Origin of the sequence: Actinomadura sp. NPDC049382, assembly GCF_040677125.1 — a bacterium.
Lineage (GTDB): Bacteria > Actinomycetota > Actinomycetes > Streptosporangiales > Streptosporangiaceae > Spirillospora > Spirillospora geliboluensis.
Window position 1 is genome coordinate 223,886 of the sequence record NZ_JBFARO010000001.1, and the last position, 43,005, is coordinate 266,890.

At 72.1% G+C, this 43,005-nt stretch carries 43 protein-coding genes and 1 pseudogene (1 of these 44 running past the window's edge); 24 read left to right on the forward strand and 20 right to left on the reverse strand.

Annotated elements, in window-relative coordinates; translation table 11 throughout:
* From AB0K34_RS01100 to AB0K34_RS01135, 8 genes are all read left to right on the forward strand, one after another.
* Positions 1-358, forward strand: partial view of a substrate-binding domain-containing protein gene (locus tag AB0K34_RS01100; protein ID WP_138637328.1) — the final stretch only. 689 nt of this gene lie to the left of the window's left edge; 358 of the gene's 1,047 nt are visible here — the last part of the coding sequence; its start codon lies beyond the left edge, outside the window; its stop codon occupies positions 356-358.
* Positions 359-406: 48 nt separating this feature from the next.
* Positions 407-1,414, forward strand: a complete 1,008-nt coding sequence (locus tag AB0K34_RS01105; RefSeq protein WP_138637327.1) for an alpha/beta fold hydrolase — start codon at positions 407-409, stop codon at positions 1,412-1,414.
* A gap of 152 nt (positions 1,415-1,566) precedes the next feature.
* Positions 1,567-1,848: a zinc ribbon domain-containing protein gene (locus tag AB0K34_RS01110; RefSeq protein ID WP_301173762.1), complete on the forward strand. Its 282-nt coding sequence runs from the start codon at positions 1,567-1,569 to the stop codon at positions 1,846-1,848.
* A gap of 2 nt (positions 1,849-1,850) precedes the next feature.
* A complete protein-coding gene (locus tag AB0K34_RS01115) occupies positions 1,851-2,480 on the forward strand; it encodes an AmiS/UreI family transporter (protein ID WP_301173761.1) in 630 nt (209 codons plus the stop codon).
* A gap of 44 nt (positions 2,481-2,524) precedes the next feature.
* Positions 2,525-3,772: a formamidase gene (fmdA, locus tag AB0K34_RS01120; protein WP_138641896.1), complete on the forward strand. Its 1,248-nt coding sequence runs from the start codon at positions 2,525-2,527 to the stop codon at positions 3,770-3,772.
* A 164-nt stretch (positions 3,773-3,936) separates the two neighbouring features.
* Positions 3,937-5,523: an alkaline phosphatase D family protein gene (locus AB0K34_RS01125; protein WP_301173760.1), complete on the forward strand. Its 1,587-nt coding sequence runs from the start codon at positions 3,937-3,939 to the stop codon at positions 5,521-5,523.
* A 381-nt stretch (positions 5,524-5,904) separates the two neighbouring features.
* Positions 5,905-7,266 (forward strand): NYN domain-containing protein, encoded by a 1,362-nt coding sequence (locus AB0K34_RS01130; RefSeq protein WP_301173759.1) that lies wholly within the window; start codon positions 5,905-5,907, stop codon positions 7,264-7,266.
* An 80-nt stretch (positions 7,267-7,346) separates the two neighbouring features.
* Positions 7,347-7,994, forward strand: coding sequence for a tetratricopeptide repeat protein (locus tag AB0K34_RS01135; protein WP_301173758.1), 648 nt, complete (start codon positions 7,347-7,349; stop codon positions 7,992-7,994).
* A gap of 47 nt (positions 7,995-8,041) precedes the next feature.
* On the opposite strand, the gene AB0K34_RS01140 is transcribed toward AB0K34_RS01135, so the two are convergent.
* Entirely contained in the window at positions 8,042-8,566 is a 525-nt protein-coding gene (locus AB0K34_RS01140; RefSeq protein WP_171069490.1) for a hypothetical protein, read from the reverse strand.
* 72 nt (positions 8,567-8,638) lie between these two features.
* Between AB0K34_RS01140 and pyrE the strand changes: the two genes are divergently transcribed.
* Positions 8,639-9,175, forward strand: a complete 537-nt coding sequence (pyrE, locus tag AB0K34_RS01145) for an orotate phosphoribosyltransferase (RefSeq protein ID WP_301173756.1) — start codon at positions 8,639-8,641, stop codon at positions 9,173-9,175.
* A gap of 7 nt (positions 9,176-9,182) precedes the next feature.
* On the opposite strand, the gene AB0K34_RS01150 is transcribed toward pyrE, so the two are convergent.
* Both AB0K34_RS01150 and AB0K34_RS01155 read right to left on the reverse strand, forming a co-directional pair.
* Positions 9,183-9,581, reverse strand: a complete 399-nt coding sequence (locus AB0K34_RS01150) for a RodZ domain-containing protein (protein WP_240808591.1) — start codon at positions 9,579-9,581, stop codon at positions 9,183-9,185.
* Positions 9,582-9,653: 72 nt separating this feature from the next.
* Complete coding sequence (locus tag AB0K34_RS01155; RefSeq protein ID WP_138641901.1) at positions 9,654-10,379, reverse strand: DedA family protein; 726 nt, start codon at positions 10,377-10,379, stop codon at positions 9,654-9,656.
* Positions 10,380-10,550: 171 nt separating this feature from the next.
* Between AB0K34_RS01155 and fbaA the strand changes: the two genes are divergently transcribed.
* The 5 genes from fbaA to AB0K34_RS01180 all read left to right on the forward strand — a co-directional run bounded on the left by fbaA (position 10,551) and on the right by AB0K34_RS01180 (position 14,225).
* Positions 10,551-11,573, forward strand: coding sequence for a class II fructose-bisphosphate aldolase (gene fbaA, locus AB0K34_RS01160; RefSeq protein WP_138641902.1), 1,023 nt, complete (start codon positions 10,551-10,553; stop codon positions 11,571-11,573).
* Positions 11,574-11,651: 78 nt separating this feature from the next.
* A complete protein-coding gene (locus AB0K34_RS01165; RefSeq protein WP_138641903.1) occupies positions 11,652-12,101 on the forward strand; it encodes a helix-turn-helix domain-containing protein in 450 nt (149 codons plus the stop codon).
* Between the two features lie 48 nt (positions 12,102-12,149).
* Positions 12,150-12,665 carry a GNAT family N-acetyltransferase gene (locus tag AB0K34_RS01170; protein ID WP_138641904.1) on the forward strand — a complete coding sequence of 172 codons (516 nt, stop codon included), beginning with the start codon at positions 12,150-12,152 and terminating at the stop codon, positions 12,663-12,665.
* A gap of 152 nt (positions 12,666-12,817) precedes the next feature.
* The gene (locus AB0K34_RS01175; protein WP_364544418.1) at positions 12,818-13,678 is read left to right on the forward strand and encodes a hypothetical protein; all 861 of its coding nucleotides are present in this window, start codon (positions 12,818-12,820) and stop codon (positions 13,676-13,678) included.
* A 124-nt stretch (positions 13,679-13,802) separates the two neighbouring features.
* Positions 13,803-14,225, forward strand: coding sequence for a DUF3151 domain-containing protein (locus AB0K34_RS01180; RefSeq protein WP_138636151.1), 423 nt, complete (start codon positions 13,803-13,805; stop codon positions 14,223-14,225).
* On the opposite strand, the gene AB0K34_RS01185 is transcribed toward AB0K34_RS01180, so the two are convergent.
* Positions 14,212-15,633, reverse strand: coding sequence for an FAD/NAD(P)-binding protein (locus AB0K34_RS01185; protein ID WP_364544421.1), 1,422 nt, complete (start codon positions 15,631-15,633; stop codon positions 14,212-14,214). The two genes, AB0K34_RS01180 and AB0K34_RS01185, sit on opposite strands and share 14 nt — an antisense overlap.
* Before the next feature lie 121 nt (positions 15,634-15,754).
* On the opposite strand from AB0K34_RS01185, the gene AB0K34_RS01190 reads away from it, so the two are divergent.
* From AB0K34_RS01190 to AB0K34_RS01200, 3 genes are all read left to right on the forward strand, one after another.
* Complete coding sequence (locus tag AB0K34_RS01190) at positions 15,755-16,876, forward strand: helix-turn-helix transcriptional regulator (RefSeq protein ID WP_364544424.1); 1,122 nt, start codon at positions 15,755-15,757, stop codon at positions 16,874-16,876.
* A 119-nt stretch (positions 16,877-16,995) separates the two neighbouring features.
* Positions 16,996-18,279 (forward strand): adenylosuccinate synthase, encoded by a 1,284-nt coding sequence (locus AB0K34_RS01195; protein WP_138636154.1) that lies wholly within the window; start codon positions 16,996-16,998, stop codon positions 18,277-18,279.
* A gap of 44 nt (positions 18,280-18,323) precedes the next feature.
* On the forward strand, positions 18,324-19,151 hold the full coding sequence (locus tag AB0K34_RS01200) for a glycerophosphodiester phosphodiesterase family protein (RefSeq protein WP_138636155.1): 828 nt from the start codon (positions 18,324-18,326) through the stop codon (positions 19,149-19,151).
* A 26-nt stretch (positions 19,152-19,177) separates the two neighbouring features.
* Here AB0K34_RS01200 and AB0K34_RS01205 read toward each other — a convergent pair whose 3' ends face one another.
* Complete coding sequence (locus tag AB0K34_RS01205) at positions 19,178-20,263, reverse strand: magnesium and cobalt transport protein CorA (protein ID WP_138636156.1); 1,086 nt, start codon at positions 20,261-20,263, stop codon at positions 19,178-19,180.
* A 374-nt stretch (positions 20,264-20,637) separates the two neighbouring features.
* On the opposite strand from AB0K34_RS01205, the gene purD reads away from it, so the two are divergent.
* Genes purD through AB0K34_RS01220 form a run of 3 tightly spaced genes read left to right on the forward strand, consistent with a single transcriptional unit; the run spans position 20,638 to position 24,023 of the window.
* A complete protein-coding gene (gene purD, locus AB0K34_RS01210; protein WP_364544429.1) occupies positions 20,638-21,897 on the forward strand; it encodes a phosphoribosylamine--glycine ligase in 1,260 nt (419 codons plus the stop codon).
* A gap of 15 nt (positions 21,898-21,912) precedes the next feature.
* On the forward strand, positions 21,913-23,223 hold the full coding sequence (gene purB, locus AB0K34_RS01215; RefSeq protein ID WP_364544431.1) for an adenylosuccinate lyase: 1,311 nt from the start codon (positions 21,913-21,915) through the stop codon (positions 23,221-23,223).
* 17 nt (positions 23,224-23,240) lie between these two features.
* Entirely contained in the window at positions 23,241-24,023 is a 783-nt protein-coding gene (locus AB0K34_RS01220) for an MOSC N-terminal beta barrel domain-containing protein (protein ID WP_301173748.1), read from the forward strand.
* A 36-nt stretch (positions 24,024-24,059) separates the two neighbouring features.
* Here AB0K34_RS01220 and AB0K34_RS01225 read toward each other — a convergent pair whose 3' ends face one another.
* Positions 24,060-25,103: a suppressor of fused domain protein gene (locus AB0K34_RS01225; protein WP_364544434.1), complete on the reverse strand. Its 1,044-nt coding sequence runs from the start codon at positions 25,101-25,103 to the stop codon at positions 24,060-24,062.
* 276 nt (positions 25,104-25,379) lie between these two features.
* Here AB0K34_RS01225 and murA point away from each other — a divergent pair, with 276 nt between their 5' ends.
* Both murA and AB0K34_RS01235 read left to right on the forward strand, forming a co-directional pair.
* Entirely contained in the window at positions 25,380-26,666 is a 1,287-nt protein-coding gene (gene murA / locus AB0K34_RS01230) for a UDP-N-acetylglucosamine 1-carboxyvinyltransferase (RefSeq protein ID WP_138636172.1), read from the forward strand.
* Between the two features lie 775 nt (positions 26,667-27,441).
* A complete protein-coding gene (locus tag AB0K34_RS01235; protein WP_138636161.1) occupies positions 27,442-28,770 on the forward strand; it encodes a transcriptional regulator in 1,329 nt (442 codons plus the stop codon).
* A gap of 61 nt (positions 28,771-28,831) precedes the next feature.
* On the opposite strand, the gene AB0K34_RS01240 is transcribed toward AB0K34_RS01235, so the two are convergent.
* From AB0K34_RS01240 to AB0K34_RS01250, 3 genes are all read right to left on the reverse strand, one after another.
* Positions 28,832-29,746, reverse strand: a complete 915-nt coding sequence (locus tag AB0K34_RS01240; protein WP_364544437.1) for an LLM class flavin-dependent oxidoreductase — start codon at positions 29,744-29,746, stop codon at positions 28,832-28,834.
* A 249-nt stretch (positions 29,747-29,995) separates the two neighbouring features.
* Positions 29,996-30,469 carry a MarR family transcriptional regulator gene (locus tag AB0K34_RS01245; RefSeq protein ID WP_205719207.1) on the reverse strand — a complete coding sequence of 158 codons (474 nt, stop codon included), beginning with the start codon at positions 30,467-30,469 and terminating at the stop codon, positions 29,996-29,998.
* A gap of 126 nt (positions 30,470-30,595) precedes the next feature.
* Entirely contained in the window at positions 30,596-31,543 is a 948-nt protein-coding gene (locus AB0K34_RS01250; RefSeq protein WP_364544440.1) for a sigma-70 family RNA polymerase sigma factor, read from the reverse strand.
* Positions 31,544-31,639: 96 nt separating this feature from the next.
* Between AB0K34_RS01250 and AB0K34_RS01255 the strand changes: the two genes are divergently transcribed.
* A complete protein-coding gene (locus tag AB0K34_RS01255; protein ID WP_364544442.1) occupies positions 31,640-33,043 on the forward strand; it encodes an MFS transporter in 1,404 nt (467 codons plus the stop codon).
* On the opposite strand, the gene hisC is transcribed toward AB0K34_RS01255, so the two are convergent.
* The 7 genes from hisC to AB0K34_RS01290 all read right to left on the reverse strand — a co-directional run bounded on the left by hisC (position 33,040) and on the right by AB0K34_RS01290 (position 38,445).
* Positions 33,040-34,119 carry a histidinol-phosphate transaminase gene (gene hisC / locus AB0K34_RS01260; protein WP_138636165.1) on the reverse strand — a complete coding sequence of 360 codons (1,080 nt, stop codon included), beginning with the start codon at positions 34,117-34,119 and terminating at the stop codon, positions 33,040-33,042. The two genes, AB0K34_RS01255 and hisC, sit on opposite strands and share 4 nt — an antisense overlap.
* A gap of 39 nt (positions 34,120-34,158) precedes the next feature.
* Complete coding sequence (locus AB0K34_RS01265; RefSeq protein ID WP_089328706.1) at positions 34,159-34,434, reverse strand: DUF6401 family natural product biosynthesis protein; 276 nt, start codon at positions 34,432-34,434, stop codon at positions 34,159-34,161.
* Positions 34,435-34,484: 50 nt separating this feature from the next.
* Entirely contained in the window at positions 34,485-35,159 is a 675-nt protein-coding gene (locus AB0K34_RS01270; protein ID WP_301173742.1) for an NUDIX domain-containing protein, read from the reverse strand.
* Positions 35,160-35,244: 85 nt separating this feature from the next.
* Positions 35,245-36,582: a flotillin family protein gene (locus tag AB0K34_RS01275; protein WP_301173741.1), complete on the reverse strand. Its 1,338-nt coding sequence runs from the start codon at positions 36,580-36,582 to the stop codon at positions 35,245-35,247.
* Between the two features lie 148 nt (positions 36,583-36,730).
* Positions 36,731-36,934 (reverse strand): hypothetical protein, encoded by a 204-nt coding sequence (locus AB0K34_RS01280; RefSeq protein ID WP_138636168.1) that lies wholly within the window; start codon positions 36,932-36,934, stop codon positions 36,731-36,733.
* Positions 36,935-37,024: 90 nt separating this feature from the next.
* Positions 37,025-37,720, reverse strand: a complete 696-nt coding sequence (locus AB0K34_RS01285) for a hypothetical protein (protein WP_364544446.1) — start codon at positions 37,718-37,720, stop codon at positions 37,025-37,027.
* A 53-nt stretch (positions 37,721-37,773) separates the two neighbouring features.
* Complete coding sequence (locus AB0K34_RS01290; protein ID WP_171068965.1) at positions 37,774-38,445, reverse strand: lysophospholipid acyltransferase family protein; 672 nt, start codon at positions 38,443-38,445, stop codon at positions 37,774-37,776.
* A 428-nt stretch (positions 38,446-38,873) separates the two neighbouring features.
* On the opposite strand from AB0K34_RS01290, the gene AB0K34_RS01295 reads away from it, so the two are divergent.
* On the forward strand, positions 38,874-39,227 hold the full coding sequence (locus tag AB0K34_RS01295) for an STAS domain-containing protein (RefSeq protein ID WP_138636170.1): 354 nt from the start codon (positions 38,874-38,876) through the stop codon (positions 39,225-39,227).
* A 21-nt stretch (positions 39,228-39,248) separates the two neighbouring features.
* Here AB0K34_RS01295 and AB0K34_RS01300 read toward each other — a convergent pair whose 3' ends face one another.
* From AB0K34_RS01300 to AB0K34_RS01315, 4 genes and pseudogenes are all read right to left on the reverse strand, one after another.
* Positions 39,249-40,079 carry a glutamate ABC transporter substrate-binding protein gene (locus AB0K34_RS01300; protein ID WP_301173738.1) on the reverse strand — a complete coding sequence of 277 codons (831 nt, stop codon included), beginning with the start codon at positions 40,077-40,079 and terminating at the stop codon, positions 39,249-39,251.
* 20 nt (positions 40,080-40,099) lie between these two features.
* Complete coding sequence (locus AB0K34_RS01305) at positions 40,100-41,629, reverse strand: hypothetical protein (RefSeq protein ID WP_364544450.1); 1,530 nt, start codon at positions 41,627-41,629, stop codon at positions 40,100-40,102.
* Positions 41,626-42,312 (reverse strand): FHA domain-containing protein, encoded by a 687-nt coding sequence (locus AB0K34_RS01310; protein WP_301173736.1) that lies wholly within the window; start codon positions 42,310-42,312, stop codon positions 41,626-41,628. The genes AB0K34_RS01305 and AB0K34_RS01310 overlap by 4 nt, the downstream gene beginning before the upstream one ends.
* Positions 42,313-42,317: 5 nt before the next feature.
* A pseudogene (locus AB0K34_RS01315) lies at positions 42,318-43,005 on the reverse strand (hypothetical protein); the annotation flags it as partial.

The following is a 43,005-nucleotide window of genomic DNA, read 5'->3' on the forward strand; positions in this document are numbered from 1 at the left end:
GCTCGCGTCGGGCGTGGAGGGCACCCGCGGGCTGTACGCGGCGGCGGGGTTCTTCGAGACGCTCCCGACCGGGGACGGCCTGGACTTCGGCGGCCGCTACCACCGCCGGTTCGGCGCGCAGGCGCCGCCGCTCAACAGCATGGGGGAGTCCTGCTACGAGGGGGTGCGGCTGCTCGGCGAGCTGTTCCGGCGCAGCGGCGAGCCGGACGTGCGCCGCATGAGCGCGGTCGCCGAGGGCATCGGCTACGACGGGCCGCGCGGGCCCGTCGAGGTGCGGGACCGGCACCTGCGGCAGCGGGTGTTCCTCGCCGCCGCCGACGGGCTGGAGTTCGACGTGCTGTGCCAGCTCACCCCTTGACCATTAGTTCATGGCAAAATAGTTTCTACAGAAAATAAGGGGGTTTTCATGGCGGCGACCTACGACCTCGGCGACTTCACCCTGCAGGGCGGCGCGACCCTGCGCGGAGCACAGCTCACCTACGAGACCTACGGCGACCTGGCGGCCGACAAGGGCAACGCCATCGTCTACCCCACCTGGTACTCCGGCCGGCACCAGGACAACGAGTGGCTCATCGGCGAGGGCATGGCGCTGGACCCGGCCCGCTACTTCATCATCGTGCCGAACATGCTGGGCAACGGGCTGTCCAGCTCGCCCAGCAACACACCGCCGCCCTACGACCGCGCCCGCTTCCCGCACGTCACCATGTACGACAACGTCGAAGCGCAGCACCGGCTCGTCACCGAGCACTTCGGCATCGAGCGGCTGCCGCTGGTGACGGGCTGGTCCATGGGCGCGGGCCAGACCTACCAGTGGGCCGTCAGCCATCCCGAGATGGTCGAGCGGATCGCCCCCTTCTGCGGGTCGTCCCGCACCAGCTACCACAACCAGGTCTTCCTGGAGGGCGTGAAGGCCGCGCTCACGGCCGACGCCGCGTTCGCCGAAGGCTGGTACACCTCTCCCCCTACGCGAGGGCTGCGCGCCGCCGCGCGCGTGTACGCGGGCTGGGGCTTCTCCCAGGCGTTCTACTGGGACCGCCTGTACGAGCGTCTCGGCTACAGCTCTCTCGAAGACTTCCTCGTCGGTTTCTGGGAGGGCTTCTTCCTGGACGACCGCGACGCCAACAACCTGCTGACCATGCTCTGGACGTGGCAGAACGCCGACGTCGGCCGCACACCCGGCTTCGACGGCGACACCAAGGCCGCGCTCGCGTCCATCAAGGCGCGGGCCCTCGTCATGCCCGCCGAGAAGGACCTGTACTTCCCGCCCGAGGACGAGGCGTGGGCCGTCCAGCACATCCCGGGCGCGGAGCTCCGCGTCATCCCCGGCGTGTGGGGGCACTTCGCCGGCCACGGCAGCAACCCCGAGGACACCGCCTTCATCGACGCCGCCCTGAAGGAACTTCTGGCCGCGTGACCGCCGCCTGACCGCCGCCCGCCGTCCGACCCGTGCGCGCCGCCTGACCAGCGCGGGGGCCGGTCGGCGGGATCCGGCCGCACACCCATTGACTATTACTTCACATCCGAATAGTTTCTGTGGGAAGTAATCCGTGCGGCTGGAGGCCCGTCATGGTGATCTATCAGTACCGCTGCGCCCGGTGCGGACCCTTCGACCTCGCGCTGCCGATGGGCGGCGCACGCCCCGAGAACCCCTGCGCGGACTGCGGCGGCAGCGCCCGCCGCGTCTACACCGCCCCGGCGCTCACCCGGCCCGGCGCGCCGCTGACCCGGGCGCTGGACGCCCAGGAGGCCAGCAGGCACGAGCCGAAGATCGTCTCGGCGCCGCCGCCGGGACGCCCCCGCCCCACCCCGCCCGCCGATCCCCGGCACGCGCTCCTCCCCCGGCCCTGACCATGGGAAGCGTGGGCCTGCTCTACGTCGGCGCGGTCCTGTTCGTCAACGCGCTGATGATGCTCGGACGCGTCGAGGCCCGCTCGGCGGCGCTCCTCAACCTCTTCGTCGGCGCGCTGCAGGTGATGCTGCCGACACTGCTGCTCGTCGCCGCCGGGGACGACCTCGCGGCGATCACCGCGGCGGCCGGGATCTACCTGTTCGGGTTCACCTACCTCTATGTCGGCATCGGCCTGCTCGCCGGCCTCGACACCACCGGCGCCGGCTGGTTCTCGCTGTTCGTCGCGCTGGCGGCGCTCGGCTTCGCCGCGATCAACTTCCTCGACGTCCGGGACCACCCGTTCGGGGTCATCTGGCTCTGCTGGTCGTTCCTCTGGTTCCTGTTCTTCCTCGTCCTCGGCCTCAAGCGGGAGGAGCTGACCCGCTACACGGGCTGGGTCACGCTCGCCAACGCCGCGGGCACCACGACGCTGCCCGCGTTCCTGCTGCTGACCGACACCTACTCGACGTCCGCCGTGTTCGCCGCCGTCCTGGCCGGCTGCGCCGTGGCCGTCCTCGCCGGGCTCTGGGTCCTGACCCGTCCCGGACGGGTGCCCGCCGGCGCGCCGCCGGAGCCCGTCGCCGGCCCCTGATCTCGTCTTCTTCTTCTCGCCCGATCCGCTTCAGGAGGTACCCCATGCCCGAAGTCGTCTTCAGCGTCGACCAGGCCCGGTCCATGCGCGACCAGAACGTGCCCGGCCACAACCGGTGGCACCCCGACATCCCGGCGGCGGCGACCGTCCGGCCCGGCGCGGAGTTCCGCGTCGAGTGCCGGGAGTGGACGGACGGCCAGATCGGCAACAACGACTCCGCCAACGACATCCGCGACGTCGACCTGTCGCCCTGCCACATGCTGAGCGGGCCCATCGCCGTCGAGGGCGCCGAACCCGGCGACCTCCTCGTGGTCGACATCCTCGACCTCGGCCCCATCCCGCAGGAGACGGGAGGCATCGCCGGCCAGGGGTGGGGCTACACCGGCATCTTCGCCAAGCAGAACGGCGGCGGTTTCCTCACCGACTACTACCCCGACGCCTACAAGGCCATCTGGGACTTCCACGGCCAGCAGGCGACCTCGCGCCACATCCCAGGGGTGCGCTTCACCGGCATCACCCACCCCGGCCTGTTCGGCACGGCCCCGTCACCGGAACTGCTGGCCCGCTGGAACGCCCGCGAACAGGCCCTCATCGACACCGACCCCCTGCGCGTGCCACCGCTCGCACTGCCGCCCCTCACGGACGGCACCCTCGCCGGGACGCTCACCGGCGACGCCCTCGCGAAGGTCGGCGCTGAAGGGGCCCGGACCGTCCCCCCGCGCGAGAACGGCGGCAACCACGACATCAAGAACTTCACCCGCGGCTCGCGCGTCTTCTACCCCGTCCACGTGCCGGGCGGCATGCTGTCCGGCGGCGACCTGCACTTCAGCCAGGGCGACGGCGAGATCACCTTCTGCGGCGCCATCGAGATGGGCGGCTTCATCGACTTCCACGTCGACATCATCAAGGGCGGCATGGAGAAGTACGGCGTGACCACCAACCCGGTGTTCATGCCGGGCAACGTGGAGCCGCGCTACTCGGAGTTCATCAGCTTCGTCGGCATCTCCGTCGACCACGGCACCGACACCAACCACTACAACGACGCCACCCTCGCCTACCGGAACGCCTGCCTCAACGCCATCGAGTACCTCAAGACGTTCGGCTACAGCGGCGAGCAGGCGTACCTGCTGCTCGGCGCCGCGCCGATCGAGGGGCGCGTCAGCGGCGTCGTCGACATCCCGAACGCCTGCTGCTCGCTCTACCTGCCCACGGCCATCTTCGACTTCGACATCCGGCCGACGGCCGACGGCCCGCGCCGCGCCGACCGCGGCCAGTGCGCCGTCTCGTCCTGACCCGCCTCTGACACCGCGGCCCGGTCCTTGCCCTCGGGTAGGGGCCGGGCCGCGGCACGGGAGGCGCAAGCACGACCGTCGCGCCCCGGGTGGACGCGGCGGGGTCCGGTCCGCTAGAGAGACCTCCTATGAGCGCATTGGTACTCGGGCCCCATCTCCGGCATGTGAGTCACCACACCGCGACCATCTGGGTGGAGACCGAACGGCCCTGCGAGGTCCGGGTCGTGAACGAGGAGCACGGCGTCGACGCGTCCGCCCGGACGTTCACGGCGCACGGCCACCACTACGCGCTCGTCGAGATCGACGGGCTCGCGGCGGGCTCGCGCATCCCCTACGAGGTGCGCACCGACGGCGAGACCGTCTGGCCCGAGGACGACGGCTTCCCGCCGTCCCAGCTCAGGACGCTGGACGAGAGCGGCGGGCTGCGGATCTCGTTCGGGTCCTGCCGCCGCTCGCCCGGCACCGTGGCGGAGTTCGGGCACGACGCGCTCGCCGCGTTCGCCGAGCGGCTCCGGACCGGCGGCGACGCGGTCACCTGGCCCGACATCCTGCTCATGGTCGGCGACCAGGTGTACGCCGACGAGCTGAGCGACGAGATGCGCGCCTTCATCGGCGGCCGGCGCGGCCCCGACGACCAGCCCGCCGACGAGGCCGCCGACTTCGAGGACTACACGCACCTCTACCAGCTCGCCTGGCACGGCGACCCCGCCGTCCGGTGGCTGCTGTCGACCGTCCCGACCCTCACGATCTTCGACGACCACGACATCCGGGACGACTGGAACACCTCCTACGCGTGGCGGCGGGAGATGTGGTCGCAGCCGTGGTGGAAGGACCGGATCACCGGCGGGATCGGGTCGTACTGGATCTACCAGCACCTCGGGAACATGTCGCCGCAGGACCGGGCGTCCGACCCGCTGCTCGCGAAGCTGCGTGAGGCGTCCGACACGACGGGCGACGCCGGGGCCGTCCTGGACGAGTTCGCGGAGCGGGCCGACAAGGAGCCTGCCAGTACGCGCTGGAGCTATGCCCACGACTGGGGCGGCACCCGCCTGATCGTCGTCGACAGCCGGTGCTCGCGGCTCCTCACCGCCGACCGGCGCGGGATGCTCGACGACGAGGAGTTCGACTGGCTCGACGGCCAGTGCCAGGGCGGCATGGACCACCTGCTCATCGCCAGCTCCCTGCCCTACCTGCTCCCCATGGCGATCCACCACGCCGAGTCGTGGAACGAGGCCGTCGCCGGCGGCGCCTGGGGCAAGCGCGGCGCGGGCATCGGGGAGAAGATCCGGCAGGCCGCCGACCTGGAGCACTGGGCGGCGTTCGAGCGGTCGTTCCGCGACGTGGCCGCCGACGTCATCGCCGTCGGACGCGGTGAGCGCGGCCCCGCGCCGGCGAGCATCTCCTTCTTGTCCGGCGACATCCACTACTCCTACCTGGCTCGGGTCACCGAGCCGGGCACGCAGTCGAAGGTGTCCCAGATCGTCTGCTCGCCGCTGCGGAACCCGCTGCAGGGGAAGTTCAAATGGGCGAACCGCATCGCCTACTCGCGGGCGGCGGGCGCGCCCTTCCGGATGCTGGCGAAGCTCGCGAAGGTGCCCGTCCCGCCGATCCGGTGGCGGATGACCGAGGGCCCCTGGTTCCACAACGCCATCGCGACCGTCGAGCTGTCCGGGCGCGACTGCAACGTGCGCTGGGAGAGTCCGCACGGCGACGGCCGCCTCAGCGAGATGGGCCGCGCCAGCATCACCTGAGCCCCCGCCCGGCCGGGCCGCGCCCCGGGAAAAGGAAATCGCGCCCGAAATGTATGACGGTCAGTGGTCAAGCGACCACAATGCGCGAGACCCGAAAAGGTTTCGAGTAGGGTGCTGATACCGGTTCCGAACCCGTGAGCTGCTTCTTCCCGTAAAGATCCGGCGGAAGCGCGGGGCCGGCGCGAAACGGCTGGTAGCGTCCGCCGCGGCTCCCATTTCGTTGTTACCGGGGAGTCGCCAACGGGCGGGTCGTCATGAAAGAGTGGCGAATCGCCGTATTGGCCTACTGGGCTGCAGGGCTTCACTACGCTATAAGCGCCCGGGGTCGCTACGCCGAGTGGGCACGCTGTGAGCTCCCGTGTTGAGGAAGGACGGTGCCGCATGGATCGTTGCGCGCTGTTCGTTGACGCCGGCTATCTGCTGGCGGACGGTGCCATGGCTGTGCACGGCACGCGCCATCGCGAAACGGTCTCGTGGGACTTCGGCGGCCTCCTGCAACTCCTCGGCGACCTGGCCAGGGAGCGCACCGGCATGCCGCTGCTGCGCTGCTACTGGTACGAGGCGACGATCGAGGGCCGCCGCTCGCCCGAGCACGACGCGCTCGCCGACCTGCCCGGCCTCAAGCTGCGGCTCGGCCGGGTCCGGCCCGGCCGCCGCGAGGGCGTCGACACCGAGATCCACCGTGACCTGATGACCCTCGCCCGCAACGGCGCCCTCGCCGACGCCGTCCTGGTCAGCGGCGACGAGGACCTCGCGCAGATCGTCACCGACGCCCAGGACCTCGGCGTCCGCGTCACCGTCGTGCACGTCGCCGTCGACGGCAACTGGACGATCTCCCGGGTGCTGCGGCAGGAGTGCGACGACCTCATCGAGATCGGGTCCGGCCACCTGCGCCCCTACGTCAACCTGCTCGCCGGCATGGACGCGGGGTCCGGCTCCTCCCTCGGGACGAGCCCCCTGTCCAACGGGCACGGCGGCGGCAACGGCCACAGCGGGTCGCTCGGCACGCTGGCCCCGGCCACGCACGGCGGGCCGCCGCCCGCGTCCCCGGTCACCGGGCCGCCCGTTCCCACGTCGTCCGCGCCGTCGTCCGCGCCGTCCATGCCGTCCGTCCGCGACCTCGGCCCCGCCATGACCGGCGGGTTCGGCGGCGGCGGCACCGGCGGCGGCACCGGCACCGGGCCGATGCCACTGCCCGGCGGCGGCCTCGCCGGATCGTCCTACAGCACCGGCGGCCAGCAGGTCCCGCTCCAGCCCGCCTCCACGACCGGGCCGTCGCCCCTCGTCGGGCCGTCCTCCACGCAGGCCCCCTCCGCACCGGCCCCCTCGGCGCCGCCCATGCCCGCGCCGCCGCCGAGCTCCGGGCCGCAGTACGGCTCGTCGCCGATCCCCGCGCCGTCCCCGCCGCCCCCTCCGCAGACGCTGCCGTCGCAGCCGAGCGGCCAGCACGGCCCCTACACCGGGCCACAGCAGCTCCCCGTCCCGGCGCAGAGCACCCCGACCCTCGCGGACGCCGTGAAGTCCGCTCACCAGGAGGGCCAGGACTTCGGCGAGTCCGTCGCCCGCGACGCGCCCGCGCTGTGGCTGGAGGCCGTCCTCGCCCGCAAGCCGCGCATGCCGTCCGATCTGGAGGCGCGGCTGCTGCAGGGCTCCTCGCTGCCGATCGACTTCCTGCTCCACGACGAGGTGCGGCACGCGCTGCGCCGCGGATTCTGGGACGCGCTCGAACGTTCCCGCAGGTGAGCTGACAGGTACGCGGCGGTATTCGGCGATCATCGTCGATTCGCCCGCTTCGGCCGCGCGCCGCCGGGTAGCGTTGAAGCGTGACGCATGTGACGGAAGACGATCTCGACGACCTGGAGTTCGACACCCTGCGCACCGGCGATCACATCTCGGCGGCCCGCCGGCTGTCCGAGCTGGCCGAGTCGGTCTCCGGTGGGGTGTCACGCGCCAACGTCCTGCTGCGCGCCGGCGAGCAGTGGCAGCACGCCGGCGACCACGCGAAGGCCGCCGAGCTGTACCGCAGGGCCATGGACGACGGCGGCGAGACCTACGGCGACCCGCGCGCCTACCTCGCCGACGCGCTCTTCGAGCTGGGCCACGCCGACGAGGCCCGCACCCTCCTCGACCAGATCCGCGCCGACAGCCCCCGCGACCCCGAGGTGTACCGCGCCGTCGCCGAGGTGCTGTACGCCCAGGGCGACGCGACCGGCGCCCACGAGTGGGCCACCAGCGGCGCCGACGTCGTGCTCGCCATCCGCGACCGCGCCGTCGGCACCGGCATGGGCGGCGGCCCCGACGAGGCCCCCGCCCCCGACGCCGACTCCCTCACCCCGGGCCCCGACGACGCCGCCATCGCCGAAGACAGCCTCGAAGCGCTCCTCCGCCTCCGCTACCGCGCCCGCGTGGACCTCGGCCGAGGCGAAGACGACTACGACGCCCTCCTGGACGACCTCCTCAAGAACGCGTGAGGTCTCAGCCGCCCGTTAGGGCGGAGTCGGCGCGTCCCCCTGCGCGGCTAAAGCTCGGTTATTAGTTCGCTCAGGGATTGGGCGACCGTTGTCGGGGGTTCGTGGTCGGTTGTTCGCCAGCCGCGCAGGTGAGCCTCTCTGAGGGCCTCATCGTGGTTGGAGGGTGCGGTGCGGTCCGCATGGGTGCGGAGGTAGCCGCAGGGCGCCTCCGGCCAATCTGGGGCCATGGGGAGGTCGTTTCCAGGGTCGGCGTGGTCGTGCCGGCCGCGGCGCGGCAGATCGGCGTCCACGAAGACGAATCCGGCGACCGGGCGGTGGGCGGCGCGCTGGGCCAGGGCTATGCCGGGCAGCAGCGGTCCGGCGGCGCCGTGGGCGACCAGGGCCAGCGGCGGTGTCGGCGCCGTCGCGGTGATGATCAGGGAGACGCGGGCGATGTAGCGCGGGCCGGTCTCGTCCGGGACGTCCGGCGCCACCACGTCCAGGCCGTAGGAGCGGAGCATCTCCGGCAGGTCGCCCCAGGAGGCCGCGGTGGCGTGCGGGGCGTGCAGCAGGACGACGGTTCCGGGAGTCACGCCGCCGAACCTACACGCGCGGGAGCGCATGGCGGCGCCGGGGCGCCGGGGCGGGGTCAATAGGCTCTGACCGTGAGCGATCGTGACGAGCTGCTGCAGAAGATCAAGGACAAGGCCGTCGTGCACGGCGACTTCGTGCTGTCGTCGGGGAAGCGGGCGTCCTGGTACGTGGACCTGCGCCGGGTGACGCTGGACGGGGCCGCGGCGCCGCTGGTGGGGCGGGTCATGCTGGACGAGACCGCCGACCTGGAGTACGACGCCGTCGGCGGGCTCACGCTCGGCGCGGACCCGGTGGCGACCGCGATGCTGCACGCGGCGGCGGCGCGGGGGCGGGCGCTGGACGCGTTCGTCGTCCGCAAGGCGGGCAAGGCGCACGGGCTGCAGCGCCGCATCGAGGGGCCGGACGTCGCCGGGCGGCGCGTCCTCGCGGTCGAGGACACCTCCACCACGGGCGGGTCCGTGCTGACCGCGGTGGAGGCGCTGCGGGAGGCGGGCGCGGAGGTCGTGGCGGTCGCGACGATCCTGGAGCGGGGCGCCGCCGGGCGCATCGCCGAGGAGGGCCTCGTCTACCGCCACCCCTACGACGTCGCGGACCTCGGCCTGGGGTGACGTCCGGTCAGCTCTTGGCCTTGACGAACCACTGGCCGCGCTGGCCGGCGGTCTTGCGCGGCTGCACCTCGCCGTAGATGACGACCTTCAGGGAGCCGCCGTTGCCGGCGACGACCTGAAGGGGCGCCTGCTCGTACTTGAGGGTGTCCCCGGTGTTGAGCGTGGTGTTGGTCAGCACCTTGCCGCCGGTGTCGGCGACGCGGACCACGACGCTGGTGGGCTGGCCGGTCACGCTGATCACGAGGGGTACGTCGGACGGCGGCGTCTCCTTCTCGTTGGCGCTCGGTGTCGTCTTGCCGCCGCTCGATGGCGAGGCGGCCGTCGACGGCCCGGTCTGGTCGGGTTCGCCCGTGATCGCGTTGACCAGGGCCATGCCGCCGACCACGAGAAGGGCCAAGGCGGCCACCACGGCCAATGCCGCGATCAGTATGCGCGCGAGACCCCTAGGGTCCGACCGATGACGTCCCACATGGGGAGGTTAGCGATAACTGTCACCGCTGAGCGACGGACGTGACTCTTCGGGACCATTCTTATTTGGACCGTGGTCCGTTTTACGCCCCCGCAGCACCTCCCGGATGATCGGAATCACCGACAGAACGAGGATCACCGCGACGCCCGGAAGGATGTACTTCTCGATGTCGGGGACCTCGGAACCGAGGAAGTGGCCGAGCAGGAACAGGGCGTCCGTCCAGATCACGCCGCCGATGGCGTTCCAGATGAAGAACCGCTTGGCGTCCATGCCGAGCATGCCGGCGAGCGGGTTCAGGAACGTGCGGACGATCGGGATGAACCGCGCCAGCACCACGGCCTTCGCCGGACCGAACCGGTTGAAGTAGTGCTCGGCCTTCTCGACCCACTCCTGCTTGAAGATGCGGGAGTCGGGACGGTCGAACAGCCGTCGGCCGTATCTGGCGCCGAGCCAGTGCCCGAGTTGCGCGCCGGAGATCGCCGCGATCGGGCCGCCGATGAGCAGCCAGGGCAGCGACAGCGGCTGGAACTCCTGCCCGTTGACGGTGGAGACCGCCGTGAGGATCCCCGCCGTGAAGAGCAGCGAGTCGCCCGGAAGGATGCAGCCGAAGAGCAGTCCGGTCTCCGCGAAGATGATGGCGAGCACGCCGATCGTCGCGAAGGTGCCGAAGAGCTGCAACCATGCGGTGGGGTGCAGCCACTCTGTGATGTTCAGGGGAAGGGTCGTGAGATCCACACGGCGAGCGTACCTTTCAACCCGCTCCGTAGAGGCGGGATACTGGGGGTGGACGGCATGCCCGACCCGGAAACCGCGTGACCTGGGCGCTCGCCTGGGTACGCGGACCACCGGGTGCTACCGCCCGGCGGGACGCCCGGCGGCACCGCTGCGTATGAAAGGACGCTGACAATGCCCATCGCAACGCCCGAGGTCTACGCGGAGATGCTCGACCGTGCGAAGCAGGACGGCTTCGCCTTCCCCGCGATCAACGTGACGTCCAGCCAGACGCTGAACGCCGCGCTGCGCGGCTTCGCCGAGGCCGAGAGCGACGGGATCGTGCAGGTGTCCACCGGCGGAGCCGAGTACCTGTCCGGCTCCACGGTGAAGGACATGGTCACCGGCGCGACCGCGCTGGCCGAGTACGCCCGGGTCGTGGCCGCCAAGTACCCGGTGAACATCGCCCTGCACACCGACCACTGCCCGAAGGACAAGCTGGACGGCTTCATGCGTCCGCTGATCAAGATCTCCCAGGAGCGGGTGGCGCGCGGCGAGGAGCCGCTGTTCCAGTCGCACATGTGGGACGGGTCCGCCGTCGAGCTGCACGAGAACCTGCAGATCGCCGCCGAGCTGCTGGAGGAGTGCGCCAAGGCCCGGATCATCATGGAGATGGAGATCGGCGTCGTCGGCGGCGAGGAGGACGGCGTCGCCAACGAGATCAACGAGAAGCTGTACACGACGCCGGGCGACGCGCTCGCGACCGCCGAGGCCGTCGGCGTGGGCGACAAGGGCCGCTACATCCTCGCGGCGACGTTCGGCAACGTGCACGGCGTCTACAAGCCGGGCTCGGTCAAGCTGCGTCCCGAGGTGCTCAAGGAGATCCAGGACGCGGTCGGCGCCAAGTACGGCAAGGACAAGCCGTTCGACCTGGTCTTCCACGGCGGCTCCGGCTCGTCGCTGGAGGAGATCCGCGAGGCCGTGTCCTACGGCGTCGTCAAGATGAACATCGACACCGACACCCAGTACGCGTTCACCCGTCCGGTCGCGGAGCACATGTTCCGCAACTACGACGGCGTGCTGAAGGTCGACGGCGAGGTCGGCAACAAGAAGCAGTACGACCCGCGCTCGTGGGGCAAGGCCGCGGAGACCGCCATGGCCGCCCGCATCGTCGAGGCCGCCGAGAACCTCCAGTCCGCCGGCAAGAAGCTCAAGTAGGGGATTCGCGGCACCGGGCCCCGGGGGACGCGTCCCCCGGGGCCCGTTTCTTCATGCAACTCGGGTAGGGTCGACGGTGTGGCACTACCGCGTACGTACGAGTCGCAGAACTGTTCCGTCGCGCGGTCGCTCGAGGTCGTCGGCGACCGGTGGACGATGCTGGTGATCCGCAGCGCCTTCCAGGGCGTCCGGCGGTTCGACGACTTCCAGGACGTGCTCGGCGTGGCGCGCAACGTGCTGACCGACCGGCTGAACCGGCTGTGCGACGAGGGCATCATGCGCCGCGTCCCGTACCAGCAGCGGCCGGAGCGGTTCGAGTACCGGCTCACCCGCAAGGGCGTGGAGCTGTGGCCGGCGGTCATGACCCTGCTGATGTGGGGCGACCGCCACTACGCGCCGGACGGCCCGCCGCTGATCATCGGCCACCGCGGCTGCGACGGCGCGCTGGCGCCGGACTTCACATGCGATTCCTGCGGCGCGCGCCTCGGGCCGTCCGATGTGGATCCGCGGCCCGGCCCCGCCGCCTGACCGAGATTTGGGTTGCTTCACGCAACTTTCTGCGCTGCAATGAGTTGCATGAAGAAACTCGATGTGCGCGGCATCGCCGACGTGCGGATCCGGCCGTACGGGATCACCGACGGGCCGCGCGTGCGGCGGATGTCGGACCGGCTCTCGGCCGCCAGCCTCTACACGCGCTTCTTCTCCGGCACGCCGCACATCCCCGACTACTACGTGGGCATGCTCGACCGGCTCGACCACTGGGACCGCGAGGCCATGGTCGGCCTGGACGGCGAGGACATCGCGGGCATCGCCGAGTACGTCCGCGACTCCGCGCGGCCCTGGCGGGCGGACGTCGCCGTCCTCGTCACCGACCCCTGGCAGCACCGCGGACTCGGCAGCGCGCTGGTCGGCTACCTCGCCCAGCTCGCCGCGCGGCGCGGCATCACCGAGTTCGACGCGGACGTGATCCTGACGAACCGGCAGGGGCTCCAGTTCGTCCACCGGGGGTGGCCGGCCGCCCGCTCCACCCTGGACGGCGGTGCCGCCCACTTCACCCTGCCGCTGCCGATGCCCGCGCAGGCCATGGCGTGAGGGCGCCGCGCCGGGCGGCCGATACTGGCCAGTAGCTTCGCGTCGAGGAAAAGGATCTTGAAGCGGAGACAAGTGGATCTTTACGCTGCAGGCGCTTGGAACGTTCTCATGCGCCCGCTCGGGGCGTTTGCGAGAAAGGCATCCCCACCCCCGTGAAGACCTTCCCCCGTGCCCGGCTGCGGTCCCTGCGCAGCTCCGCCCGCCTGCTGTCCGCGCTCGCCCTGGCCGTGCCGGGCGCCGTCCTCGCCCTCGGCGCCGCGCCCGCGGCCGCCGCCCCCGGCGAGAACGCGCCCGTCACCTTCGACTTCGGCGACTGCCCCGACCACCTGCCCGTCGGCGCCGACCCCGCCAACTGGCAGTGCGCGGTCATCGTCCTCGGCGGCGGCACCATGAAGCTCGGCTCGATGACGCAGGAGATCACCGAGCCGATCTCGATCACCATGCAGGGCGGCTTCGACCCCGCGACCTCCGAGCCCATCAACATCTTCGTGAGCATGCGGTCGAAGGCGATGACCGTGCCCGGCGGCGCGCTCGGCATCCCGGGATCGGAGACCCTCCCGCTGCTCGGCCTCAAGGTCAAGACGAACTACGTCGGCAACTTCAGCCTCTTCACCACCGACCAGGGCGAGTACGCCTCCACCATCGACATGAGGATCAAGCTCAAGAACGACCTGCTCGGCGACGACTGCTACATCGGCTCCAAGAAGGCGCCGGTCTCGCTGAGGCTCGTCGGCGACGGCGACTCCGTCGAGTGGTTCGACAACGCGATCGCCATGAAGATGAACGACACGACGTTCTCCGTGCCCGCGAGCAGCTGCGGGCTCCTCGGCTGGCTCGTCGACTTCCGCTCCGGGCTGCCGTCGGCGTCCGGGAAGAACTCCGCGAACTTCCAGATGTACCTGGCGAGCAAGAGCTACACCGAACTGTTCCCGGCCATGCGGACCAAGGCGACGGCCACCACCGCGCCGAAGCTGACCGACCTGGTCTCGTCCCTGTTCAAGACCACCAAGTAACGGACGCCATGCGCGCGGGCGCGCCCCGGCTCCGGGGTGCGTCCGCGCACTCGTCCCGCCGCCCGCGGCCCCGGTCCCTCCTGCCGCGCCCCGGGTTGCCGGGCGCGCAACGCGCCTGCTTACGATGGCCCGCATGACCCAGAACCTGCTCGGCGGCCCTCCTCCGACCGAACTCCCGGACAACACCGAAGCCCGGACGGCCTTGGAGAACGGCGTCGACCCGTTCGAAGTCGCCGCGCGCCACCCGGACTACCCCGGCGCGTGGGCCGAGCTGGCCGACCGTGCCTTCGCCAACGGCTCCGTCATCGACTCCTACGCCTTCGCCCGCACCGGCTACCACCGGGGCCTGGACCAGCTGCGCCGGGCCGGCTGGAAGGGCCACGGGCCCGTCCCGTGGGAGCACGAGGCCAACCGCGGCTTCCTGCGCGCCCTGCACGCCCTCGGCCGCGCCGCCGCCGCCATCGGCGAGGAGGACGAGGCCGAGCGCTGCAAGGCGTTCCTGCGCGACAGCAGCCCCGCGGCCGCCGACGCCCTCAACGGCTCCTGATCGAGCGGGCCGCCCGGTGCGCCCGGGCGGCCACGCCCGGAACGCCCGACACGAGGAACGGCCCTCCGCCGGCCAGGTCCCCGACCACGTGCAGGCGCTGATCGGGGCGGTCCCCGAGGAGGAGCCGGCCCGTGCCGGGGTCGATCGCGAGGCCGCCGTCCGGGTCCTGCGCGGCGCCCTGCGCCAGCAGGGACGAGGCGAGCGCCTCCGCCGCCCGGGGGATCGCGTGCGGCGGCGGGTTGATCGCGTTGATCACGGCGTCGGCGGTGCGGACGCCCGCCGCGTGCGTGATCCGGAACCGGCGGCCGGCCTCGATCTTCTCGATCCCGGACAGCGACTCCAGCGTCCCCGCCTCGAACAGCTCCAGGAGCACGGCGGCGTTGCGGGGCACCATCGGCGAGGCCAGGCTCGTGACCGTGCGGAAGTGGCGGGCGCGGAGCCGCTCCCGGTCGCTCGTCGCTAGCAGCCGCCATGCGAGGGGGCCGGCGGTGTGCGCGGCCTCTTGAACGATGCGGCGGGCGAGTTGCGGGGCGTCCACCAGGGCCAGTTGCTCGCGCAGGTTCTCGGCCGGGTCCCGGCGCATCGCCGCGGCGATCCAGGCGGCCAGGTCGTCCCAGCTCTCGCCGCGTTCCGCCAGCTCCGCGCGGATCAGATCGGCGAATCCATCGAGGGTGACGGGACCCTTCAGGGAGCGCAGCCGCTCGGGCGTCAGGTGCCGGATGTTCGTCTCGGCCGGACGCTGCCAGACGAACGGGAGCGTGCCGCTTCGCGACACCAGGCTGATCCGGCCGGTGTGCCCGCGCGCGGCCAGCGACACCACGATGTCGACGGCGGTCAGGCCGCCGCCGATGACGGCCACGTCCCGTCCGGACGGGATGCCCGCGAGGGTCCGTTCCAGCGGGTAGGGGTCGGCGGTGAAGCCGGGCGCGCCCGCCAGCCCGTAGTGGTCGCGGGGCGTGCCGCCGCCGATGCACAGGACGACCTGGTCGGCGGTACGGGTCCGCCCGTCGGCCGTCCGGACGGTCGGGCGGCCGTCGAGGGACACACCGGTCACTGCCGAAGAAATGACTTCCGTGCTGGTGAATCGGGCCAGTGCGGCCTCGGCCGTGTCCGCCAGGTACCGCCCGTAGACGGCGCGGGGCGGGATCGGACTGCCGAGGCGCTCATCGGTGTAGTCGGCGACCCGCCCGTCCAGCCAGCGCGCGTAGTGCTCCGGGTCCCCGAACCGGATCGACATGATCGCCGGTGGGGCGTTGACGAGGACGGAGTCCAGGTCGGGCCGGTACGGGCGGCCCCGCCACGGCGCGTCCGAGGGGTCGAAGACGGTGACGGTCCGCACGTCCGAGGGGTCGAGGGCGTCCAGCAGCGCGACGGCCGCCGCGCCCGCCCCGATGATCGCGATGTCCATGCCGCCGAGCCTCGCCGCCCGGCCGCGCCCGGCCCATCCCGCGCGGCGGGGGACCCGCCCGCGCCGGAATCCCCCGTCTGAGGGGGTACGGCGGCGCGTCCCGGCGGGCAGACTGAAAACCATGATCGACCAGCGGGAACGGCGGGCCCTCCTCGACGCGGCCGCACGCGCGGGGGACGCATCGGACCTCTTCGCCGCCGCCTCGGCGCGGCTCGGCCGGCTGGTCGGCTTCCAGGCGGCGGCCTGGTCGGCCACCGACCCCGAGACCGGGCTCGTCACCGCGCCGATGCGGGTGGAGAACCTGGGGCGCGGCGAGGACTGCTTCGCCTACTGGGAGTGCGCGCTCCTGGAGGAGACCGTGCTGCCGTTCCGCGAGCTGGCCCGCGCCGCCGTCCCCGCCGCCGGGCTGGCGGCGGGCACCGACGGGCTGCCCGCGCGCAGCGCCCAGTTCCGCAAGCTCCTCGACCGCCAGGGCGTCGGGGACGAGCTCCGCGCCGTCCTGCGGACCGGCGGGCGGCCCTGGGGCGTCGTCAGCCTGTTCCGCGAGAAGGGCCGGGAGGCGTTCGGCCCGGCGGAGATCTCCCTGGTCGCCGGGCTCTCGGCGCCGCTGGCCGACCGGCTGCGGGAGCTGGCCCGGCCCGTCCGGACGGCGGACCCCGCGGCCGCGCAGGACCCCGGCCTCATCCTGTTCGACGCGGCCGGCACGCCCATCTCGATCAACGCCGAGGCGCGCCACCACCTCGACCGCCTCCCGGACGGCCCGACCGTCCCGTCCCCGCTGGGCCCGCCCCTGCCGGTGTGGCTCGCCGGGACGGCCGCGCAGGCCCGCGCCGTCGCCGCCGGGCACGACCGCGGCGCGGCCCGCATCCGGATCCGCGCCCGCGACGGCCAGTGGCTCGTCGTCCACGCCTCCTGCCTGGACGGCGCCCCCGGCGGCGCGCCCGGCCCGACCGCCGTGGTCGTCCAGCCCGCCACCGGCTCCGACATGGCGCCGGTCATCGCGGAGGCGTACGGGCTGTCCGCCCGCGAGCTGGAGATCACCCAGCTGGTCGCGCGGGGCCTGGCGACCGGCGACATCGCCGCTGAGCTGGTCATTTCCCCACATACCGTCCGCGACCACGTCAAGGCGGTGTTCGCCAAGACGGGCGTGACGAGCCGCGGCGAACTCGTCGCGAAACTGTTCGCGGAGAACTACTGGCCGCGCCGTGCCGAGCACCGCGCCGCACGCCGTCCGGGGCGCTGACCAGCGGGGCGGATCGGGCTCCGGTTTCCTTGCGGCCGAGGTGCGGGTACGCTTTGATCGCAAGAGGCCCCTTCGCGCTTGCGGCGACCGGGGCCTTCGTCGTGGGAAGGAAAAGTGGCATGCCTGCCATCGTTCTTGTCGGTGCCCAGTGGGGAGATGAGGGCAAGGGCAAGGCAACAGACCTGCTCGGCGGGGACGTCGACTACGTCGTCCGCTACCAGGGCGGCAACAACGCCGGCCACACGGTGGTCATCGGCGACAAGAGCTACGCGCTGCACCTGCTGCCGTCCGGGGTCCTGTCGCCCGACGTCGTCCCGGTGATCGGCAACGGGGTGGTGATCGACCCGGCCGTGCTGCTCCAGGAGATCGACGGCCTGCGCGAGCGCGGCATCTCCTGCGAGCGCCTGATGATCTCGGCGAACGCGCACCTGATCATGCCGCACCACCGTGCCCTCGACAAGGTCACCGAGCGGTACCTCGGCAAGGCCCGGATCGGCACGACCGGGCGGGGCATCGGCCCCACCTACGCCGACAAGATCAACCGCATGGGCATCCGCGTCCAGGACCTGTTCGACCCGAACATCCTCACGCAGAAGCTCGACCTGGCGCTGCGCGAGAAGAACCAGGTCCTGACGAAGGTCTACAACCGGCGCCGCATCGAGACGGGCCCGATCGTCCAGGAGTACCTGGCCTACGGGGAGCGGCTGAAGCCGTTCGTCGCCGACACCACGCTCGTGCTGAACAAGGCCCTGGACGACGGCAAGGTCGTCCTTCTGGAGGGCGCGCAGGGCACGCTGCTGGACATCGACCACGGCACGTACCCGTTCGTGACGTCGTCCAGCCCGACGGCGGGCGGCGCGTGCGCGGGCTCCGGGGTCGGCCCCACGAAGATCACCCGCGTGATCGGCATCCTGAAGGCGTACACGACCCGCGTCGGCTCCGGGCCGTTCCCCACCGAGCTGCTGGACGAGCAGGGCGAGTACCTGCGCAAGACCGGCGGCGAGTACGGCGTCACCACGGGCCGCGACCGCCGCTGCGGCTGGTTCGACGCCGTCATCGCCCGGTACGCGACCCGCGTCAACGGCATCACCGACTACTTCCTGACGAAGCTGGACGTCCTGTCCGGGCTGGAGCGGGTCCCGGTGTGCGTCGCCTACGACGTGGACGGCGAGCGGGTCGACGAGCTGCCCACCACCCAGACCGAGTTCCACCACGCCAAGCCGATCCTGGAGTACCTGGACGGCTGGCAGGAGGACATCACCGCCGCGAAGAAGTTCGAGGACCTGCCGGCGAACGCGCAGGCGTACGTCCGGGCGCTGGAGGAGATGTCCGGCGCGCAGATCTCGGCCATCGGCGTCGGCCCGGGCCGCGACCAGACGCTCTCCCTCCGCCCCCTTGTCTGACGTTCTTCACCCGGCGTTCAGTCACGGACGGTAACGTGCGTGCGGTGATCTCTACCGTCGAGGTGCACGGGCACCGGGGCGCGCGCGGCCTCCGCCCGGAGAACACCCTCCCCGGTTTCGTCCACGCCCTCGACCTGGGCGTGGACGCGATCGAGCTGGACGTGGGCCTGTCCGCGGACGGCGTGGTCGTGCTGAACCACGACCAGGTGCTGTCGGCGCGCAACCTCGTGGACCGCGGCCCCGCCCAGCCCGACGACCCCGACTTCCCCTACGTGGGCAGGCCGATCCGGGAGCTGACGCTGGCGCAGCTCCGCACGGTGGACGCGGGCGCGCATCTAGGGATGCCCGGCACGGGCATCCCCACGCTGGCCGAGGCGTGCGCGCTGCTCGCCCCGGAGGCGGAGGTGGCCCTCTCCGTGGAACTCAAGACCGATCCGACCTGGACGGACGAAGAGGTCGAGCTCTTCACCGCCGTCGTGGTGGACGTCCTGAGGTCGCATGGCCTGGCCGGTCGTGCACGGCTGCTGGCGTTCGACTGGCGCATCCTGGCCGAGGCGCGCAGCCACTACCCGGAGCTGGGACGTGTGGCGCTGATGGAGCGCAAGACGCTCGTCCCGGGCACGGCCTGGCTGGCGGGCCTCTCCCCGGCCGATCCGGTCGCCGCCGCCCTCGCGGCCGGTGCGACCGCCGTCTCGCCGGAGCACGCCATCACCACGCCAGAGCTGGTGGAGCAGGCCCACGCGCTGGCCCTGTCGGTCATCGTGTGGACGGTCAACGGCCAGGACGACATGGCCCGCTTCATCGAGTACGGCGTGGACGCCATCGTCACCGACTACCCAGACCGCCTCCAGGACGTCCTGGCCGCGGTCTAGGCGGGCGAACGGTCGAGAGGTGTGGTCTAGAGCCAGCCGTTGCGGCGGAAGCCCCTGTAGAGGGACAGGCAGGCCAGGCCGATGACGCCGAGGATCAGCGGGTAGCCGTAGTGCCACTGGGTTTCGGGCATGAACTTGAAGTTCATCCCGTAGACCCCCGCGATGGCGGTGGGGACCATGAAGATGGCGCCCCAGGCGGAGATCTTGCGCATGTCCTTGTTGTCGGCGACGGTGACCTGGGTCATGTGCGCCTGAAGGATCGGGTTGAGCAGCTCGTCGTAGGACTCGACCTGCTCGCGGACGCGGGTGAGGTGGTCCTCGACGTCGCGCAGGTACTCCTTTATCTCGGCGGGGACGAACCGGCGCCCGGAGAGGTTGCGCAGCGGCCCGGCGAGCGGCCCCACGGCGCGCTTGAGCTGGATGACCTCGCGCTTGAGGCGGTAGATGCGGCGCGACTCGTCGGTGCGCTCGGGGGAGAAGACGGCCTCTTCGACCTCGTCGATGTCCTCCATGACGGCGTCGGCGACGCCGACGTAGCCGTCCACGACGCGGTCGGCGACGGCGTGCAGGACGGCGGCCGGGCCGAGGGCGAGCCGGGCCGGGTCGTGCTCCAGGTCGCGGCGGACGGTGCCGAGCTCGCCGTGGGTGCCGTGCCGGACGGTCACCACGAAGTCGGGCCCGCAGAACAGCATGATCTCGCCGGTCACGACGACCTCGGCGCCGCCGGGCTCGCTCGGCACGTAGCCGACGGTCTTCATCACGACGAAGTGCACGTCGTCGTAGCGCTCCAGCTTCGGCCGCTGGTGGGCGTGGATCGCGTCCTCGACGGCGAGCGGGTGCAGGCCGAAGACCTCGGCGATGTCGGCGAGTTCGGTGGCGGACGGCTCGTGGAGCCCGACCCACACGAAGCCGGCGCTGTCGCCGGCGGGGGTCAGCCGGCCGTCGCGGATCATCCGGACGGCGTCGGCGACGGTGTCGGTGCAGACCCGGTGACCGTCGATGTAGGCGGCCCAGTCGATGACGGCCGAATCGCGGTTCGGAGCCTGCACGCCGCTGGGGCGGCCGCGCGTCTTGAAGAGAGCGCGGCCCGGACGGACTCGTGTCATGGCCATGAGGTGCTCCTAACCCGCCGGCCACACGCGCGCAGCGCGCGCTCAACCCAGGCTGATCAGCGAAGGGAGCGCGCGAAGGCGATGGCCGGGCGCCAGACGGAGGCGGACGGAGGAACAGTCCTGTGCGGACTGTGAGGGTTTTCCGGCGAACTGCAAGTATCGCCAGGACTCATCCCGACCACCTCCTTTCACACGCCTCGACACCGGGCGGTCAAGCCCGTCGCAGCTTACCAGCCGACATTTAGGACGCTGCCCATAACGGCGAGGTTCACGCGCCAGGGGTGTGACGGTGACCTCAGTCGTCCCAACACCCGCGGCGGCGGGGCTTATGCCCGCCCTCCCCGCGCGCGCCCGGATCTGTAAGCTCGCGTGACGTGCGAGTACTCGTCCTTGGATCGGGTGGCCGCGAGCACGCGCTCGTCCGCGCCCTGCACCGCGACCCCACCGTCACCGCCCTCCACTGCGCCCCGGGCAACCCGGGCACGGCCGAGATCGCGGACAACCACCAGCTCGACCCGTGCGACCCGACGGCGGTGACCGAGCTGGCCGAGCGGCTGCGGGTCGACCTCGTCGTCATCGGCCCCGAGGCGGTGCTGGTCGCCGGGGTGGGCGACGCGCTGCGCACGCGCGGCATCCCCTGCTTCGGCCCGGACCGCGCCGCCGCCCGCATCGAGGCGTCCAAGGCGTTCGCGAAGGAGATCATGGCGGCGGCGGGGGTGCCGACCGCCGACGCGCGGGTCTGCGAGACGACCGCGCAGGTCGAGGAGGCGCTCGACGCGTTCGGCCCGCCCTACGTCGTGAAGGACGACGGCCTCGCCGCCGGCAAGGGCGTCGTCGTCACCGAGGACCGCGACGCCGCGTCCCGGCACGCCGCCGCCTGCGAGCGCGTCGTCATCGAGGAGTTCCTCGACGGCCCCGAGGTCTCCCTGTTCGCGCTGTGCGACGGCCAGCACGCCGTCCCGCTGCTCCCCGCACAGGACTTCAAGCGCGCCTACGACGGCGACGACGGCCCCAACACGGGCGGTATGGGCGCCTACACGCCACTCCCCTGGATCTCCCCAGAGCTGGTGGACGAGGTCATGTCCACGGTCGTCCAGCCCGCGGTGGACGAGATGCGCCGCCGTGAGATCCCTTACGTCGGGACCCTGTACGCCGGTCTGGCGCTGACGTCCAAAGGCGTGCGGGTGGTGGAGTTCAACGCGCGCTTCGGCGACCCTGAGACCCAGGTCGTCCTCGACCGGCTCGCCACTCCCCTCGCCAAGCTGCTGCAGGCGTGCGCGATCGGCGGGCTCGACCCCGAGTTCCGTCCCGAATGGCACCCGGGCTCGGCCGTCACGGTCGTCGTCGCGGCCGAGGGCTACCCGTCCGCCCCCGTGAAGGGCGACGAGATCACCGGCCTGGACGAGGCCGCCGAGGTCGAGGGCGCCTACATCCTGCACGCGGGCACGAAACCGGGCGGGGAGGGCCGCCTGGTCGCGAGCGGCGGCCGCGTCCTGAACGTGGTGGGCACCGGCCCCGACCTCGCCGCCGCCCGCGCCGCCGCCTACGAGGCCGTCTCCAAGATCTCGCTGCGCGGTTCCCACCACCGCTCCGACATCGCCGAGAAGGCCGCGCGCAACGTCGTCGCTGGGTAATGGGACAATCGTCGGGTGATCGAGCGGTACACACTTCCGGAGATGGGGCGCGTCTGGAGCGACGCGCACAAGTACGAGCTGTGGTGCCAGGTGGAGGTCCTCGTCGTCGAGGCCCACGCCGAGGCCGGCACCATCCCGCCGGAGGTGGTCGAGCCCGTGCGGAAGGCGCCGCCGCCGACCCCGGAGGCGGTGCACGCGATCGAGGCGGTCACGCAGCATGACGTGATCGCCTTCCTGTCGGCGTGGGCGGACAACACCGAGCCCCGCGAGGCGGCCCGGTACGTCCACTTCGGCATGACGTCGTCCGACCTGCTGGACACGGCGCTCGCGCTGCAGCTCGCCGAGGCCACCGACATCCTGCTCGCCAAGGCCGACACGCTCGTCGCGACGCTGCGCGACCACGCGCTGGCGCACAGGGGCACGCTGCGGGTCGGGCGGACGCACGGCATCCACGGCGAACCCGACGTGTGGGGGCACCGCGTCGCCGACTTCGCGTTCGCGATGGCCCGCTCGCGGGACCGGCTGCGCCGGGCGCGCGAGGCCGTCGGCGTGATGGCGATCTCCGGCGCGGTCGGGACGTACTCCAACATCGACCCCGCGGTCGAGCTGCACGTGGCGCGCAAGCTGGGCCTGAAGCCGGCGGACGTGTCGACGCAGGTCGTGATGCGCGACGGCATCAGCGAGTGGGTGTCGGCGCTGGCGATCATGGCGACGGTGTGCGAGGCGATCGCGCTGGAGGTGCGGCACGGGCAGCGCACCGAGGTCCGCGAGCTGTGGGAGCCGTTCGGGAAGGGCCAGAAGGGCTCGTCCGCGATGCCGCACAAGAAGAACCCGATCATCTCCGAGCGGCTCGCCGGGATGGCGCGGATCGTGCGGGCGCAGATCGTCCCGGTGCTGGAGGGCATCCCGCTGTGGCACGAGCGCGACATCTCGCACTCGTCCACCGAGCGGATCGCGCTGCCGGACGCGTCCATCGCGCTCGACTACATGCTGAACCTCACGAACCGGCTGATGTCCGGGCTCGTGGTGGACGAGGCGCGGATGACGGAGAACCTGGAGTCGACCGGCGGCCTGATCTACACCTCGACCGTGCTGCTGGAGCTGGTCGAGGCGGGCATGTCCCGCGACGACGAGGCGTACCCGCTCGTCCAGAAGGCCGCCATGGAGACCTGGGAGACGGGGACGCCGTTCCGCGAGACGCTCCGCGAGCACGCCTCGGAGGCGGGCCTGGCGCTGGACGAGAAGCGCCTGGACGAGGTCTGCCGCCCGGAGCGCTTCGTCGAGCGGCTCGGCCCGGTCTTCGACCGGCTCGCCGACCTGAGCTGAGAACCAAGGAGGGGGCCTTGAAGGGAACCCTGACCGAGCTGAACGCCTACCCGCTCAAGAGCGGCGGCGGCACCGCGCTGCGCAGCGCCGAGCTGACGGCCCGGGGGCTGCCGTTCGACCGCGAGTTCATGCTCGTCAGCCCCGGAGGCCGCTACCTGTCCCAGCGGGAGTTCGCGCGGATGGCGCTGCTGCGCCCGTCCTACGACGGCGAGGTCCTGGTGGTGCGCACCGCCGGGGCCGCGCCGCTCGTCCACAAGGCCGTGGACCACGGCGAGGTCCTGGACGTCCGCGTCCAGCGCAAGGACTGCCTGGGCATCGACCAGGGCGACGAGGCCGCGGCCTGGTTCTCGGAGTACCTCGGCGAAGAGTGCCGCCTTGTGCGCTTCACCGGCCGCAGGGAGACGTCCAGGGGCGGGGGTGAGGTCATGTTCGCCGACGGGTACCCGCTGCTGATCATCTCTGAGGAGTCCCTGGCCGACCTCAACACGCGCCTGGACGAGCCGCTCCCGATGAACCGGTTCCGTCCGAGCCTCGTCGTCGAGGGCCTCGGCCCCTACGGCGAGGACGACGTGCGCCTGCTGCGCGTCGGCGAGGCCGTCATCGAGATGGTCAAGCCGTGCACCCGGTGCCTCATCACGACGACCGACCAGGAGACCGCCGAGCGCGGCCGTGAGCCGCTGCGGACGCTCGCCGCCTACCGCAGCCGGGACCGCGGCATCCAGTTCGGCTACAACGCCGTACCGCGCGCGCTGGGCACGCTCACGGTGGGCGACGAGGTCGAGGTCCTGGAAGCCCGCTGAGGGCCCGCCCAGGCTGAGGGCCGCCCCGGCTGCGGCTCAGCCGATGACCTCGCCGGTCTCCTCGCCGTAGCGGTCCTTCATCGCGGTCGGGACGATCTCCAGGGTGAGCCCGGGGAGCGAGGCGATCGCCGTGCGGCCCGCAGCGGCCGGCATCGCGGCCGTGAGGTCGTCCAGCGCGGCCGGGGGCACGTGCACCTCCAGCACGCCCTCCTCCGGCTCCGCGACGGCGAACGCGTCCGCGGGCAGGAACGCGAGCACCGTGTCCTCGGACCGCAGGACCAGCTCGCGCCCGAACGGGAGGCGGCCGCGCAGCGAGTCGGCGATCGCCGGGGCCTGCAGCGCGCCGAGCCGCAGCGTCGTGGAGCCGCCGTCGCGCTCCCAGTGCGCCGTGGACACGTACAGCATCCCGCCGCTGGAGCCGTCCCGCGCGATGCCCTCCTCGACGGCGCGGGCGACCTCGGGGTCGGCGAGCAGCGACCGGCGGTCGATGTCGGTCACGAAGAGCGGCAGGTGCGGGGCAAGCGCCGCCGTCAGCCCGTCGGCGTTCCACCGGCGCAGCGCGTCGTACTCCTCCATCGCCAGCCCGACGACCTGGAGGAACACGACCTTGCCATGCGGCGTGGAGATCTCGCCGAGTTCCGGGTCCTGGACGAACGTCACCGCGCGGATCTCCGAGTCGTCGCGGTCGGCGGCGATCGGCCCGTTGACGTTCATGTGGTGGCCGGCCTCGAACCAGTTGCCGGACGTGAACACGTACCGGCCGAGGTTCTGCAGCAGGTTCGCCGCCCACACCGGCGGCTTTTCCTCGGCGGGGTCGCGGGCGAGCCGGAACGTGAACTCGAAGCCCCAGCCCGACTCGTCCGGGTCCTCCGATTCCTTCGTGTACAGCTCGGTCATGCCGTAGGACACGAAATGCCAGTGCGGGACGGGCTCCATCCGGGCGTAGACGCTGATCCCGTCGAGCGGGTCCGGACCGCCCAGCGCCCATTTGTGGATGGTGCCGAGATGGTACGGCTCGGTGTCGCCGTAGAGCGGGCGGAGGGCGGCGTCGATGGCGTCCCAGCCGGGCGATTCGTCCATGAATGATCACGATAACCGTCCCTGCGGTGATGCGCCGCCCCTAGGCTCACCTTGGGAAATTTCCTGGGGGAGTGCGAACTTTTGACGTGTCGCGGAGGTCTCACCTAGCAGACTGGCGCCAGGGTGGCGCGGACCGGACGGCACATGTCCGAGCCGGTGGTTTACTGGGGTCGCGTTGGCGCAGAGGGGGGACACCGTTCGGCGCGCTCGGCCCTCGTGCTCCCACTTGATCGCAGGCACCTACCCGCACCCGAGAAGGAGTTAGGCGGCATGAGCATGGGCCACGAGGTTCGCTACCGCGTGCGCGGCGGCCGGCAGCTGCACGGCACGGTCTTCATCCAGGGGGCGAAGAACGCCGTCCTGCCGATGATCGGCGCCTCGCTGATGGCCGCCAAGGGACGGACCGTGCTGCGCAACGTCCCGATCATCGAGGACGTGCGGCGGGCCGTGGAGCTCGCCCGCGCCGTGGGCGCGAAGGCCGAGCTGCACGAGACCGAGCGCACCCTGGTCATCGACGCCTCGTCGCTGAACAGCCCCGTCCTGCCCGCGGACATCGCGTCCCGGTTCCGCGGCTCGTTCCTGTTCGTCCCGGCGCTGCTGCACCGCCTCGGCGAGGCGGTCATCGAGGGCGTCGGCGGCTGCAACCTCGGCAGTCGCAACCTCGACTTCCACTACAACGGCTTCAAGCGGATGGGCGCCACGGTCACCGAGCAGGTGGCCGACAACGGCGACGGCATCATCCACATCAAGGCGGGCGACCTGCGCGGCGGGACGCTGTACTGCGACACCCCCTCGCACACCGGCACCGAGAACCTGATCATGGCGGCGGCGCTGGCGCACGGCACCACGCTGATCAAGAACGCGGCGCTGGAGCCCGAGGTGCTCGACAACATCGCGATCCTGCAGGCGATGGGCGCCAAGATCAGCGGCGGCGGCACCGGGTTCATCACGGTCGAGGGCGTGGACGAGCTGACCGCCGTCGAGCACACCGTGATGCCCGACCGGATCGACGCCGGCGTGTTCGTGATGGCCGCCGCGATCACCGGCGGCGAGCTGAGCCTCGTCGGCGCGTCGCTGGAGCACCTCGGCGTCGCCGCCGACAAGCTGGAGCAGATGGGCGTCGAGTTCCACCAGCAGGGCGCCGTCCTGCAGGTGCGCCGCGACCGCACGCTCCGCCCGATCAACGTCATCACCGACGAGTACCCGGGCTTCGCCACCGACCTGCAGTCCCCGATCATGGCGCTGTCGTGCCTGTCCGAGGGGCCGTCCTACATCTACGAGCGGATCTTCGACGGCCGGTTCAAGCTGGCCGACGAGCTGCGCAAGATGGGCGCCGACATCGAGGTGGACGGCAACCGCGCCAAGGTCAACGGCCCGCGGCCGCTGCGCGGCGCCGAGGTCGAGGCGCACGACCTGCGCTGCGGCAGCGCGCTCGTGCTCGCCGGCCTCGCCGCCGAGGGCGAGACGACGATCACCTCCGCCTACTACCTGGACCGCGGGCACGCCCACACCGCCGAGCGGCTGTCCCAGCTCGGCGCGGAGATCGTCCGCGAGGAGGGCTAGCCCCTCGCGGGCCCGGAAACGGCCGAATGTGGCCCCGCCCTGACCAACTCCGGGTTCGCACCTGACGGGGCGTGTAACGCCCGGACTGGAATTTCCGGAGCCAAGCGTTACCGGACGACTACGCACCGCCGCCGCCCCTTCTCGCACGCACCGCCGGACCGGCGCCCTGACCTGGGAGGAATCCCGGAAAGCGCGCCGGATCCGGCCGGTTCGTCATCCGGTGATAAAGCACCGGCGATGATCACTGGACCCGCCCGGACGGATCACGCGTCTTTCGACTGCCGTCGACATCGACACGTCCGTATTTCGGCCCCCAGGTAAACCAAACCGGCACCGCAGGGGTCCCTCCTGTACATGAGAGCGTCAGGAGGGGCCCTTCGCCATGATTTCGGGTCTTGTTTTTCAACTTCGGACGTCCGAAGATGCTGGATCGAGACTGCCCGAATGGTGACAAATTACTGACCAGGGGGTCGCGTAGGTTACTTTTTCGCCGCACTCTTGATTCGATTTCGCGTCTGGGCGTCACATCTCGTCGCCTTGACCCGATCTGCCAGGCAGAGGGCCCCCGTCCGCTGGGGGCGGGGCCCACGGGACGGCTCCGTCCGCCTCCGCGGAGGCGGGAGGGGCCGCGGGAAGGCGAATCGCACGGAACGCGGTGCTGGGTCAGAAGGCAGGGGCGACAAGCCATGAGTCAACCGTTGGGCGAGACGTGCGCGGACAGGTGGTCGGGGCGGTGCCCCCGCCGAGAGGACGGACCGGAAGCGAGCGATCATCGATGACGGCGGCACGCACGGGGTCGGTCACGCCCGATCTCACGATCGGCGTCGTGGGCCCCCACGACCTCGTCGAACGGGTCATGCTGATGGGCCACGGCCCCACCCCGGTACCGAGCCGGCTGGTGGCCGCCGCGTACCGGGACGAGCAGGAGGCGGCCGACAAGGTCGTGCGGCTGGGGTCGGGCGTCGACGTCTGCCTGTTCGCCAGCCCCGTCCCCTACGACTTCGCGCGCAAGGCCGGCGTGCTCACCATGCCCGCCACGTACGTCCCGCTGAACGGCGCCGCCCTCCAGGGCGCGCTGCTGCGGGCGTCCCTCGACGAGCGCTTCGACCCGGCCCGGGTCAGCATCGACGTGCTCGGCCGCGCCGAGGTCGAGGAGGCGTACTCCGAGATCAGCCTCGGCACCGAGCAGGTGCACCTGCGCGAGGAGGCCGCCGGCCCCGGCACGCTCGCCGCGTTCCACGAGCGGCTGTGGCGGCGCGGCGCCACCACCGTCGCGATGACCTGCGTGCACGCGACCGCCGAGCGGATGGAGATGGCGGGCGTCCCGACCATCCGCGTCCGCCCGACCGGCGCCGCGATCCGCAGCTCCCTCCAGACGGCCGCGCTCCTCGGCGCGCACCACCGCCTCGAAGAGTCGCAGCTCGTCGTCGTCCTGGTGGACGTCCCGACGCTCCGCGAGACGCCCCGCCGCGTCACGCCCCGCTACTGGCGGGACGAGCTGAAGCTCGCGCTGCACCGCGTCCTGCTCCAAGAGGCGCACCGCATGAACGCCTCGGTCTGGCCCTTGGACGACCACAGCTACCTGGTCATCGCCACACGCGGCTCTGTGACGACGTCCACCGAGGGCTTCCGCACACCGCCCTTCGTGGAGCGCGTCCGTGAGGAACTGGGCCTCGCCATAGAAGTCGGCATCGGCATGGGCCGCACGGCTCACGAAGCCGAGAACCACGCCCGCGCCGCCTTGGCCCGTTCCCAGAGCTCCCAGCGCGCGCAGGGCTTCGCCTTGGACCGCGATGGCCGCGCCTTGGTCCCCGCTCCGCGCACGCCCCCGCGCACCCAGCCGCAGGCGAAGCCGAAGGGCCTGGAGATCCTGGCCCGCCTGGCCGACAAGCTGGGCGACCAGGAGCAGCCCCTCATCGTGGACGCGGAGAACGCCGGCAAGATGCTCGGCGTCACCCCCCGCACGGCCCGCCGCCTGCTCCGCACCCTGGTCGAGGAAGGGCTGGCCTGGCCGCTCCCCCCGAACCGCACCCCGCAGCCGGGCCGCCCCCGCCAGCTCTACCGCCTGATCGTGGAGAAGTTGGGCCCGGCCAAGACGACCTGACCGTGACGGGCTGATGGAGCGCAGCCCCGCGCTCCATCAGCCCGTCACGGCGCGAGAGCGCTCAGCCCCTCTCCTTGGCGACCGCTTCCCGCACGGCCGGAACGACCTCTCCCGCCCAGCGCCCGAGGGACGGCGCGTCCGGTGTGCCTCCGTCCGGGGAGAAGAGCATGAAGCCGGACGCACCGTGCTCCAGTACCGCGCCGGTCAACTCCTCGGCCCACTGCTCGGCCGACCCGCCGATCCAGCGTCCGGCGGCGTCCCGGGTGGCGGGCAGCGGACGGTCGGTGATGCGTCCGGGGAAGTTGAAGACCGTGCGGATCTCCTGCGGGTCGCGGCCCGCCGCCGCGGCCGCCTCGTCGATGACCGGACGCGACGTCCGGTACCGCTCGCTCAGCCAGTCCGCCGCGTGGCCGGGGATCCAGCCGTCGGCCGCCCGGCCCGTCGCGGCCAGCGACTTGCGGCCGACGGACCCCGTCCACACCGGCGGCGCGACCGCCGGGGCCGGCGCGATGCCGTCCACCCGGTAGTGGCGCCCCGCGAAGGTGACCGGCGGACCGCCGCCGGACAGCTTCTTGACCAGCACGATCGCCTCCTCGAAGGCGTCCACCGCCTCGGCCGGGGAGAGCCGCGGCACCCCCATGTCGGCGATGCGGTCCCAGATGCCGCCGGCGCCCATGCCGACGACGACGCGGCCTCCGGACAGCGCGGCCAGCGACGTCACCGTCCGCGCGAGCATGGGCGCGGGCCGGGTCGGCAGGTTGGTCACGTTGGCGAAGCCCGCGATGCGCTCCGTCCGTCCGAGAAGGAAGCCGACGGACGCGTAGGCGTCGAGCCGCTCACCGAGGTAGGGGTGGTCGGACAGCGAGAACAGGTCCAACCCGTCCCGATCGGCCTGCTCGACCATGCGCATCAACGCGGGCTGATCGTCGAAGGTGCTGTGCGCTCCGAAACCGAAAACAACGTCATGTGCGGTCATTGCCGTGCCTTTCGTTCACTTGGGCCCTCACCACGCCTACGCCTCAAGCGCGCGCTCGCCCGTGCTCAGCCCAGGCGCCGAGAACACCGCGTCCGGCCGAGCCAGGGCGCCTTCGCGCCACGGGACGCACCGCCCTCGCACTCCTCGCGCAGGCCGCACACGTCACGAAAGAAGGCTCGAGTTCGTAGTACGAACCGTAACAGTTCGTCCTACGAACAACAAGACCGCGATCACGAAATCGGCTTCGACTCAGGCCGTGGGCGTCTCCTCTTCCGGTTCCTTGAAGACCAATGGGGCCTCATTGTCGAGAACGATCCGGCCCAGCAGGCGGGCGAGCAGCTCGCGCTCCTCCGGGCTGAGGCCCGCCGGCAGCTCGTCGATCCGCCGGCAGGTCTCGGCGTAGAACTCGCCGGCCAGCTCCGCGCCCCGCTCGGTCAGCGCGACCCGGACCGCCCGCGTGTCCCGCGGGTCCGCCTCGCGCCTGACCAGGCCGTTCCGCTCGGTGCGGTCCACCAGCCCGGTGAGGCTCGACTTGGCCAGCCGCAGCATCGCACCCAGTTCGCTCATGCCGTACGACCGCGACATCAGCACGCAGAGCAGCTGCCCCTGCTGGGGGGTCACCCCGTACTCCCGGCCCGACTCGGCGTACACAGCGTTCACCAGGAACGAGGACCGCACGAGCGCGGCCACGACCCCGATCCGCCCATCTTCTTGCTCAGCCACCTGGCCAGGCTAACACCGGGCACCTTCGATAATTCGCGCAACGAACTGCCTCGAGGCGCGCCGCAGCCTGGCATGCTCGCCGACATCGCCACCGCGCTCGCCGCTCTGTCATCGGTGCTGAACATGTCACCGAGGGGCGATTGTCGGTGGGAGGCCGAAGCGGTCCAGAAGGTCGGGGTTGTGGAAGGCGGTCACGGCGGCGATCGACGGGCCGCGCAGGGTGAGGACTTGGACGGCGAACGCCTCTCCGTCCACGTACATCGCGAAGCCCGGTTGGCCGTTGGCGCGGAGCGGGAGCAGGCGGACGCGCTTGGCCTGGAGTCTGGCCGCGAGCAGCCCGATGACGTTGTCGCGGCCCGCGAACCAGGCGGGGTTGGGCGGCATCTGCCACACCGCGTCCTCGGTGAGCAGCCTGGTCAGCGTGGCGATGTCGGCGCGTTCGAAGGCGTCGGCGTAGCGGTCCAGCAGGGCGCGCTGCTCTCGTTCGGCGGGTTCGGCGATCTGGTCTGCCGCCGGTTCCAGGCGGTCCAGGCGGGCGCGGGCCCGTTGGAGGGCGCTGTGGACGGCCGCCGGGGTGACGCCCAGGACGTCGGCGGCCTCTTCGGCCGGCCAGGCGAGTACGTCGCGCAAGATCAGGACGGTCCGCTGCTGCGCGGGCAGGTGTTGCAGGGCCGCGATCAGGGCCAGGCGGAGCCCGGCCCGTCCGGCGACGATGGCCGCCGGGTCGGCCTGCGCGTCGGGGATCGGCTCCAGCCAGGGGACCTCCGTGTCGCGGGGGCTGGGCGCGGTCGGGTCGGTGGACGGGCCGCCCAGGCCGGCCGGCAGCACGCGGCGGCTGCTGTGCCGCAGCGCGTTGAGGCAGGCGTTGGTCGCGATCTTGTAGAGCCAGGTGCGCATCGAGGCGCGTCCCTCGAAGTCGCGGTACGAGCGCCAGGCCCGCAGGTAGGTCTCCTGGACGAGGTCCTCGGCGTCCTGCACGGACCCCAGCATCCGGTAGCAGTGCGTCAGGAGTTCGCGCCGGAACGGCTCGGTCAGGCGCGCGAACTCGTCATGCGGCTGTTCGACCATGGTCATGTGATACGCCTCCCTCGCTTGTACGGACACCCGTGCGGGGGCGTATTCGTCGGGTCGTGCCCGGCCGATTCCGCCGCGCCGCCGGTCGGTACGGACATGGACAGAAGATGGGTTCTGGGGCTCGCCTCGGCGGCCTCCGTGATGGTGGCGCTGGACGGCACCGTGGTGGCGACGGCACTGAGCCGGATCCGGCTGGATCTCGGCACCTCGATCGAAGAGCTCGAATGGACGGTGAACGCCTACAGCCTGAGTTTCGCCGTCCTGCTGATGACCGGCGCCGTGCTGGGCGACCGGTTCGGACGGCGGCGGGTGTTCACGCTCGGGCTGGGGCTGTTCACCGCGGCCTCGGTGGCGTGCGCGCTGGCGCCGGGCGTCGGCTGGCTGATCGGCGCGCGGGCGGTGCAGGGCGCCGGCGCGGCCCTGGTGATGCCGCTGGCGATGTCGCTGCTCAGCGCCGCCTATCCGCCGAGGGACCGGCCGCAGGCGCTCGGGCTCTTCGCCGGGCTCACCGGGCTCGCGGTCGTCGCCGGGCCGGTGGTGGGCGGCGCCGTCACCGAGGGCCTCGCCTGGCAGTGGATCTTCTGGCTGAACCTGCCGATCGGCCTGGTCGTCGTCCCGCTGGCGCTGCGCCGGATCCCGGAGAGCCGCGGCGGCGCGGCCCGGGTGGACGCGGCCGGGCTGCTGCTGGTCAGCGGCGCCGCGCTCGGGCTCGTGTGGGGGCTGGTCCGCGCGCAGGCCGCCGGATGGGGCAGCGTCGAGGTGGCCGGGTCGCTGGCCGCGGGTGTGGTCTGCGGCGTCGGTTTCGTGGTCTGGCAGCGGGCCGCCGCGCAGCCGATGGTGCCGTTGGGGCTGTTCCGCCTGCGCGGGTTCGCGGCGGGCAACGCCGCCGGGCTCTTCCTGTACGCCTCGCTGTACGGCTCGCTGTTCTTCGCCGCGCAGTACTTCCAGACGGGGCGCGGTGACGAACCGCTGGCGGCCGGTGTGCATCTGCTCGCGTGGTCCGGCTCGGTCTCACTCGTGGCCGCCGGGGCGGGACGGCTGGTGAACCGGGTCGGAGCCCGGCCGCTGGCCGCGGCGGGCCTGGCGTTGCAGGCGGCCGGGATGGGCTGGCTCGCGCTCGTCGCGACGCCCTCGGTGCCGTACTGGGAGCTGATCGCGCCCATGCTCATCGCGGGGGCGGGCGTGAGCACGGCGATGCCCGCCGCCCAGAGCGCCGTGCTCAGCGCGGTCGCGCCCGACCAGATCGGCAAGGCGTCCGGCGTGTTCAACACGGGACGCCAACTGGGCGGCGTGTTCGGCGTCGCCGTGCTGGCCCTCGTGTTCGGCCAGGCCGGCGGCTACGCGGGGCCGGGCTCGTTCACCGACGGGTACGTCGCGGCGACCGCGGTCAGCGGTCTGCTGTCGCTGGCCGGTGCTGTGGCGGCCCTGGCCATCCCGGGCCGCCACGCTGCTCCCGCCCCGGCCATGCGCCGCACGGTGACGGCGGCCGGTCGTCCCTAGTTGCGGTGGGGGAAGGCCCTGGCGACGGTCAGGAAGGCGTCGTTCTCCTCCGGGGAGCCGATGGAGACCCGGGCGCCTTCGCCGGCGAACGGGCGGACGCTCACCCCGTGGGCGTCGCAGGCGTCGGAGAACTCCATCGTCCGGTCGCCGAGGCGCAGCCAGACGAAGTTCGCCTCGGTCGGCGGGACCGTCCAGCCGTCGGCGAGCAGGGCGCCGCGGACGCGGTCGCGCTCCTTCACCGTGCCCTCGACGCGCTCCATCAGCTCGTCGGTGGCCTTCAGGGACGCGATGCCGGCGGCCTGGGCGACGGAGTTCACGCTGAACGGCAGGAACGTCTTGCGGATCGCGCCCGCCACGTCCGGGTGCGCGACGAGGTAGCCGATGCGCAGGCCCGCGAGGCCGTACGCCTTGGAGAACGTGCGCAGGACGGCGAGGTTCGGGCGGTCGCCGCGCAGGGTGAGGCCGTCCGGCACCTCGTCGTCGCGGATGTACTCGCGGTACGCCTCGTCCAGCACCACCAGGCAGTCGGCGGGGACGCGGTCGAGGAACGCCTCCAGCTGGGCGCGCCGGACGATCGTGCCCGTCGGGTTGTTCGGGTTGCAGACGAAGACCAGCCGGGTGCGGTCGGTGATCGCGTCGGCCATCGCCTCCAGGTCGTGGGTCTCGTCCTTCAGCGGCACCTGGACGCCCGTCGCGCCCGACAGCGACACGAGGAGGGGGTACGCCTCGAACGACCGCCACGCGTACACGACCTCGGCGCCCGGCTCGGCGACGGCCTCCAGCAGCATCTGCGTCATCCCGACCGAGCCGCAGCCGACCGCGACGTGGTCGGCGGGGACGCCGCAGAACGCGGCGATCTCCTCGGTCAGCGCGGTCGCGTTGTTGTCGGGGTAGCGGTTGACGTTCCGGGCCGCCTCGGCGATCGCGTCCACGACCGACGGCAGCGGACCGTGCGGCGACTCGTTGGACGACAGCTTGTACGAGCGGCCCTCGGGCGACACCACGACCTTGCCGGGCTTGTAAGCCACGAACCGGTCGAGGACGGAGCGGAAGCGTGGAGTGGTTGCCTCGGACACCGTTGTCCTCCAGATTGCACAGGGGTGATGACCCTCAGCCTACGCAGCGTCCCTCATCATCCAGCAAACGGCCACGATCCGGACGAACTCCCAGTCGCCGGGGTCGTGCGGCCACCAGCCCCGGTTGAAGGCGTCCTCCGCGAACTCCGTCAGGTAGCCCATCAGCTCGTCCGGGCCCGGGGCGCCCAGCTCGTCGCGGAGCGCGGCCACATGCTGGTCGACGGCGGCCGCGAGGCCCGGGGAGCCGGCCATCTCCTCGACGCCGGCGTCCCCGATGTCGCGGACGAGCAGGCCGAGCGCTTCGTCACCGTTCACAGCAGCCGAAAATAGCAACCGCCCCCCGGTGGGTGCGACGTCGCCCCAGGTCAAGCCCGCGGGCGCAGCATCGGCGGGCGGAGCTGCCGGGCGTCGCCGCGGCGGTACAGCCGGGCGGGGCGGCCGCCGTCGCGCGTCGTGGTCCGGTCGGTGGGGATGAGGAACCGGTCGGCGCCGGTGACCTTCCGGTGGAAGTTCCGCGGGTCGAGGCTGGTGCCCCACACGATCTCGTAGACGCGGCGCAGCTCGGCGACGGTGAACTCGGGCGGGCAGAACGCGGCGGCGAGCGAGGTGTACTCCAGCTTCGCGCGCGCCCGCTCCATCCCGTCGCAGAGGATCCGCCGGTGGTCGAACGCGGCCCGGTCGTGGTGGACGAGCTCGTCCACGGCCGTCCACAGCACCTGGGCCCGGCTGGAGGCGGGCAGGTCGGGCGCCAGCCCCAGGTAGGCGACGCTCACGACCCGCTGCCGGGGGTCGCGGTCGGGGTAGCCGTAGGTGGCGAGCTGCTCCAGGTGGATGCGCACGTCCGCGAGGCCGGCCCGCTCCGCCATCAGCCGGGACGCGGCGACCGGCAGGTCCTCGTCCAGCTGGATGAACCCGCCGGGGAGCGACCACGCTCCGTCATAGGGCGCCCGGTCGCGCCGCCACATCAGCGCGCACAGGCGCTGCTCCCGCACGGTGAGCACGACAAGATCGACGGAGACGGCGAGCCGGGGCACGGACATGCTTCGAACTTAGCGTCAGTGGACGTCCCCTAACGCCAAGAAGGCCCGGCGGTGCCGGGCCTTCAGCGGTGTCGGGGGGACGGTGTCAGTCTTCCTTGGGGACCTCTACGGCCGGGACGGCCGGGGCCGGGCCGTTGTGGCCGTTGGCGGCGGGCTGGGCGTTCAGGTTGGCGAGCAGCTGCCGCGCCACCCCGAGGCCGGTGCCGCCGAGCGTCAGGGCCTTGGCGAGCATGTCCTCGATGCCCTCGGCGCCGTTCAGCACGACCATGTTGTCGACGTTGCCGAACACGCCCGCGCCGGCCTCGACGATCTGCGGCCACTGCTCGGCGAGCTGCTGCGCGATGACGGCGTCGGTGTTCTCCGCCAGCGCCAGCGCGCGGGCCTTGATCGCCTCGGCCTCGGCGAGACCCTTCTGCCGGGTCGCGTCCGCCTCGGCCTCACCGAGGATGCGGGTCGCCTCCGCCTCGCGCTGCGCGCGCAGCTGGATCTCCGTCGCGGCGGCCTGCGCCTGGGCGATGCGCTCCTCGCGCTCGGCCTCGGCCAGCTTCACCTGCTCGTACGCGCGGGCGTCGGCCGGCTTGCGGATCTCGCTCTCCAGCCGCTTCTCGGTGCGCTCGGCCTCCAGCTCGGCGTTGCGGGTCTCCTTGAGGATGACCTCCTGCCGGGCCTGCTGCGCGGCCTGCTGCACCTGGCCCTCGTACTCGGCCTTCTTGATCTCGGTGTCGCGGATGACGGCGGCGTTCTGCCGCTCGGTCTCCTGCTCCCGCTCGGTGGCCTCCTGGTTGCGCTCGGCCTCGGCGATGCGGGCCGCGGCGGCGACCTTCGCGGCGTGCGGGCGGCCCAGGTTGGTGATGTAGTCGGTCTCGTCGTCGATCTCCTGTATCTGCAGGGAGTCGACGACCAGGCCCAGCTTGCTCATCTCGTCGGCGGCGGAGCTGCGCGTCTCGCTGGTGAGCCGCTCCCGGTTGAGGATGAGGTCCTCGACGGTCAGGTTGCCGATGATGGAGCGCAGGTGGCCGGTGAACAGCTCGTGGATCGCGCCGTCCATGGACGCCTGCTGCTCCAGGAAGCGCCGCGCCGCGTTGGCGATCGAGACCAGGTCGTCGCCGACCTTGTAGATGACCACGCCGCGCACCTTGACCGGGATGCCCTGCTGCGTCACGCAGTTCACTTCGAGGTTGGCGGCGCGGCTGTCGAGCCGCAGCCGCCGGGCGACCTGGAAGCCGGGCAGGACGGACGTCCCCTTACCGGTCACGATCTTGAATCCGAGGCTGTCCACGCCGTCGAGCGGCTTGGACTTGGCGCCGAGCCCGGAGATGATCAGAGCCTCGTTCGGCTCGGCGACCCGCCAGACCATCTTGAACAAGATGATCAACACGATGATGGCGACGACGACGCCGATCGCCACGGCGAGCACGGGCATGCGGCCTCCTCTTCAGATGTCGGTGCGGCGGGCAGGGCCCTCCGCGTTTCCCCTCAGACGCGCGGGCGGCGCGTTCGGTTCTCCCCGGTGGTGGCCTCATCGGGCCACCGTGCGGCGGGGCGGCCACCGGGGGGTCGCCGCGCCGGCGTCACTGGGGCAGCGCGGGCGCCACGTACACCGTCCGGGGCGGGTGGTACTCGACCACGACGATGATCGACCCGACGCCGATCTCCTCGCGCGGGTCCACGGGGTGCGCGTAGAACGCCTCGACCCCGCCGCGGATGGGGATCATGACCTCGCCGACGAGCCCCGGACCGATCCGGCCGGTGACCCGGCCCTCCTTACCGATCAAGCACACCCCCGCTGGGAACGAGCCCGGGGCGTCCGCCCCGTGTAAGCCGAACCGTATCCGCTCGGCGAGACCGACGGCGAGCCGCGTGACTCACGGCAGCACGCGCTCGGCCTGTTCGTGCGCCTCGCGGGCGAGCCGCTCGGCGTCCTCGCGGGTGGCGTTCGGGCCGAACACCGACACGGTGGCGAGGTAGTGGCGGCCGCGGAACACCACGTACCAGGTGCGGGCCCGGGCGTCGCCGCCGGTCGTGGTGACCCCGACGGTGCGCGAACCCTCCCCGATCTCGCCCTTCGGCGTCTCCACCACGCGGTGCTCGGCCCACTGCGAGCCGACCTTCGTGCGGAACCGCAGGCAGCCGGACGGGACGCGCGCGTTGACCTGCTTCTCGGCGTCGGCGGCGGACATCCCCATCAGCGTCTCGGTGGCGGTCTGCCCGGCGGTGCCGGTGAAGGAGACGAGGGCGGCCGGGACGTCGCTCGCCACGGTGCCGCCGGGACGCGCCGTCCCGCAGCGGGGCTTGTCCAGGGTCGCCTCGCGCTGCAGCCTGGCGGCGTTCTGGATCGCCTTCAGCGACCCGTACTCGCCGGAGTCGGGCTCACCGGCCCGCCGGTAGCCGGGGGCCTCGCCGAGCAGCGCCTGCGCGAGCTGGTCGGAGGTGAATCCGATGCCCGCGACCTCGGCCCGCGCGGTGCCGCCGACCTCCCGCGCCCGCTCCCCGCCGTTCCCGCACGCGACCGCGGCGGCGGACACGGCGGCCAGCACGATCGCCAGACTCCTCTGCGCCATCCCGCGACATTACGGCCCGAACCCGCCCGGCTCCGCCGCCGACACGCGCGCGGTCAGCTTTGTTCGGCCCGGTCGTTGTACTCGGCGGCGTAGTCCTGGCCGGACATCTTCTGGATGGTCTCGACGATCTCGTCGGTGATGGCGCGGCGGGCCTTGGCGGGCGGCAGGTCGCGGTAGTGGGAGAAGTCCATCGGGGGGCCGATCCGCACGGTGGGGCGGGGGCCGAAGACGCGCGGGAACCCGGCGCCGATGGGCTGGATCTTCTCGGTGCCCTCCAGCGCGACCGGCAGGACGCGGGCGCCGGACTCCAGGACGAGCCAGCCGACGCCCGTCCGGCCGCGGTAGAGGCGGCCGTCCGGGGAGCGGGTGCCCTCCGGGTAGATCGCGAACGCGCCGGCGTTGTCGAGGACCTCGGCGGCCTGCTCCAGGGCGCCCATCGCGGCGCGGCGGGCGCCGCGCCGGACCGGGACGTGCCCGAGGTTGGTGAGGAACCAGCGGACGAAGCCCTTCTTCAGCCCGCCGCCCTCGAAGTAGTCGGCCTTGGCGATGTAGGTGACCGGCCGCGGCACCGCGAGCGGGATGATGAAGCTGTCGATGAACGACAGGTGGTTGCTCGCCACGATCAGCGGCCCGTAGCTCGGCACGTTCTCGCCGCCGATCACCCGGGGCCGGAAAAGCAGCCAGAGGATCGGGCGTACGACCCGCGTCATGAACGTGTAGAACACCAAGCCTCCCGAATTCGCCACCGCCACTGTAACCTCTGCGCCGATCCGAGCCCGAGTCAGCGTCCGTCTTTCCCGCCAGGAGGCGGGTAAGAAATGGCCAAAGCCCAGGTCAAACGGGCTGCGGACGGGATTGCCGGGCCATTCTTACCCTTCAGTAAGTTTCTCTTGAGTAAGTTATTGCCTCCGTTTCCCGGATGACCCCGGACGCATCCGGACGCCCCGGACGGCATGTCGGGTAGAGTCTGGACGTGGGACCGGCAGGGGCGTCCGGTACGGCGTTACGGTCCGGTACGGCGTTACGGTCCGGGACGCGGGCGGCGGGCCCGGTCCCCATTCCCGGTGAGAGCTTGGAATGCGGGCACGGGTGCGCGATCCTGAGGAGTCACCTGAGATGGCCGGGTACCACCGGAGTGGGGCGTGAGGTGACCATGGACTTCGACATCAGCCTGATGCGCGACGACCGCTGCACCGTCGTCCGCGTGCAGGGCGACATCGACGTGGTGTCCCGGACGCGCTTCGAGGAGGCCCTCTTCGAGGTGGTCGAGACGGGCGAGCCGATGGCCGTCGACATGCGCGAGGTGACCTTCTGCGACTCGACGGGCCTGAACGCGCTCGTCGCCGCCAACCGCCGCGCGATCGAGCGCGGCTCCCACATCGCGCTGGTGGCGCTGCCGCCGCGCGTCCAGCGGGTCTTCCGCATCACCGGGATCGACAAGTTCATCCCGATCTACGACACGCTGCGCGAGGCGATCGTCTCGTTCCCGTCCACCACCACCCCCTGACACGCGGGGGCCCGGCGGCGGTCAGGTGCAGCCCTCGAACTGCGGGACGCTCGTCGTCAGCTTCAGCCCCGACTCGCCGAACCACTTCTTGAGCAGGCGCTCGGCGGTGCCGTCCTGGTACATCGCGGTGATGGCCCGGTTGACCTCCTCGCAGCCCTTCAGGTCGCCCTTCTTGAGGCCGACGCCGTACTTCTCGTCGGTGAACGGCGCGTTGATCATGCGGCCGGGGCGGCCGGCGGCGAACCCGGCGAGGATCAGGTCGTCGGTCGACACGGCGTCGAGCCGGCCGGCGGCGAGGGCGTCCATGCACGCGCCGTAGGTGTCCACGGTGACCGGCTTCGCGGCGACCTTGCGCTCCTCGATGACGCGGCGCCAGGAGTTGGAGCCGGTCACCTCGCAGATCCGCTTGTCCTTCAGGTCGCGGACGTCGCGGATCGCGGCGGCGTCGGCGCGGACGAAGGTGTCCTGGTGGGCGACGTAGTAGGGGCCCCCGAAGGTGACCTTCATCTTGCGCTTCGGCGTGATCGAGTAGGTCGCGACGATCATGTCGACGGTGCCCTTGGCGAGCGCCTCCTCGCGGACGGACGAGTTCGTCGTCCGCCACGTGATGCGGCTCTTCGGGACGCCGAGCCGGCCCGCGATGTAGGTGGCGACGTCGACGTCGAAGCCCTCGTACGTCCCGTCCGGGCGCTTGACGCCGAGCGCGGGCTGGTCCTCCTTCACGCCGATGACCAGCGAGTCCTTGCCGGCCACGGACTCCTTCTCGGCGCCGCCGAGGCCGCAGCCCGCGAGCACCGAGGCGGCCAGCACGGCGGCGGCCGCGGCCCGGGCGGTAGTGGTGGTGGCGCGCATGGTCTGCTGCTCTCCTCCGGTCAGCGGAACTCGGCCAGCCGGGGACGGATCCCCGCGAGCACCAGCAGGGCGATGGCGGCGGCGCCGGCGGGCGGGACGGCGTTCCAGCCGCGCAGCCCGCCGTCGGCGTCCTCGATCGCCTCGTCGAAGGCGTCCTGGTGGACGGCCGTCAGCGCGCTGAGCGCCGCGTCGTAGGCGCCGAAGTCGCGGATGGCGTTGGACGTGCGCCCCATCCGCAGGTCGATGGCCCCGGCCCGGTTCCCGGACGCCGCGAGCCGCCGCATCTCCGCGTCGTTGCGCTGGACGACCCGGTACGCCGCCAGCGTCTTCGCCAGCGTGTCCGCCTCACGGCCCCTGTCGGTCGTGCGCGCCTCGTCCCCGAAGAAGCCGAGGAACGGGACGGCGCCCTGCCCCGCCTTGTACGGGGCGACCTTCTGCTCCAGGCCCGCGTAGTAGTTCTCCAGGTTCACCGGCTTGTCGCCGAGGTCCGGGTAGATCACCGCCAGCGACTTGTCGAGGTAGGTCTGCTCGTAGGTGTCGGCGCGGCCCGGGTCGAGCAGGTAGCGGCTCTCGTCGGCGAACGCGCTGTGGCTGATCGCCCGCGCCCGCGACAGCTGGAGGATGGAGTCGAACCCGTCCTCCTTGGCCTTCTTGATGTGGCCCGCGTGCGCCGTCAGCAGGCCCGCGCCGACGGTCGTGAGGGCGATCGCGCCGAGCGTCGCCAGCACCAGCGCCGGGTTCAGCACGCGGCGGAACGTCCGGGCCAGGTACAGCTGCGTCGCGATCAGGAGCAGCAGGACGAGCAGCCCGGTGACGGCGACCCAGGTACGGCCCGCGAGCACCGCCGACCGCTTCGTCTCGTACGACTGCCGGACGTGCGCGCCGCTGTCGAGCGTGATGTTGTACGCCTTCGGGAGCAGTTGCAGCTTCATCAGGTCGCTCGCCTCGCGGTAGGCGTCGATGACCTGGGGCGGCAGCTCCCCCGGCGCGTGGTTCGACTGCGCGTCGAGCTGCATCGCCCGGCCGACCAGCCACTCGTAGCGGCCGAGGCCGTCCAGCACCTCCTGGACGGTCAGCTTCAGCGCGGGGTCGCGGCCGGCGAGTTGCGCGGCCTGCACCGCCGCAGCGTGCGCGTCCGCGCGGCGCTTCTCGTACGTCCGCAGCGACGCGTCGTAGCCGATGCCGAGGTTGTGCTCGCGGCCGATCAGCAGGATGTTCGACACCTGGGCGTCCATGTCGCTGAGCGCGAAATACAGCGTGCCCGTCGCGACGACCTGCGGACCCGCGTCGTGCCCGATCGTCTGGACGGAGTCGCGCGCGTTCCCGATCGCGACGGCGAGGACGGCCAGCAGCGCGATCAGCGCGGCGAGGCAGAGCACGGCGTGGGCCCGGACGCGGCCGGGGATCGTCCGCGTCCAGCCGCCCCGGAAGAACGCCCGCACCCGGCCGCCGCGCTGCGGTTTCGCGTCGGCGGGAGGCGGGGCGGGGGGCACCGGGGCGGGGGGCGTCCGGGGAGCGGGAACCGCCGGCTGCGCGGGACTCATCGTCATGGCGGGCCCTCCTGCAGGGACAGCGTGATGGTCGTCCAGGCGCCCACATGGATGCGGTCGCCGTCGCCCATCGGCACCGGCACGTTCACCGGAATCGGCTCGGTCCCGCCGTTCACCGTGGTGCCGTTCGTCGAACCGGGGTCGACGAGGTTCCAGGAGCCGTCCGGCTGCGCCAGCAGGACGGCGTGCAGATGCGACACGCCGGGGTCTTCGGGCGGCGTGCCCAGGTCGATCTCCGGGAGGAGCCCGCGGGACGCGCTGCGCCGCCCGATCCTGACCTGCCCGCCGCGCAGCGGGACGCGGCGCTCCGGGCAGTACGGCGGGAACGTCAGGCCCGCCGCGTCCGGCCCCATCTCGGCGAGGACCGCGTCGAAGTACGTGCGGTCCGCCGCGACCAGCGCGGCCGGGCCGGACGCCACGGCCGGGGCGCTGCCCGTGCGCGGCTGCGGCACCAGCGGCACCGCCCGCGCCGCGCGGTCGATCGACAGCTCGACCGTGTAGAGGGTGCCGGTGTCGAAGTCGTAGCCGTCGGCCTCGCAGAAGCGGCCCGAGCGCGGCGTCCCGCAGTGCGGGCACACCGGCGGCTCGGCCGGCTCGGCGGACCGCGGGGCGGCGATGGCGTCGCCGCAGACGTCGCAGTACCGACCGTCCGCGGACGTGTGCCCGTTCGGGCAGACCGGCATGGGCCTCAGCCTCCCGCCTCGTCGCCGTGCCGGGTGCGGACGGTCCGGACGGAACGGGTGTCGAGCGACATCTCATCCGCCTTCGCCACGTCCCGCTTCAGCCGGACCGTGCCGGACGCCTCGTCCACCACATCCACGACCCGGTCGAGCAGGCCGGAGATCTGCTCGTTGCCGACCTCCCGCGCCAGCACCACCGCGCGGCCGAGCCGGGCGGTCGCGGTGTCCTCGTCGCCGCGGCGCCGCGCCTCCAGGCCCTCCTGGATCGCCTCCGCGAGCTCCGACTGCCCGGTGTGGTGCGCGACCCGCCGGTTGATCGACGTCGAGCGGGCCTCGTCGTCCGTCCACTCGGCGAGGACGTTCCCGGACCCGAGGACCTGGTCGGCCGCGAGGAGCTTCACCCATGCAGCCCGCATCTGCCGCCCGACGTCGCCGGGCTGCACCTCGACGCACAGGTGGTACTCGCGGGCCTCGCTCCCCCACGCGCCGAGCGGGTAGTCGCCCGTCTGCGCGCCCGAGTCCACCCGGCGGTCGGTCAGGTCCTCCACGGCCGGGACCATCTGCTTGACGAACCGCAGCCGCGCCTGCTGCGGCGTCCACACCCGCAGCGCGACGTCGGCGACCTCCTTGCCCATCGCGGCCCGCGTCATCGCCAGGAAGTCGGCCTCCAGGTCGGCGGGGTCGGGGACGTCCAGG

Bases quoted from the DNA above. Each gene is read 5' to 3' on its own strand.
- AB0K34_RS01105 (WP_138637327.1), top strand. From the start codon at position 407: ATGGCGGCGACCTACGACCTCGGCGACTTCACCCTGCAGGGCGGCGCG.
- AB0K34_RS01110 (WP_301173762.1), top strand. From the start codon at position 1,567: ATGGTGATCTATCAGTACCGCTGCGCCCGGTGCGGACCCTTCGACCTC.
- AB0K34_RS01115 (WP_301173761.1), top strand. From the start codon at position 1,851: ATGGGAAGCGTGGGCCTGCTCTACGTCGGCGCGGTCCTGTTCGTCAAC.
- fmdA (WP_138641896.1), top strand. From the start codon at position 2,525: ATGCCCGAAGTCGTCTTCAGCGTCGACCAGGCCCGGTCCATGCGCGAC.
- AB0K34_RS01130 (WP_301173759.1), top strand. From the start codon at position 5,905: ATGGATCGTTGCGCGCTGTTCGTTGACGCCGGCTATCTGCTGGCGGAC.
- fbaA (WP_138641902.1), top strand. From the start codon at position 10,551: ATGCCCATCGCAACGCCCGAGGTCTACGCGGAGATGCTCGACCGTGCG.
- AB0K34_RS01170 (WP_138641904.1), top strand. From the start codon at position 12,150: ATGAAGAAACTCGATGTGCGCGGCATCGCCGACGTGCGGATCCGGCCG.
- AB0K34_RS01180 (WP_138636151.1), top strand. From the start codon at position 13,803: ATGGCCCGCATGACCCAGAACCTGCTCGGCGGCCCTCCTCCGACCGAA.
- AB0K34_RS01185 (WP_364544421.1), bottom strand. From the start codon at position 15,633: ATGGACATCGCGATCATCGGGGCGGGCGCGGCGGCCGTCGCGCTGCTG.
- AB0K34_RS01190 (WP_364544424.1), top strand. From the start codon at position 15,755: ATGATCGACCAGCGGGAACGGCGGGCCCTCCTCGACGCGGCCGCACGC.
- AB0K34_RS01195 (WP_138636154.1), top strand. From the start codon at position 16,996: ATGCCTGCCATCGTTCTTGTCGGTGCCCAGTGGGGAGATGAGGGCAAG.
- AB0K34_RS01205 (WP_138636156.1), bottom strand. From the start codon at position 20,263: ATGGCCATGACACGAGTCCGTCCGGGCCGCGCTCTCTTCAAGACGCGC.
- AB0K34_RS01225 (WP_364544434.1), bottom strand. From the start codon at position 25,103: ATGGACGAATCGCCCGGCTGGGACGCCATCGACGCCGCCCTCCGCCCG.
- murA (WP_138636172.1), top strand. From the start codon at position 25,380: ATGGGCCACGAGGTTCGCTACCGCGTGCGCGGCGGCCGGCAGCTGCAC.
- AB0K34_RS01235 (WP_138636161.1), top strand. From the start codon at position 27,442: ATGACGGCGGCACGCACGGGGTCGGTCACGCCCGATCTCACGATCGGC.
- AB0K34_RS01240 (WP_364544437.1), bottom strand. From the start codon at position 29,746: ATGACCGCACATGACGTTGTTTTCGGTTTCGGAGCGCACAGCACCTTC.
- AB0K34_RS01250 (WP_364544440.1), bottom strand. From the start codon at position 31,543: ATGACCATGGTCGAACAGCCGCATGACGAGTTCGCGCGCCTGACCGAG.
- AB0K34_RS01255 (WP_364544442.1), top strand. From the start codon at position 31,640: ATGGACAGAAGATGGGTTCTGGGGCTCGCCTCGGCGGCCTCCGTGATG.
- AB0K34_RS01270 (WP_301173742.1), bottom strand. From the start codon at position 35,159: ATGTCCGTGCCCCGGCTCGCCGTCTCCGTCGATCTTGTCGTGCTCACC.
- AB0K34_RS01275 (WP_301173741.1), bottom strand. From the start codon at position 36,582: ATGCCCGTGCTCGCCGTGGCGATCGGCGTCGTCGTCGCCATCATCGTG.
- AB0K34_RS01285 (WP_364544446.1), bottom strand. From the start codon at position 37,720: ATGGCGCAGAGGAGTCTGGCGATCGTGCTGGCCGCCGTGTCCGCCGCC.
- AB0K34_RS01295 (WP_138636170.1), top strand. From the start codon at position 38,874: ATGGACTTCGACATCAGCCTGATGCGCGACGACCGCTGCACCGTCGTC.
- AB0K34_RS01300 (WP_301173738.1), bottom strand. From the start codon at position 40,079: ATGCGCGCCACCACCACTACCGCCCGGGCCGCGGCCGCCGCCGTGCTG.
- AB0K34_RS01305 (WP_364544450.1), bottom strand. From the start codon at position 41,629: ATGACGATGAGTCCCGCGCAGCCGGCGGTTCCCGCTCCCCGGACGCCC.
- AB0K34_RS01310 (WP_301173736.1), bottom strand. From the start codon at position 42,312: ATGCCGGTCTGCCCGAACGGGCACACGTCCGCGGACGGTCGGTACTGC.